Source organism: Escherichia sp. WS2035 (assembly GCF_046487065.1).
GTDB classification, from domain to species: domain Bacteria; phylum Pseudomonadota; class Gammaproteobacteria; order Enterobacterales; family Enterobacteriaceae; genus Escherichia; species Escherichia coli.
The window spans coordinates 57,672-98,634 of record NZ_JBJQKD010000019.1; the positions used below are offsets into that span (position 1 = coordinate 57,672).

The window sequence follows — 40,963 nt, forward strand, 5'->3', positions numbered from 1 at the left end:
ACAAAAAGAGACGACCTTGCAAGTTGCGACAATGAGTAACCCTATGATTCTGGCGGGTTTAAAAACCGGGGAAATCGATATCGGCATTGGTCGGATGTCAGATCCTGAACTGATGAACGGGCTTAATTACGAACTACTGTTTCTTGAATCGCTGAAGCTGGTTGTCCGCCCTAATCACCCGCTACTTCAGGAGAACGTAACGCTAAGCCGGGTGCTGGAATGGCCGGTCGTTGTATCACCAGAAGGCACTGCGCCACGCCAGCATTCAGATGCATTAGTGCAGAGCCAGGGATGTAAAATTCCTTCGGGTTGTATCGAAACGCTGTCTGCTTCGCTATCTCGTCAACTTACGGTTGAATACGATTACGTGTGGTTTGTCCCTTCTGGCGCTGTAAAAGACGACCTGCGTCATGCCACGCTGGTAGCCCTGCCTGTTCCGGGACATGGTGCAGGCGAACCGATTGGAATACTGACCCGCGTAGATGCGACGTTCTCTTCTGGTTGCCAGTTGATGATTAACGCTATTCGAAAATCAATGCCGTTCTGAAAGGTGAAGGGATCTGTCGATCCCTCCTTTAACATTTTCACACCGTAGCAAAACTAACTGGTTCACCCGCTCCTCGTGGTTCTGCCGACACAGAATGTTTGTTCAGACGGAATACGTCCACCGCCTCAGTTAGTCGTGCCGCCTGTTCTTCAAGGGACACCGCCGCCGTTGAGGCCTCTTCTACCAGAGAAGCATTCTGTTGCGTCACCTTATCCATTTCAGAAATCGCCTGGCTAACCTGCGTTATGCCTCGACTTTGTTCACCCGAGGCGGTGGCGATTTCCTGCATGATATGTGTGACACTCGCGACGGCATCAACAATAGTGCACATGGTTTTCCCTGCCGTTGCCACCTCATCCGATCCCAGGTCAATTAACCTGACTGATTCACTGATCAAGCCTTCAATCTCTTTCGCCGCCTGGGCGCTGCGGCTTGCGAGTGTCCGTACTTCGCTGGCGACAACGGCAAATCCACGGCCTTGCGAGAGTAACGAATGATTAAACTGGCTAAACCGAATGACGAAAAATTCTGGAAAGCAGCACGCGATTTCGTCAGGTGATTATTTTCGTCCCTAAGGAAACCACATAGGATGCTCACGGGTGCCTGAGACTTTCTGTTTTCAGGCTAACCTGGAATCAGAAAGACGAAGGCCCCGACCGATATTTCTATCAACCGAGGCCAACGAATGAACCTAGCAATTCAGATCTTAGCCTCTTACCCGCCATCCGGCAAGGAGAAAGGCTATGAAGCACAACCCTCTGGTGGTGTGTCTGCTCATTATCTGCATTACGATTCTGACATTCACACTCCTGACCCGACAAACGCTCTACGAACTGCGGTTCCGGGACGGTGATAAGGAGGTTGCTGCGCTCATGGCCTGCACGTCCAGGTAAGGGCAAGCGCGGGGGTTTTCCCCGCGCATCTGACTAGCGGATTCATTTTCTCATGGCCCCCCTTTTACACTTCAGTTAGTGCATGTTTTTTTCGATGCACTAATAGAACCATCATTACAGACAAATTTGCCGCCTGCCGTACAGTGTGAGATCCCCCCTTTCGAACCAGAACAGGGTTTGCGCCCGGCATCGGCATAAAAGGAAACAAGCGTTCCCATAACCAGGATAAGTGCCAGTTTTTTCATATAACCTCCATGATTTATCGAATCTTATGTTCGATTTGAACGTTATACGCTGGTTTATTTTGATACCGTTGATGAGATCAAAGATCGGGTGAATTGATTAAAGATAAGCCAGATGGACGTATAGACAAGGATTATGGTTTTATTTGTCATACAAATAAATATAATAGGCGCTTCCGATGTAGGCCCGTATTCTTCGCCTGTACCACGGGTCGGTTTTAGTACAGGCGTTTTCTTTAAATATCCTTCAGGAACGTTTACGTGGCATCATGCGTAGAAGTGTGTTGTCCTTCCAGAAATAGTGGTGTGCCAGTGCAGCCGCAGCGTGCAACCCGATGACAAAATATCCCAGATTCGCCAGCGTTTCATGCCACGACTTTAAGCTATCAACCCGCTCGAAATTGGCCTCTGAAGCGTAAGGCATCGTCAAACCAAACGCAAACCACGGGTTGCCCCGGTTATACATCATCACCAAACCAATCACCGGCAGCGCAATAAACAGGAGATAAATCACCAAATGGCCCAAATGCGCCAGTCCCGTCATCATCGGTTTTGGCTTAGGTATAATCGGCGGGGTTGGGTATTTCAGCCTTAACAAAAGACGAACCACCATCAGTACGAGAATTGAGATGCCACAGGAAACATGAATCATGTTGATGAGGGGCCGATCGCTACGTGGGAAGAAACCACGAAACTCCATTGCGCAATACGCTACGATAACCAGCAAAAAGACCAGCCAGTGAATGCTGATTTGTAACCTTGAGTATTTATTTCCCATAACATTTCCTGCTTTAACATAATTTGCCGTTAACATAACGGGCTTTTCTTAAAATTTCATTAAATATTGTTCACCCGTTTTCAGTACGTTACGTTTCACTGCAAGAATGTAGATTGCCCATCCCGCCATCCTGGTCTAAGCCTGGAAAGGATCAATTTTCATCCGAACGTTCCTGACAGGAGAAGACCATGAGTAAAGTTGGTATTAATGGTTTTGGTCGTATCGGTCGACTGGTGTTGCGTCGATTACTTGAAGTCAAAAGCAACATAGACGTTGTCGCTATTAATGATCTCACTTCCCCAAAAATTCTCGCCTACCTGCTGAAACATGATTCAAACTACGGACCGTTCCCCTGGAGCGTTGATTATACGGAAGATTCACTTATCGTTGATGGGAAAAGTATCGCGGTTTACGCCGAAAAAGAGGCTAAAAATATTCCGTGGAAAGCGAAAGGCGCAGAAATCATTGTCGAATGTACAGGCTTTTATACCTCCGCCGAGAAATCGCAGGCGCATCTTGATGCTGGCGCGAAGAAGGTGTTGATTTCCGCCCCTGCCGGTGAAATGAAAACCATCGTTTATAACGTCAATGACGACACTCTGGATGGCAACGACACCATTGTTTCCGTGGCGTCATGCACCACTAACTGCCTTGCGCCGATGGCCAAAGCCTTGCATGACAGTTTCGGGATAGAAGTCGGCACGATGACGACCATTCATGCCTATACCGGCACCCAGTCACTGGTGGATGGCCCGCGTGGTAAAGATTTACGTGCTTCACGCGCAGCGGCAGAAAATATCATTCCCCACACTACGGGGGCGGCAAAAGCCATTGGCCTGGTGATCCCGGAACTGAGCGGCAAACTGAAAGGTCATGCGCAACGCGTGCCGGTGAAAACAGGTTCGGTCACTGAACTGGTGTCGATTCTCGGAAAAAAAGTGACTGCCGAAGAGGTGAACAACGCGCTTAAAAAGGCGACAAACAATAACGAGTCATTTGGTTATACCGATGAAGAAATAGTCTCTTCCGATATCATTGGCAGCCATTTCGGTTCGGTGTTTGATGCCACGCAAACGGAAATTACCGCCGTGGGCGATTTACAACTGGTGAAAACGGTCGCCTGGTACGATAACGAATATGGCTTCGTCACGCAGCTTATTCGCACCCTCGAAAAATTCGCTAAACTCTGACGCGCACAGGCGGAGGAAAAAACCTCCGCCTCTTTCACTCACTACGACTGTAAATAAACCACCTGGGTCTGCAGATATTCATGCAAGCCATGTTTACCATCTGCGCCGCCAATACCGGATTTACGCCATCCAGCGTGGAAGCCTTGCATAGCTTCGAAGTTTTCACGGTTGATGTAAGTTTCACCAAACTTCAGCCCTTTAATGGCTTTCATCGCGACGTTCAGATTTTGGGTATAGATTGATGAGGTCAGGCCGTAATCACTGTCATTAGCCATTGAGATAGCCTCTTCCAGCGTGTCAAATGCGACCACCGGCAGAACCGGACCAAAGGTTTCCTCATGCATAATCGACATTTCCTGGCGAACATCCAGCAGCAATGTCGGCGGATAATAATATCCTTTCCCCTCTACCGCTTTGCCACCCAACGCCACTCTCGCCCCTTCTTCTACTGCGCGCGCCACTTTTTGCTCAACCCTTTCCAGCGCCGCGGCGTTAATCAACGGTCCCATCGCAATGTCGTTGCGTTCAGCAGGGTTACCAAATTGAACCGCCTGCATCGCTTCACCCAGCCGATTGACGAACTGATCATAAATGCTTTTCTGTACATAAACACGTTCTGCACAGTTACACACTTGCCCACTATTAATGACGCGTGAATCAACGATGGCTTTGACTGCCAGTTCAATATCGGCATCGTCCATTACGATAGCCGGTGCTTTACCCCCCAATTCCAGGCACACTTTGGTGATGTTTTTCGCCGCAGTCGCCATAATCTTTTCACCTGCAGAGACGCTGCCTGTCATACTGACCATTGCAACCTTTGGGTTACCCGCCAGTTCTTGCCCAACGTTTTCACCACGCCCGAGTACAAGGTTAAACACGCCGCGCGGAAGGCCTATTTCATCAACGATTTTGGCGAATGCAATCGCATTGTTTGGCGTAAATTCACTGGGTTTAATGACGATGGTATTACCGGTCAAAAGAGCGGGAGCCATTTTGCGGGCAATGAGGAAGAACGGAAAGTTCCACGGCAGAATGCCGGTAGTCACGCCAAGCGCACGTTTAAACAGAAGGATATTTTCTCCTGGACGATCGCTTTGAATAATCTCGCCCTCGTAACGCCGTGCCCACTCCGCCATATAATCGATATAGTCCGCAGTAAAAGCCACTTCGACTTCAGCCAACTGCTGGATCTTGCCCCCTTCTTCGACAATCAGCGCACTGATTTCACTGGCACGTTCCCGGATCCCGGCGGAGATTTTGCGCAACCAACTGGCGCGTTCAATAGCAGGCAACGCTTCCCATTCTGGTTGTGCACGTTCTGCTGCATCGATTGCCTTACGGGCATCCTCGGCCTGACCATCGGGAATGCGGGAAATGACAGCCTCTGTAGCAGGGTTAACCACATCAATCCATGCGTCTCCACGCCAGGTAACAAACTGTCCATCGATATACATAGGATGTTGAACGGGTACTGACATGGGCGACTCCTGTGATTTGCATGTTTGTTTTTGGTAAATTTATTGTTAATTAACATCAATCATCAGAGAGACGGCATCGTGAAAGGACAATTCTGTGAAGGGCTTCATAAAAACAAGTGTAAAAGGAATTAAAGGCAGAAATAAAAGGCAGAAATAAAAGTCAGAAATCATGCCCGTTTGCAAACAAGTGGTTCACAAACGGGCAATTTTTAACGTAACGAGCGACTTTCCATCGCCTCGATGAGCACCGCATCATGTTTCAGCGTTTGCCATGCCTGAATGACTTCTGCCGGAAAATCAACGTGAACGATAAAATCTCGCCCGCGGGGGCCGTAGCCATCGCTATCATCGCGTAAACGCGGCAGCTCGCCAGTGAGTAGCGATAGATAACGCTCAACCGGCCATAATCCTTGCAACGGATTAACAAAGATTACACTCTCTGCGTTATTTCCTAACTGAGGAACGAATCCGGGATAACTTAACCAGCGTGGTGCATCGGGATTATCCCCGGTTATACGGCGGAACGTCGCCATCGTGCGCCGCTGCATGGTGGGGTCCTGAACAACGATAGCCGTATGAACTCGTTCTACAGCCTGATTCAATAACGCGATGCTAAAGCGTGCGTTTTCACCGCAGTTTGTTGACTGGTCTTCAATCCAGATTTTTTCATGCGGAATATGCCAGAACTGATGAGCGATATCCGCCAGAATGGTAGCTTCTGCTCTGCCAGTGGTGCGGATAGTGTTGTAGTGCGGATGCTGTGCGATGGCGCTATACAAAAAAGTTGTCGAGTGACCGATACCACCACTAATCAGTAAAGGAATTTGCTGATCGCGGGCAATCTTACATGCCGCATCGATAGTCGGCATAACCGCATTGCCTGCAAGGATCACGCAATCGGCCTGATACGGCACCTCACCGGAGAAATCATCCTGCGCCAGCCACTGTCCGATAACATTTATGGCATCTATGGTTGCCGGCGAAAGCGTCGGAAACGGGGTAATATTCATGGTTCCTCCTTATCGTTCCCTTAAGAATACTGCGTGAGATAATAGTGAGAAGCGGAGCACTCTGAAAGGAGGAAGTCGTATTTCCTGAACTGCCACTCCGCAAGCCTGACATATCTTTTAAGGAAATGCTGTAGATAAACATTATTCATCTTGCAGCAGAGAATTGTATTTTTCTGAACTCCTGAATTTTTTCCCTTATCGTTTTTAGAATTAATAAAAAACCCGGCGCTAAATGCTTACCGGGTTTTAGATTTATCAGGCAAATAGCAGTGTTAACCGCTAATCTGCTCCATCGCCTGCAAAATACGCTTATCCGAAATCGGATAAGGCGTGCCAAGTTGTTGAGCGAAGTAACTAACGCGCAGCTCTTCTATCATCCAGCGGACCTCTTTCACGTCTTCATCCTCACGACGTGCAGGCGGTAGTTTGTTGATCCATTGCTGCCACGCCTGCTGGACGTTTTCGACTTTCAGCATCTGAGCACGGTCGCGATGTGGATCGACCGCCAGTTTTTCCAGTCGTTTTTCAATTGCCTGCAAATATCGCAGCGTGTCGCCCAGTCGTTTGAAGCCGTTACCAGTGACAAAACCGCGATACACCAGCCCGCCCATCTGCGCTTTAATGTCAGAAAGCCCCAGCGCCATGGTCATATCCACCCGCCCTTTCAGACGTTTGTTGATATTGAACACCGCAGTGAGGATTTGCTCGACCTGCTTCGCAATATCCACCACCGTGTCGTTCAGTTCAGCACGGACTTTTTCATGCAGCGCAGCAAAGCCTTCTTCCGTCCAGACCGGGCCACCATTGGCGTCGATCAGTTGATCCACACCGCAGGAGATACAGTCATCGATCAGCTCCAGCACTTTGCCATACGGGTTAAAGTACAGCCCCAGCTTGGCTTTGTTTGGCAGCTTTTCGTGCAAGTACTTGATCGGCGATGGAATATTTAGCAGCAGTAAACGGCGAAGACCGTTCCACATTGCCTGCTTCTGTTCCAGCGGGTTATCAAACAGTTTGATCGCTACGCTGTCACGCTCATCCACCAGCGCCGGCCAAGCCTTCACTTTGTAGTTGCCGCGCTTCTGCTCGTAGCTTTCCGGCAGTTGACCAAAACTCCAGATATGTAAACCGCTCTGCTCGATACCGTCATCCGCCACGGCAGACAGCGTTTCCTGCACTTTGCCTTTCAGGGCGTCTTTCAGATCCTGTAATGAGCGCCCTTCTTTTAGCTTCTTGTTTTTGTCATCCACCACGCGGAAGGTGATTTTCAGGTGATCGGGCACCTGATCCCAGTGCCAGTCTTCGCGGTCAACGGTGACGCCAGTCATCCGCCGAAGCTCTCGTTCAAGGCTGTCGAGCAACGGCAATTCCAGCGGTGTGACGCGGCCTAAAAACGCTTCGGCATAGTTTGGCGCAGGTACAAAATTACGGCGTACCGGCTTCGGCAACGATTTAATCAGGGCGATGATCAGCTCACGGCGCAGGCCGGGGATCTGCCACTCAAACCCGCTCTCCTCAACCTGGTTAAGCAGCGGCAGCGGAATATGTACGGTCACGCCGTCAGCATCTGCCCCCGGCTCAAACTGATAACTCAAACGCAGCTTGAGATTGCCCTGATGCCAGAAGTTCGGGTAATCCAGCTTGCTGATTTTTTCCGCCCCTTCTTTGATCAACATGCTCTTTTCAAAGTTGAGCAAATCAGGCGTTTCGCGGCTGACTTTTTTCCACCAACTGTCGAAATGGCGTGCAGAGATCACATCGTGACTGATGCGCTGGTCGTAGAACTCAAACAACGTTTCGTCATCCACCAGAATATCGCGGCGACGAGTTTTGTGTTCCAGCTCTTCTACTTCCGCCCGTAGTTTCAGGTTTTCGCGGAAGAATGCGTGACGCGTCTGCCAGTCACCTTCCACCAGCGCGTGGCGAATAAAGAGTTCACGACATAACGCCGGATCGATCTGGCTGTAGTTGACCTTGCGCGCGGCAACAATCGGCAAACCATAAACAGTGACTTTTTCCGTTGCCATCACCGCGCCCTGCGCCCGTTCCCAGTGCGGTTCGCTGTAGGTGCGTTTAATCAAATGCTGAGCAACTGGCTCCACCCATTCCGGGTCGATCCGCGCAGCAATGCGCCCCCACAGGCGGCTGGTTTCTACCAGTTCCGCCACCATTACCCATTTCGGCGGCTTTTTGAATAAACCAGAACCGGGGAAGATGGAGAAACGCGCGTTACGTGCGCCGGTATATTCTTGTTTATCGGCATCTTTCATGCCGATATGCGAAAGCAAACCGGTCAGCAACGCAATGTGAATTTCGCGATAATCCGCCGGTTCGCTGTTAACCGGAATGCCAAGTTCTTTCACCACCTGGCGCAACTGGGTGTAGATATCCTGCCATTCGCGCACGCGCAGATAGTTGAGATAATCGGTACGACACAGGCGACGGAAGGCGTTTGAAGAAAGCGCCTTTTGCTGCTCGCCAAGATAATTCCACAGATTCACAAATGCCAGGAAGTCAGACTCTTTGTCGTGGAAGCGACGATGTTTTTCGTCAGCTGCCTGCTGTTTATCCATCGGACGCTCGCGCGGATCCTGAATGGAGAGCGCGGACGTGATAATCATCGCCTCACGCACGCAGCCATGTTTTTGCGCTTCCAGCACCATACGCGCCAGACGTGGGTCGACAGGCAACTGCGAGAGCTGACGACCGAGCGGCGTCAGTTTATAAGCACTTTGCTGTTCATCAGTGGTGATCGCGCCCAGTTCTTCGAGCAGACGCACGCCATCCTGGATATTGCGTTTATCCGGTGCTTCGACAAACGGGAATGCGGCGATATCGCCCAAGCCCAGTGCGGTCATCTGCAAAATAACCGAGGCCAGGTTGGTACGCAGAATCTCCGGATCGGTAAACTCCGGGCGCGAAAGGAAATCGTCTTCGGAATAGAGACGAATACAGATCCCTTCGGACACACGACCACAGCGGCCTTTACGCTGATTAGCTGAAGCCTGCGAAATTGGCTCAATCGGCAAACGCTGCACTTTGGTGCGATAGCTGTAGCGGCTGATACGCGCTGTACCTGGGTCGATAACGTATTTAATACCCGGTACGGTCAGCGAGGTTTCCGCGACGTTGGTCGCCAGTACAATGCGTCGCCCGCTGTGCGACTGGAACACGCGGTTCTGTTCGCTGTTGGAAAGCCGTGCATAAAGCGGCAAGATTTCGGTATGGCGTAAGTTCAGCTTGTTCAGCGCATCGGCGGTATCGCGAATTTCTCGCTCGCCGCTCATAAAGATCAGAATGTCGCCAGGGCTTTCCTGGCTCAGTTCGTCTACGGCGTCAAAAATCGCCTGCAACTGATCGCGCTCGGTATCATCGGCTTCTTCAACAATCGGGCGATAGCGCACTTCCACCGGATAGGTCCGACCGGAGACTTCGATAATCGGCGCATTATTAAAGTGGCGCGAAAAGCGTTCCGGGTCGATAGTCGCGGAAGTGATAATGATTTTTAGGTCAGGACGCCGCGGCAGCAACTCTTTCAAATAGCCGAGCAGAAAATCGATATTCAGGCTGCGTTCGTGCGCTTCGTCAATAATGATGGTGTCGTACTGCATCAGCAGGCGGTCTTGCTGGATCTCCGCCAGCAGGATACCGTCGGTCATCAGCTTGACCATCGTGTTATCACTGACGTGATCGCTGAAACGCACTTTGTAACCGATGCAACCGCCCGGCTCCGTTTTTAGCTCTTCCGCAATACGGTTCGCCACCGTTCGCGCCGCCAGCCGACGCGGCTGGGTATGGCCGATCAGCCCTTTAATCCCGCGCCCCAGCTCCATACAGATTTTCGGTAGCTGAGTCGTTTTACCGGAACCCGTTTCCCCGGCGACGATCACCACCTGGTGGTCACGAATCGCTTCGAGAATGTCCTGCTTTTTCTGACTAACCGGCAAATTGTCCGGGTAAGTAATCTCCGGTCGTGCCGCTTCACGCAGCAGGACTTTCCCTGCCGCATGGTCAATCTCTTTCGCCATCTCCTGGAAAATGGCCTGTTGTGCATCAGGATTTTTAACCTTCTTCACACCGTGCAGACGGCGAGAAAAACGCAATCTGTCACGCAGCATCAACGAATCCAGCCGCTGCTGCAAGGCAGTAAAGGTCAATTTTTGTTGTTCTGTCATAACGTTAGTGGGCAGTAGGCTGCCTGATTAATTTTCTTTTAAATGATAGATATAGAGTACCACATCGCAGCTTTCTATGCGTTGTTCAATAAATTCGAACATAGGCTTCGATTTATTGCGCTATCTCTGTGGCAGGATTGTGAATAAAGTGTCAACAAGCAACGGGGCATTGCCCATTCAAATATCTATAAGGAAACACCATGAGCAAGGTATTAGTTCTTAAATCCAGCATCCTGGCAGGGTACTCTCAGTCTAATCAGTTGTCCGATTATTTTGTTGAACAATGGCGCGAAAAGCACTCCGCTGATGAAATCACCGTGCGTGACCTGGCTGCAAATCCGATTCCGGTCCTGGATGGTGAACTGGTTGGTGCACTGCGTCCGAGCGATGCGCCGCTGACTCCGCGTCAGCAGGAAGCTCTGGCGCTTTCCGATGAGCTGATTACCGAGCTGAAAGCCCACGACGTTATCGTTATTGCGGCACCGATGTATAACTTCAATATCTCGACCCAGTTGAAAAACTATTTTGACCTGGTTGCACGTGCAGGCGTTACTTTCCGCTATACCGAGAAGGGTCCGGAAGGCCTGGTCACCGGTAAAAAAGCCATCGTTATCACCAGCCGCGGTGGGATCCATAAAGATGGCCCAACGGATCTGGTAACGCCATATCTGTCCACATTCCTGGGCTTTATCGGCATTACCGATGTGAAATTTGTCTTCGCCGAAGGGATCGCGTACGGCCCGGAAATGGCAGCGAAAGCACAGTCTGACGCAAAAGCAGCCATCGACAGTATTGTTGCTGCATAAGATTTATGATGCCTCCCACGAAAGTGGGAGGTTTTTTATTTAACCCGCCTTTTGCGCAATACTGTCCAGCGTTGCCAGCACGTCATCCGTTAGCACTAATTCATCGGACGCCATATTCTCCCGCAGATGCCCCACCGAAGAGGTGCCAGGAATCAGCAAAATATTCGGTGAACGCTGTAACAGCCACGCCAGCGCCACCTGCATTGGTGTCGCATTAAGGCTTGTAGCAACATCGGAAAGCGTGGAGGATTGCAGCGGCGTAAAGCCCCCGAGCGGGAAGAACGGCACGTAGGCAATGCCATCACGAGCCAAAGCATCAATCATTGCGTCATCAGCACGGTGGGCAATGTTGTATTCGTTCTGCACGCAGACGATTTCGGCAATCTTTCGCGCCTCTGCAACCTGCGTCGGTGTGACGTTACTCAGGCCAAGATGTTTTACCAGACCTTGTTGTTGCATCTCCGCCAGCACTGTCAGGCTGGCCTCAATCGATCCTTCCGCTGGGCCATGACCATCCCCCATCATAACGCGCAGGTTAACCACATCCAGTACGTCCAGGCCGAGATTACGTAGATTATCGTGTACCGCTTTTTGCAGCTCTGCCGGAGAAAATGCGGGTAACCAGGATGCGTCCTCTCCACGCCGCGCACCAATTTTAGTGACAATTGTCAGGTCGTCAGAGTAAGGATAAAGCGCTTCGCGGATAATCTGATTGGTGACGTGCGGACCATAAAAGTCGCTGGTATCAATATGATTGACGCCCAATGCCAGCGCCTCGCGCAGCACGGTTATAGCGACGTGGCGATCTCTTGGGGGGCCAAAAACCCCAGGACCAGCCAGTTGCATCGCGCCATAACCAAGACGGTTAACGGATTTTGTACCGAGAGTAAATGTGTTGCTGCTCATCGCACCCTGCCCTGTAATAAAACGGATTAAGAAAAATCAGTATAGAAACGAAAAGAGATAAATAATGCGAGGGTGTAAACAAGATTGCGGGATGAGTTGTACTGTTGCCCTGAAAGACACGAAACCCCAGGCAGGTTAAGACACGTCAAGCACCGCATCCGGCAATAAAAAAACCGCAACCTGTATCAGCGTTGCGGTTTATGCATTACATGCTAAAAATTAGAACGTTTTCTTGAAGTTTAGCATCACACCTTTATCACTGATGCCGTCTTCTTTCCAGTGGAATGCATCTACCTGCAACGCACTTTCCTGGCTGCTGTATTTCACACCCATTGTCGCCAGGCTGTTGAAACCACCACCATTCTGACCATCATCAATGTTGAAACGCTGGCTTCCCGCGCCCGAAACGCTCGCAGTTCGCTGGCTTTTCACATAGCTCAGGTTCGGGCCGCCTTCCAGCGTGGCGTTCGCACTCCAGCCGTCCTTACCGGCATAGTCCAGTTTCAGCCCAACAATGCTGTCCACTGCCGTTTCGCTACCGCTGTTCATGCTCAGGTTAAAGTCACCCGCATTGCGTTCCTGATAGCCACCCTCCAGTGTGTGACGCAGTTTAACCCCGGCATATGGCGTGACGTTCAGCCCTTCACGCAGCTCAAAGGTTTTCGCCCCTTCACTACGGAACTCCAGGTACTGTTGTTTCACATTAGCATCGGCTGTTTTATTGATATCGCCGTACGCTACCGAGCGGCTGCTGTCGAGCTGGTGCACATCATAACGCAGGGCGTTATTCCAGTTCATACCGTTGTCAAAGGCCATCTGGTGTTTCAGACCGAAGAACTGGCTGTAACCGCCTGTCACTCCGTTATCGCCTGCGGTATCTGAACCATTACCCTCCAGACGCGCAATCCCGTATTCCAGACTCAGGTTCTGATGTTCAGTCAGCGTCAGAGATTTACGCAGCGCCATCATGTCGTACTGTGTGTCGTTACCCAGTTCAGCACGCGGGTCGCCTTTCGCTACCACGTTGAAGGCCAGACCGTTTGCGACTTCCGGTGCTGCATCGGACAACATGCTGAAGCGGTTACTTAACACTCGTGCTTCATTGAATACCGTTGTTGCCTGGCTGCCGCTGACCTGTTTCAGCGCACTGTTCAGTTCCGCCGTGGTGCCTACGTTCAGGCTGCTGTACAACTCGTTGTTGGTATAGCCCGCATCCAGTACCTGCGCGACGGTGTTAACAGATGAATCTGTTGCTACATCGGTGTAGGCATTTTTAGTCATCGTGACATCAACGTTGCCGCTGGCGTCAGTAGTGCCTTGCGCGTTCCATACCACAGAGGTCGATGTAATCGTCTCTGCGTCGGTCAGATTACTGCCCTGAACGACGTTGTCGAAGGTCACGGAGGTGGAGCTGGTTCCAGCCGTAAATCCGGTGTTAACAGAAACCCCTTTCAGGCTTGCATTGTTCACTTTCAGCTTGCCGGCACTGCCGTCAGAACTGGTTCCTACAACATAACCATTCAGTTTGTTCTGGCTTCCGTCACTGGACGGGGTGCTGGCCGCAACAGAAACCGACGAGCCAGGTACATCAGGCAAAGTGTAATCAGCATAATGCACTTCGCTATTGTTACCGTTATTGCCGTTCACACCTTCAATGTTAACGCTGTCACCTTGCTTGATTAGCCCGGAACCTGTCACTCCATCGGCAATAGTCACTGTGCCGTTGTTCACGAGGTGGCCTACGGAACCCAACATGCTAAATGCAAAGGAGTTGTTGGCGTAAATGTTGATGGCGCCATTGTTCTCAATGACCGCATCAGCTGTCGTGCCGCTGTCCAGTTGCATCCCGATCATGCCCGTGTCGGTCGTGCCCGACGTTCCGAGGTTGATCGTGCCGTTGTTAACCAGTCGTGCGTTTTTATCCCCTTCCATCGCAATAGCGTTATTACCGCTAATATTCATGGTGCCGTCATTCTGCGCAACGTAATTGCTGTGAATGAATTTCACTGCAACGCCGCTGTCTTTATCAAAATTGACGACCCCATTGCTCTGGTTCCAGAAGAAGGCATTGCTGCTCCCGGCATCACTGGCGCTTACGGCCAAAGATTTCGCCGTGACATCCGCAATACCGCCGTTAATAAAGCGCCCATTCCCACCCCAGAAATTTAGTACGCCGCTATGGGAAGAGTTGGATAGCAACATTTTCCCGGTATTGTAGAACGTACCTGACTGATTCAGATGAACAGCGTTTTTGCTATTATCCAGAATGAAGTCACCACTGTTTTTGAACACGGCATTATTATTAATTTCCAGCATGCTGGCATTACTACCACTACTCGTATCGCCAAGGGACCAGATCCCCATGTTATTAGCAATAGCGCTGTTGGCCAGTCCGGAGCCGTTCTTCACCGTCCCGCCCTGTTGGTTATTGAACGTTCCTCCTGTCTGAGTCATACGACTGTTAACCGACCCTGTGTTATTGAAAGTACCGGCGTTTTGCGTCACCTTCGCCACAGAGCCTTCGTTACTTAACGCACCGCCGTTGATAATTATTGCGTTATTAATCGTACCCGTTGATGTATTAACTAACTTACCGCTACTAATCGCAATATCAGCACCGGAAAGCGCACCACTGTTAACAACATTACCGTCTTTTTTGTCGCTAATCGTGGCTTTTTTGGTCAGACTTTGTGTTTCACTCTGTGCAGTGATGACATCGCCACCCGTGTATAATATCGAGGTATAGGAGTCAGTATCATTATAGTCATTGCCCGTCAGGCAATTAGTGTTAACACAAATGGTGCCATAGTTAAGAATGACACCGTTACCAGTGCTATAAAATGCCTGCCCATTGTCAGCATTAATATTGATAACACCGGTTTGATCGTTAATGGCGGTACCACTGTTATATGCAGCCATACCGATAAGCGAATTCACGCCCAGGCTACTATCGTAATTACCGTTTTTCTCCAGATTAATGGTGCCCTGGTTAATAACCGTATTACCAGCGCCGTAGGCGGCCATACCAATTCCGGCGTTATAAACGGTGATAACACCACTCTGTTGGTTGACTGCTGTGGCGTTCTTCCTCGGTCCACTGCCAGCATCTGTCCCAACGCCCATACCAACAGAATATCCTCTGGCGTCGTTACCAATGTTGTCACGCAAAGTTGTTGTATCGTTTACATCAACCCACAGTGCATCCAGTGTAATCTGCCCCGCGTTTTCTGCCGTACTTTCATCGATGGCCAACATACCGACATTGCCACGTCCGAACATCTCGATTTTGCCGCCGTTCTCATTAAGTACATAACCATGAGTTTTGGCGCTAAGGCCCGTCATACTGTTCGCTGCGTTATAAAAGACTAAATCATTAAAACCCAGTGACGCTCCAAGGTTGATTACGCTCTCTTGTTCCGCCACTTTCGTAGTGATAGTGCCTGTGTTCACGACACTGGCCCCTTTGGTGGCTAAATAGCCATACCCTCCGTTTGCAAACAGCCCATCGAGGTACTGAGAAAGCGTGAGATTGCCAGTGTTGCTTCCGAATGAATCCTCACCAGTAATAGCGGCAAAACCGATGCTTCGGAGATTAATATCACCGTTATTGACCAACTGAGAGCCAGACGATGCATCAATGAGGTGATCGGCTGACATAGCATAACGCTCGTAAGTATCAACCTGCATGTTGATCGTGGCATCCGCACCGACGTCCAGCATGGCACCATTCCGCAAATCAATGATTTGTGTATTGCCGAGCAGCACATCACCGCTAATAGTGGAATCCCCGTTCAGATGAACGGACGATTTTCCATCAACACTGACAAGAGGTACCTTTCCACTGCCTTTCCGCTCGGATGCAATAGTGGAACCGTCAGTTAGCTTGTTCGCCTCACCAACCAGTTGAATACCGCCATTCAGACGGAAAGTATTACCATCACCTGCAATGCTGAGTCCGGTGATATTCTCCTGGCTGCCATCAAATATAATGGCGCCAGCAGAACCGCGTGTAGTAAGTTCACTGTCAGCAACAACCGTTAACTTACCGTCCAGAGTGACATTGTTATCACTACCGTTGACATTAATCCCCACAGACGGGTCGTAGAAATAATCTGCCGCGTTATCAGCCGTTTGATCTTTATCTACCAGAACATTACCGGTGATATTAATAGTGTTGGCATCGCCGGATACATTCACGCCTGTCGCCTTCTGACCGGTGACGTTCAGATCTTTTGCCGCCAGCGTGACGCTGTTGTTATTACCGTTTAGATCCATCCCGGTAGAGAAGTCGCCCACCTGCATACTGCCTGCCAGCGAAATATTCCCTTCATTAGTGGTAATGTCAAAACCTGTCGCGTTATTGCTGACGTTAACATCACCCGTGTTGGATACGGTTGCTTTTTCACCGTTGATGAGTACGCCAATTGAGCCCTCATCGGAAACCGAAATATCTCCTTCATTGTTTAGCGCGGCGCTGTCGCCAGCGATCTCCACGCCATAGGCACCACCCGTCACAATCAGACCACCATCCAGATTTACAGTGCCGTTATTGCCCGTAATTTCTGTTCCGGTGGAGTTTTTGCCGTCTACCGTGGTGTTGCCAGTATTGTTGACCTGAGCATCGTTGCCGTTAACCTGCGTGCCCGTACCGCCGTTAGTAATGGTGCTGTCTCCGTCATTGCTGACGGTCACTGCATTACCATCAACCTGAATACCGACAGAGTCCGTATCCGCTACAGTGATCGCTCCTGTCGTGTTTGCAATGGCGCCGTCTCCAGTGATATCAATCCCGTGAGCACCGCCGCTGACATCCAGCGTGCCGTCCTGATTCACCACCGCGTTGTTACCCGCGATTTCCGTGCCGGTGGCGTCTTTGCCATCAACAGTGGTGTTACCGTTATTATTCACGGTGGCTTCATCGCCGTTAATTTGCGTGCCGGTGCCGCCGTTGCTGATAGCATTGTCGCCATCGTTGTTGACGATGGCTTTATCACCGTCGATCTGGATACCGATGGAATCCGGATCGGTAACCGTCATACCGCCTTTGTTATCCACTTTGGCGCTGTCGCCGGTGATATCAATACCGTGACCGCCGCCGCTGACATCCAGCGTGCCGTCCTGATTCACCACCGCATTGTTGCCCGCGATTTCGGTACCGGTGGAATCTTTGCCGTCGACAATGGTTTTGCCGCTGTTGTTCGCGGTCGCGTCGTCACCGTTGATTTGTGTGCCGGTACCGCCGTTGCTGATGGCGTTGTCGCCGTCGTTGTTGACGATGGCTTTATCACCGTCGATCAGAATACCGATGGAATCCGGATCGGTAACCGTCATACCGCCCTTGTTGTCCACCGTGGCGCTGTCGCCGGTGATATCAATACCGTGACCGCCGCCGCTGACGTCCAGCGTACCGTCCTGATTCACCACCGCGTTGTTACCCGCGATTTCCGTGCCGGTCGAGCCCTGACCATCAACGGTGGTTTTACCGTTATTGTTTACGGTGGCTTCATCACCGTTAACCTGCGTGCCGGTGCCGCCGTTACTGATGGCGTTGTCACCGTCGTTGTTGACGATGGCTTTGTCGCCGTCGATCAGAATACCGATGGAATCCGGATCGGTAACCGTCATACCGCCCTTGTTGTCCACCGTGGCGCTGTCGCCGGTGATATCAATACCGTGACCGCCGCCGCTGACGTCCAGCGTACCGTCCTGATTCACTACAGCGTTATTACCCGCGATTTCCGTGCCGGTGGAATCTTTGCCGTCGACAATGGTTTTGCCGTTGTTGTTCGCGGTCGCATCGTCACCGTTAATTTGTGTGCCGGTGCCGCCGTTGCTGATGGCGTTGTCGCCGTCATTGTTGACGATGGCTTTATCACCGTCGATCAGAATACCGATGGAATCCGGATCGGTAACCGTCATACCGCCCTTGTTGTCCACCGTGGCGCTGTCGCCGGTGATATCAATCCCGTGACCGCCGCCGCTGACGTCCAGCGTGCCGTCCTGATTCACTACAGCGTTATTACCCGCGATTTCCGTGCCGGTCGAGCCCTGACCATCAACGGTGGTTTTACCGTTATTGTTCACGGTGGCTTCATCACCGTTAACCTGCGTGCCGGTGCCGCCGTTGCTGATGGCGTTATCGCCGTCATTGTTGACGATGGCTTTGTCGCCGTCGATCAGAATACCGATGGAATCCGGATCGGTAACCGTCATACCGCCCTTGTTGTCCACCGTGGCGCTGTCGCCGGTGATATCAATACCGTGACCGCCGCCGCTGACATCCAGCGTACCGTCCTGATTCACCACCACGTTGTTACCCGCGATTTCGGTACCTGTAGAGCCCTGACCATCAACGGTGGTGTTACCGTTATTGTTTACAGTGGCTTCATCGCCATTAATCTGCGTGCCGGTGCCGCCGTTGCTGATGGCATTGTCGCCGTCGTTGTTGACGATGGCTTTGTCGCCGTCGATCAGAATACCAATGGAATCCGGATCGGTAACCGTCATACCGCCCTTGTTGTCCACCGTGGCGCTGTCGCCGGTGATATCAATACCGTGACCGCCGCCGCTGACATCCAGTGTACCGTCCTGATTCACCACCGCGTTGTTACCCGCGATTTCGGTACCTGTAGAGCCCTGACCATCAACGGTGGTGTTGCCGTTGTTGTTTACAGTGGCTTCATCGCCATTAACCTGCGTGCCGGTGCCGCCGTTGCTGATGGCGTTGTCGCCGTCATTGTTGACGATGGCTTTATCACCGTCGATCAGAATACCGATGGAATCCGGATCGGTAACCGTCATACCGCCCTTGTTGTCCACCGTGGCGCTGTCGCCGGTGATATCAATCCCGTGACCGCCGCCGCTGACATCCAGCGTGCCGTCCTGATTCACTACAGCGTTATTACCTGCGATTTCGGTACCTGTAGAGCCCTGACCATCAACGGTGGTGTTACCGTTATTGTTCACGGTGGCTTCATCACCGTTAATCTGCGTGCCGGTGCCGCCGTTACTGATGGCATTGTCGCCGTCGTTGTTGACGATGGCTTTGTCGCCGTCGATCAGAATACCGATGGAATCCGGATCGGTAACCGTCATACCGCCTTTGTTATCCACTTTGGCGCTGTCGCCGGTGATATCAATACCGTGACCGCCGCCGCTGACGTCCAGTGTACCGTCCTGATTCACCACCGCGTTATTACCTGCGATTTCGGTACCTGTAGAGCCCTGACCATCAACGGTGGTGTTACCGTTATTGTTCACGGTGGCTTCATCACCGTTAACCTGTGTGCCGGTGCCGCCGTTGCTGATGGCGTTGTCGCCGTCATTGTTGACGATGGCTTTATCACCGTCGATCAGAATACCGATGGAATCCGGATCGGTAACCGTCATACCGCCCTTGTTGTCCACCGTGGCGCTGTCGCCGGTGATATCAATCCCGTGACCGCCGCCGCTGACATCCAGTATACCGTCCTGAATAACTTTCCCGTTATTACCGGCGATCTCCGTGCCAGTGGAATCTTTACCATCAACGATGGTTTTGCCATTGTTGTTTACTGTGGCATTATCACCCGTAATAACAAGCTCACCGTTATGATTATATTGCCACTTCGTTGCGCCATCTGCGCTCACCCCGTCAAGGGCAACCGTGTTATTCGCTTCATCAATTTGCCAAATATTAATAGTTGCCTTACGGCCATTGCTATCTTGTAGAGAAATAGTCCCGTCAGCATTCTCGGTATAAGTAAAAACTGAATCGCGAATAGTTAACGTTTTTGCTGTTTTATCGAGGATAACGTCATTATTAAACGAAATTGGTTTGGGAGGCGTCGGGGTATCATCCGAACCGTCGTCTGGTATTATCTCATCTCCGCCAGGAGTTGGGGGAACTGGAGTGTCGTCTGAATTATCATCAGGTGGAGTTGGTGGAAGTGGAGAATTATTGCGATGATGATGATCATCATCGTCGTTTAGTTCCACTATGGCTAAGGCTGTGATTAACGCAGTAGCAGCACCTGTGGCAAGCCATGGCATCAGGTTCTGTTCGACTACAGGGGAGCATTCAGAGGGTAAGCGTTTAAGCTCTTCTGGACTGAGTTTTCCAGGGTCTGCCGGACAAGTCACATTGGTATTTTTCTTTTCACCTGTGGTGGTTTCTATCTCTGTGATATCTGCCGCCCAGCCCTGACCACTCAGAGCCAATGCAATACAGGCTGACAATAGAGTTTTCCTTTGCATAATAAATCCTTCTGGCGAATATAAAGAAGGTCGGATGCCTTAACCCAACCAATTAATCAATCAATTAAAACATAGAGGACATTCAATATTGCCAGTAGATTGGCACCTAATCAAACATATTCTCTGACAATCTGTAATTATAATTTGAGTGAATGAATACACCTGCATAATATACAACTTGCGTATATTATATGAATTATAGATTTAAATGGCATCAGATAAGCATTCATTTGATAAAAAACGGTACAAATCAATACTCAAATAAATAAATCAGAGCAGAAGCATAATTCTGCTTTATAATTAAAGGGAAAAATAATTATATAACTGTTACTGTTTCGGTCGCAGATTCTCATCAAACACCAGGCGTTTCCTGCCAGGTTCAACTTCCCGCAATGGCTCGACTTGATGCAACGTCTGCTTACAACGAGTCACCAGCACCTGATGCCCTGCTTTCTCAATGCCAGCTCCTGCTCGCTGAGTTCACGAATCGCTTTCGCCGGGCTGCTGACAATCAAGTAATTAGTCGGCATTTCTGCTTTGGCTTTCACAAATGCGGAAACACCAACAATACTGTTCTCACCAATCACCACACCGTCCATCACTACCGCGTTAATTCCCACTAATGTATGGCGGTGGTTAATGCAGCCGTGAAGAATAGTCGGAGATACAGGTATGTCAGTACGTAGTTTGTACCGAATGTTTGCCGATAAAGGTTTGGTGGTCGCGCAATATATTCGTAACCGTCGTCTCGATTTTTGTGCAGATGCGATTCGCCATGCCGCAGATGATGAAAAACTGGCAGGCATTGGCTTTCATTGGGGATTTTCCGACCAGAGTCATTTTTCAACGGTATTTAAACAACGCTTTGGGATGACGCCAGGCGAGAATCGGCGTAAATTCCGCTAACTAATTCGCGTTGCATGTACAGCAACGCGAATTAGTTAAAACAGATATTTGACTATGCATTTTTCAGGGCGAAAGGCAATTTGACAGGCGTTTTTGAATAATCATCTTGTTTCCGGAAAATAGATTAATCGCCTTCTCCTGTAGCGTTATCCCGATATTGCGGCTTTACTATTAAAATTTTCGCACCCATTTACCGTTTATCCCTTGTACATATTCCCCGGGTTTGGCCCGTTCTACGAGCTTTTGCCCGGCGAGTTTCGCGATATCATCTACCGACACATTATTTTGCTTTGCCAGTTGTTGATAGCTCGCTTTACGTTCGGCATTAATGTCGGTTACTAATTTCTCAGTTTCAGCATCTGTTTTCAGCGCAACCAGATAACCATAAAATGTTTCGCCTACCCGCCCCTGAGTTCTGGCTTCATCCAGAGTCAATGCCATTACATTGCTGCTTACCAAGCCAACAAGAAATGCACAAAGAAGTAATGTTCTTTTCATCATCACCTCAAAAAAGATCGCTACGGGTCTCAAGCAGCTCTTCGACATCTTTGTCTGCCTTGATGATGATCTCATGCTCAATTTTAACGTTCATATTGATAGTGATCGGTTCCTTAGGTGCAGCGACTTCAATACGAGGCGTACAGCCAACCAGCATAAAAGATGACGTCAACGCAGCCAGTAAAATTTTCATTGTTTATCCTCACACTCTTTTCCTTGCGGACAGTCATTTCCCGGCAGACGCGCGTTCTGCTCCAGCCATGCCTGGAGATTATCGCCAAAGCGTAAACTGCGCCACAGCGTAAAAATATTCTCTTCATGATGGTAATTAAGATTTACCGTACCGCTTTTACCATCAACGCGACTGGTACCTGTAATATTGGCCTGCATGGTTAATAAACCGAGATTATCTAAATTAATTTTTGTCGATGAACGGCTAATTTCCATATAGCGCAACCAGTTAATTGCTGAACCCGCGGTCATATTGTCTTTCACCACCGCATCTGCGGTGTCTTTATCCAGCCGCAAGGTCATTGGTCCGCTATTTGCCAGCCAGCCGTCTTTCACTATCCATTTTTCATTGTTTAACCATAACGGCAGTGCACCACTAAATGCCCCGGACATGGCGAATTGTTTCGGATTAACGGCGCTAACCAGTTCGCTGGATGAGAGATTATTCAGTCGCAACAGTGCCGGGTCATGTTGCGGCATACGTAATTGTTTCATCAGCACGTTACCGCCTAACACATCGACACTAACATCAGTCAACAGCAATGGTTCTTCTTCAGTCCACGGATAACGCCCTTGCAAATCAGCCGTAATATTTTTCGCTGTCACCAGATTAATCACTTCGGCAATTCGCAACGTAACGGGGCCGCGAGTCCCCAGATGCCAGGCTCCATCGGCAAAACGGAAAGGCAGGACAAAATCGACACCGTTAACCTGATTATCTGGCATCCAGGCACTACCGCCTTTCAATACGCCGTGCCCCCCCGCGCGGAATCCTTGTTCGGGCGCTGCTGAAAATGCGACCTGAGCATACAGTTCACCATCGCGTAAGTTCATCTTCCAGTCGGGTGGCGCCAACGGCTGGAATACAGTCAGTGATTGTTTAGGCCACCAGGCGTTACCGCGCAGACGAATACCGTCCCAGCGACCATTTACCCGAACCGGGCCAATCTCACCAGCATGTAAATCGCCTTTAAAGAGGAAATACGTCGGATCGCGCCCATCGACACTAAATTTTAAGGTTGATGGCGGTAACACACTGCCGCCAGTGAACAGCGTTTGCCCGGCGTCCAGTGACAGAGCGCCGCTGAAGGAGGGATGCTGTGCGTCACGTCCCCAGACGACGGGCTTGTCGAGAATTAATCGCGGCTTTTCTACCGTCATCGTACCGTATTGTAACTGGTCGAAACCGGTGGAGAGATCGGTCAGCGTAATCGTGCTGTCATGCCACTCACCTTTTCCTGCGACATCCCAGGTGGCATTCATCGGTGTAAAACTCCCTTTTCCCCAGTAGCGCCACTGCCAGCGGCCAGCGTCAGGGAGAAAATCATTCGCCAGCCCATCCATATGCAGCACGAAATCGCCCAGTTCATTTTCATGCGCCTGCAAAATGGCCTGCAAACGTCCGTCAACACCACGTTGGGTGACTTTTACACCCGCTAAAGGCCAGCGGATTTCATCGATGTCCAGCGAATCAATGACTCTTCCCTTTGAACGAAGTAACGCGCCAGGCTCAAAGGTCAGCGTTGGGTCAGACAGACTTCCACTTAGCTGCGCAGGTAAACGGGCATATAAAATGAGGTCCGCCTGTTTCGCTTCACCGGTCAGCTGCAGAGGCAGCTGGCTGTTATCCATGCTTAATTTTCCTGGGCCAAAATTTAACACCGCGTTGCCTTTACCCGCTTGCCCCTGGGTCAGCACACTCAGTCGCCCGCTGACCAGAGCGTTCTCGAGCCCTGCCTGCCAGTTGTCGACTTTGACACCCAGTCGGCCACTCAAAGGAAAACCTGCATACGGCCAGCTCCAGCGACCATCGCTTACGGTCAATTGTTGACGAGTAATTTGCCACGGCAAATCGAGCAACGGATCGCCGTTATCCCGTGCCAGCACAATCAATTGCCCGCTATTTTCCTGCCAGTCCAGCTCGGCATCCACCAGTGAAGGCTCCTGCGGTAAGTTTAACGTCGCAGTAGCATGACCACTTACAGGAAGTCCATCCGGCACGAGCGGCATAGTAAATTCCCCCACCAGTTTTACCGGCGGCTGATTTTCAAACGCGACGACATCCAGTTCGCTGACTGTAAGTTGTTGCCCTTTAAGCTGGCCTTGAAATTTAACTTTTTCGCCCTGATAACGCAGTTGCTGGATATCGGAGGTTAATGCGAGAGAGAGTTTTCCCTGCCATTCCTGCCAGGGAGAAAAAATCAGTTTATCGATATTGATCCAGGTGTTAGGCAACATGGCCTGCCACTGCGCGAGGGTTTTGGGAGCGGCTGGCGATTGCTCCGTCTGCGGCAATTTCGCCAGACAAGCAGAATCAAGTTCTACCGTGCCGACGTTCAATAACCAGCGGCTGGGATGTGAAAGGCTGGCGTTGGTGATATGCGCAAGCTGACAATCTCCCACCAGATAACGGAGATCGGGGATGATTAAACCTTTACGCGTAATGCGTGGGCTTTCATCTAATGCAATACGTGTCCCGAGCGGTAGCCAGATGCCCGCCAGCGTGGGAACCCACAGCCCGAGCGTCATCAGCAGCGTCAACGGCACAAGAATAATCAGTAATAACAGCGCGAGAACGGCTTTATATTTACCCAGCATGGGTAGTTAATATCCTGATTTAGCGAAAAATTAAGCATTCAATACGGGTATTGTGGCATGTTTAACCGTTCAGTTGAAGGTTGCACCTACACTAAGCATAGTTGTTGATGAATTTTTCAATATCGCCATAACTTTCAATTATATTTGAAATTTTGTAAAATATTTTTAGTAGCTTAAATGTGATTCAACATCACTGGAGAAAGTCTTATGAAACTCGCCGTTTATAGCACAAAACAGTACGACAAGAAGTACCTGCAACAGGTGAACGAGTCCTTTGGCTTTGAGCTGGAATTTTTTGACTTTCTGCTGACGGAAAAAACCGCTAAAACTGCCAATGGCTGCGAAGCGGTATGTATTTTCGTAAACGATGACGGCAGCCGCCCGGTGCTGGAAGAGCTGAAAAAGCACGGCGTTAAATATATCGCCCTGCGCTGTGCCGGTTTCAATAACGTCGACCTTGACGCGGCAAAAGAACTGGGGCTCAAAGTAGTCCGTGTTCCAGCCTATGATCCAGAGGCCGTAGCTGAACACGCCATCGGTATGATGATGACGCTGAACCGCCGTATTCACCGCGCGTATCAGCGTACCCGTGACGCTAACTTCTCTCTGGAAGGTCTGACCGGCTTTACTATGTATGGCAAAACGGCAGGCGTGATCGGTACCGGTAAAATCGGTGTGGCGATGCTGCGCATTCTGAAAGGTTTTGGTATGCGTCTGCTGGCGTTCGATCCGTATCCAAGTGCGGCGGCGCTGGAACTCGGTGTGGAGTATGTCGATCTGCCAACCCTGTTCTCTGAATCAGACGTTATCTCTCTGCACTGCCCGCTGACACCGGAAAACTACCATCTGTTGAACGAAGCCGCCTTCGATCAGATGAAAAATGGCGTGATGATCGTCAATACCAGTCGCGGTGCATTGATTGATTCTCAGGCGGCAATTGAAGCGCTGAAAAATCAGAAAATTGGTTCGTTGGGTATGGACGTGTATGAGAACGAACGCGATCTGTTCTTTGAAGATAAATCCAACGACGTGATCCAGGATGACGTATTCCGTCGCTTGTCTGCCTGCCACAACGTGCTGTTTACCGGGCACCAGGCATTCCTGACAGCAGAAGCTCTGACCAGTATTTCTCAGACTACGCTGCAAAACTTAAGCAATCTGGAAAAAGGCGAAACCTGCCCGAACGAACTGGTTTAATCTTGCCGCTCCCCTGCATTCCAGGGGAGCTTATTCAGATAATCCCCAAAGACCTTTCATCCTCTATTCTTAAAATAGTCCTGAATCAGAAACAGTAATTGAGAACCACAATGAAGAAAGTAGCCGCGCTTGTTGCGCTAAGCCTGCTGATGGCGGGATGTGTAAGTAGTGACAAAATTGCTGTAACGCCAGAACAGCTACAGCATCATCGCTTTGTGCTGGAAAGCGTAAACGGTAAGCCCGTGACCAGCGATAAAAATCCGCCAGAAATCAGCTTTGGTGAAAAGATGATGATTTCCGGCAGCATGTGTAACCGCTTTAGCGGTGAAGGCAAACTGTCTAATGGTGAACTGACCGCCAAAGGGCTGGCAATGACCCGTATGATGTGCGCTAACCCGCAGCTTAATGAACTCGATAACACCATTAGCGAAATGCTGAAAGAAGGTGCACAAGTGGATCTGACCGCGAACCAGTTAACGCTGGCGACCGCGAAACAGACATTAACTTATAAGCTGGCGGATTTAATGAATTAATAGCTGCCACAGCTCCCGGCGGCAAGTGACTGTTCGCTACAGCGTTTGCCGTTGGGTAATGCACACATCCCAATCGCCGTACCATCCAGTTGACGGGCAACAGAAAGCGAACCGCCGATCATTGCACAATTTGCTTCTCCACTACTGGACATCGACGCTTTTAAACCTGGCGCTACGTGCGCCGCAGTCGCCTGCTGAACAGGTTCACGACTACACGCCGACAACAATAAAGCGGCACACCCTACCCAAAACGCTGCTCGCATCTTTTCTTCCTCTGATCTTCAAGCCAAACGACACCGCCATAAATAATAGGCAGCACAGAGGGCGGCGTCGAGAGCTGTCCTGCGCGTTGCCCCGCATTTTTACTTTTTTATGGCTATTTTTTTGCCCTCTGTTTGATCAAAACATTCATTACGCTGATGTGGGGGACACAAAAGCGAAAATGCAGAAGAAAGCCATTTGCTAAAATTGAACGATTACTACTGGGCGCGCAGCAATTTCGTGCGCCCCTCATTTGCGCAATGTAAGGGTGTCATATGATTACTATTGACGGTAATGGCGCGGTTGCTTCGGTGGCGTTTCGCACCAGTGAAGTTATCGCCATCTACCCTATTACCCCCAGTTCCACGATGGCAGAACAGGCTGATGCATGGGCCGGAAACGGCTTGAAAAACGTTTGGGGAGACACACCACGCGTGGTTGAAATGCAGTCGGAAGCGGGTGCTATCGCTACCGTGCATGGTGCTTTGCAAACTGGTGCCCTCTCAACATCGTTTACGTCATCGCAGGGTTTGCTGCTGATGATCCCAACGCTGTACAAACTGGCAGGCGAACTCACACCGTTTGTCCTGCATGTTGCGGCACGTACCGTTGCCACACATGCACTCTCTATTTTTGGCGATCATTCCGACGTTATGGCAGTGCGCCAAACGGGTTGCGCGATGTTGTGTGCAGCAAACGTCCAGGAAGCGCAAGACTTTGCTCTCATTTCGCACATTGCGACGCTGAAAAGTCGCGTGCCATTTATTCATTTCTTTGATGGTTTCCGCACATCTCACGAAATCAATAAAATTGTCCCGCTGGCCGATGACACGATTCTTGAACTGATGCCGCAGGCAGAAATTGATGCTCATCGCGCCCGGGCACTCAACCCGGAACATCCGGTGATCCGCGGTACGTCCGCCAATCCTGACACTTATTTCCAGTCTCGCGAAGCCACCAACCCATGGTACAACGCGGTCTATGACCATGTTGAACAGGCGATGAATGATTTCGCTGCCGCGACAGGTCGTCAGTATCAGCCGTTTGAGTATTACGGGCATCCGCAAGCGGAACGGGTGATTATCCTGATGGGCTCTGCCATTGGCACCAGTGAAGAAGTGGTTGATGAATTGCTGACCCGTGGCGAAAAAGTCGGCGTGCTGAAAGTTCGCCTGTACCGCCCCTTCTCCGCCAAACACTTGCTGCAAGCTCTGCCGGGATCCGTGCGCAACGTGGCGGTACTGGACAGAACCAAAGAACCCGGTGCCCAGGCAGAACCGCTCTATCTGGATGTGATGACTGCACTGGCAGAAGCCTTTAATAATGGCGAGCGCGAAACCCTGCCCCGTGTCATTGGTGGGCGCTATGGTCTTTCATCCAAAGAATTTGGCCCGGACTGTGTACTGGCGGTATTTGCCGAGCTCAACGCGGCTAAACCGAAAGCGCGCTTTACGGTTGGTATTTACGATGATGTAACCAATCTGTCACTGCCGTTGCCGGAAAACACCCTACCAAACTCGGCGAAACTGGAAGCCTTGTTTTATGGCCTTGGTAGTGATGGCAGCGTTTCCGCGACCAAAAACAATATCAAGATTATCGGAAATTCCACGCCGTGGTACGCACAGGGCTATTTTGTTTACGACTCCAAAAAGGCGGGCGGCCTGACGGTTTCTCACCTTCGCGTGAGCGAACAGCCGATTCGTTCCGCTTATCTCATTTCCCAGGCTGATTTTGTTGGCTGCCACCAGTTGCAGTTTATCGATAAATATCAGATGGCTGAGCGTTTAAAACCTGGCGGCATTTTCCTGCTCAACACGCCGTACAGCGCAGCTGAAGTGTGGTCGCGCTTGCCGCAGGAAGTTCAGGCCGTGCTAAACCAGAAAAAAGCGCGCTTCTATGTGATTAACGCGGCGAAAATCGCCCGCGAATGTGGCCTGGCGGCCCGTATTAATACCGTCATGCAGATGGCTTTTTTCCATCTGACGCAGATTCTGCCTGGCGATAGTGCCCTCGCAGAATTGCAGGGTGCGATTGCCAAAAGTTACAGTAGCAAAGGCCAGGATCTGGTGGAACGCAACTGGCAGGCTCTGGCGCTGGCACGTGAATCCGTAGAAGAAGTTCCACTGCAGCCAGTTAATCCGCATAGCGCCAATCGACCGCCGGTGGTTTCCGATGCCGCTCCTGATTTCGTGAAAACCGTAACCGCTGCGATGCTCGCCGGGCTTGGCGACGCCCTCCCCGTTTCGGCGCTGCCGCCAGACGGCACCTGGCCGATGGGCACCACGCGCTGGGAAAAACGCAATATCGCCGAAGAGATCCCCATCTGGAAAGAGGAACTCTGTACCCAATGTAACCACTGTGTCGCCGCTTGCCCACACTCAGCTATTCGCGCAAAAGTGGTACCGCCTGAAGCGATGGAAAACGCCCCTGCCAGCCTGCATTCGCTGGATGTGAAATCGCGTGATATGCGCGGGCAGAAATATGTCTTGCAGGTGGCTCCGGAAGATTGCACCGGTTGTAACCTGTGCGTCGAAGTTTGCCCGGCGAAAGACCGTCAGAATCCAGAGATTAAAGCCATCAATATGATGTCGCGCCTGGAACATGTCGAAGAAGAGAAAATCAATTACGATTTCTTCCTCAACCTGCCAGAAATCGATCGTAGCAAACTGGAACGTATTGATATTCGTACATCGCAGCTAATCACGCCGCTGTTTGAATATTCCGGTGCTTGCTCCGGTTGTGGCGAGACGCCGTATATTAAATTGCTGACTCAGCTCTATGGCGACCGGATGTTGATCGCTAATGCCACTGGCTGTTCTTCAATATACGGCGGTAACCTGCCTTCAACACCATATACCACCGATGCCAACGGTCGTGGACCGGCATGGGCGAACTCGCTGTTTGAAGATAACGCCGAATTTGGCCTTGGTTTCCGCCTGACGGTCGATCAACACCGTGTCCGCGTGCTGCGTCTGCTCGATCAATTTGCCGATAAAATCCCGACGGAATTACTGACTGCGTTGAAATCAGACGCCACGCCAGAGGTTCGTCGTGAACAGGTAGCAGCTTTACGCCAGCAACTCAACGATGTTGCCGAAGCACATGAACTGCTGCGTGACGCAGATGCACTGGTGGAAAAATCAATCTGGCTGATTGGTGGCGATGGCTGGGCTTACGATATCGGCTTTGGCGGTCTGGATCATGTATTGAGTTTGACGGAAAACGTCAACATTCTGGTGCTGGATACGCAATGCTATTCCAACACCGGAGGTCAGGCATCGAAAGCGACACCGCTGGGTGCAGTAACTAAGTTTGGCGAGCATGGCAAACGTAAAGCGCGTAAAGATCTTGGCGTCAGTATGATGATGTACGGTCATGTTTATGTGGCGCAGATTTCTCTCGGCGCGCAGCTGAACCAGACGGTGAAAGCGATTCAGGAAGCGGAAGCGTATCCGGGGCCATCGCTGATCATCGCTTATAGCCCGTGTGAAGAGCATGGTTACGATCTGGCACTCAGCCACGATCAGATGCGCCAACTCACTGCTACCGGCTTCTGGCCGTTATATCGCTTCGATCCTCGTCGTGCCGATGAAGGCAAACTGCCGCTGGCGCTGGATTCACGCCCGCCGTCAGAAGCACTTGAAGAAACGTTACTTCACGAGCAGCGTTTCCGTCGTCTGAATTCGCAGCAGCCAGAAGTGGCAGAACAGTTATGGAAAGATGCTGCAGCTGATTTGCAAAAACGCTATGACTTCCTGGCACAAATGGCCGGAAAAGCGGAAAAAAGCAACACCGATTAAATGCTCTGGATAAGGATTATCCAATTCAAAAAAAAAGCCCGGACGACTGTTCGGGCTTGTCTTCTTATGTGTTGGAAAATCAGTAGCAATGCAATGGCCCAACAGAAAATAAAATCTGTGACAATAAAGGCATATAACCCGCGCAGAATAACGTATAGAAAATTAAAAGTATAATTTTTATTTTGTATGTGTTATCTCCAATACATTCACCAGACTTATTATCATTTCAGAAGAATTATTTAATTAAGGTTTTACTTAAGGCGTAACAAATGATATTTATCGGCTAACTGAACTTCTCCTTTAGGATGTTTTCACTCCCCGAAATGGGGATGAAAGGCAAATAAAATAACTAAAGGATTTATTCAATGAAAAGCAAAGTACTGGCACTCTTAATTCCTGCCCTGCTCGCTGCAGGTGCTGCACATGCAGCCGAAGTTTATAATAAAGACGGCAACAAATTGGATCTGTATGGCAAAGTTGATGGCCTGCATTATTTTTCTGATAATTCAGCGAAAGATGGCGACCAGAGCTATGCTCGTCTGGGTTTTAAAGGCGAAACCCAAATTAACGATCAACTCACTGGCTACGGTCAATGGGAATACAATATTCAGGCAAACAACACCGAATCTTCAACAAACCAGTCATGGACCCGTCTGGCATTTGCCGGACTGAAATTTGCAGATTACGGTTCTTTCGATTACGGACGTAATTATGGCGTAATGTACGACATCGAAGGCTGGACTGATATGCTACCTGAATTTGGCGGTGACTCTTATACCAATGCAGACAACTTTATGACTGGTCGTGCCAATGGCGTCGCGACTTATCGTAATACTGATTTCTTCGGTCTGGTAAATGGTCTGAACTTCGCGGTGCAGTATCAAGGTAACAACGAAGGTGCCAGTAATGGTCAGGAAGGCACCAACAACGGACGTGATGTTCGCCATGAAAACGGTGACGGCTGGGGTCTTTCCACAACATATGATTTAGGCATGGGCTTTAGCGCTGGTGCGGCATACACCTCTTCTGACCGCACCAATGACCAGGTTAACCATACTGCGGCGGGTGGTGATAAAGCAGACGCGTGGACTGCTGGGCTAAAATACGATGCTAACAATATTTACCTGGCAACCATGTATTCAGAAACGCGTAATATGACCCCGTTTGGCGACAGCGATTATGCTGTTGCAAACAAAACCCAGAACTTTGAAGTCACTGCACAGTACCAGTTTGATTTTGGTCTGCGTCCGGCAGTCTCTTTCCTGATGTCTAAAGGCCGTGACCTGCACGCTGCCGGTGGTGCAGACAATCCGGCAGGTGTTGATGATAAAGATCTGGTTAAATACGCCGATGTTGGCGCGACTTACTATTTCAATAAAAACATGTCCACCTATGTTGACTATAAAATCAACCTGTTGGATGAAGATGACAGTTTCTACGCTGCCAACGGCATCTCTACCGATGATATTGTCGCTTTAGGTCTGGTTTATCAGTTCTAAATCCCCCTGCCCGCTGTTTTGGCGGGCTTTTTCTGCTTATTCTTCCTCCTTTGATCTAAATTAAAAATGTGAACTCCGTCATTACACAAAAAGTGTCATCTGGCGTTACACTTTATGCGGATACTAAAACAGGAGGTTTTATGAACAGAACGATTCTTGTCCCTATCGATATTTCCGATTCAGAATTAACTCAACGCGTGATTAGCCACGTTGAGGCAGAGGCAAAGATTGATGATGCAGAGGTTCATTTCCTGACGGTAATACCTTCGCTGCCCTACTATGCCTCTCTGGGTTTAGCGTATTCCGCAGAATTACCGGCAATGGATGACCTGAAAGCGGAAGCCAAATCGCAACTGGAAGAGATCATTAAAAAATTTAAACTGCCAACCGACAGAGTGCATGTCCATGTTGAGGAAGGCTCGCCCAAAGACCGCATTCTGGAATTGGCGAAGAAGATCCCCGCTCATATGATCATCATTGCTTCCCATCGACCGGATATCACCACTTATCTGCTCGGTTCTAACGCCGCAGCTGTAGTGCGTCACGCAGAGTGCTCCGTGCTGGTTGTGCGCTGACACTAACGCCCGCACATTGCTGCGGGCTTTTTGATTCATTTCGCAAATGTGCTGATATTTTCCCCTCTAATCATTACAATTTAAATTTATGAATTATGCATTGATAATCGCTATTATAATATCGTTCCCCTGTGCATTATTATCAGTTTTTCTGGTATTAAAAGGCTGGGCGCTAATAGGAGATGCAATGAGCCACGCAATGTTTCCTGGCATAGTTCTAGTCTGGATTATAGGTATGCCGCTGGGAATTGGTGCATTTATTGTAGGACTGTCTTGTGCAATTGCAACTGGCTATCTGAAAGATAATAGCATTATAAAGAAAGATACCATTATAGGTATCGTTTTTTCAGGAATTTTTGTCTTGACTATCAACAGGCACAAGTCAGCGGATTACAGATATCATTATTACATTACGGTTTACTCTGCATGGTATCGCCTACCATTTTTGCCACATTAAAAGCAGTCGGAATTATTCTGTCTATATACTATTAATAGCTCCAGGGTCTATTGCTGTCCTCATCATGCATCGCTTTCATAAGGCATTACTTATCGCCGTAACGATATCAATAACAATATCAAGCGTATGGTTATTATATTTTCTCAACAGAGCCCCAGCGCCGACAATCGTCCTCTTATTTGCTGTAGCATTTCTTTTCGCGCTGATAATAATCAATTTTCGGAAACAATAATCTCAACAGTAGAATAAAGAGGCAAATCAATCATTACATATATAAGATGGTGCTAATATTGTACCGCCTTTAAATTGAACTTTATCCTTTCACCCTTACACAATTTAAGGAATGCAGATGACTATTTTATCAGCCCCCAGCCTTTTTCCTGGTAATCGAAAACTTGAAAATCATTAACTCTAAGAAGTTCTGCCAAATCGTTGAAATTACTTTAAATTAGACTCGAACAAATCAATCCCTGATGGGGCTTTTACTTATCCATTTAATCGGGTAGATATCGACCTCCATCTGCCCGCCTCAGATTCGTACCTGGTGGAGGTCTTTTTTCGTTACCTCTTTCCCCCTTTAGTTCAGTATAAAATCATCAAACTAATGCTGTTCACACTATTTACCTCCAGCATTCTATATAAATAATAGAAATAAAAACCCCAATACATAGTGCATTGGCATGACCAAACATCAATGCCATTATACTCGCCTCTGTTAAATACTCGCTAGTTAATATGATAGGCACGCATGATATAACAATCCATATGCTAATACATAAATACATCAGTATTTTTCTCATAGTCAGTCCCTGTGATTAACAATCAAGGCATAGTTAAGCATATTTCACATTCAAACGTAAACATTATTAATAACATTATATCAATCGAACTGACATCACGATTCAAGCCCTCTTCAAACTGAAGGTTAGAGCAGCGTAGAACATTTCAAAACAATACACTAAAAAAATACCTGAACAAAAAACTTAATTCTTTTTTATTGTGAACTTTAGTGATTTTGTCATGCAACTCTTTATTACATTTAGGCCTGTATTATTTCATGGCAACGCAGATACAGGACCATTTCTTGTGCTATGGATAAGTAATAAGCTAGTTACATCTTATTAAGAGAACCATTTTCACATATCAAGATATCATCACCACCCACAATGAATTAAGTATTTTTCTTATTCTTTAGATTAGATACGTAATGAATCCCTAACTCCATTCGGGTGTCATGGCTCTTTCATTTGAAATATATTCATATCCAATGTAATATTTCCATGCGCAAATATAATCACCAACCATACCCATCATTTATTACAGAGAATTATTTTATTCACCGAAAGGTTTCACAAAATATCCCCTGATAGAAAACTAAAAAACACTGTATAATATCGCTATTCTGGCACTTGCGAAAAATTATATTCTGCACCTGTTGTAGCGTTCTATTTCTCTGCCTGGCAACGAATGCACAATGTCCGCCACAGTTTCTGTTCTAATTTCTTCCTGTGTTACCGCATCCTGTACGGGTAGCGCAACACCAGCATGCTAAGCAAGGCTTTCCCATCAGATTTCACTACGACTATTTGGGAGCGAGATGGAATGCAGCAGTAAAACGTGCTGGTATTCGCCGCCGTAATCCGTACCATACGCGACATACTTTTGCCTGCTGGCTGTTGACGGCAGGAGCGAACCCGGCATTTATAGCCAGCCAGATGGGGCATGAAACTGCGCAGATGGTGTATGAAATTTACGGTATGTGGATTGATGACATGAACGACGAACAGGTAGCCATGTTGAATGCGCGGTTATCGTAGTTGCAAAGTTTGCCCTCAATATGCCCCATTTAGTACCAGAGAACTGAAATAATGCAAGAAAATCAACAAATTACAAAGAAAGAACAATACAACCTGAACAAGTAAGGGCAAAAATCACAACTATCTGACCCATAAGTATTTTATTTATTTTTCAATATGTTAAACATTATCGGCAACTACAATAAGCCACGATAACCCACTCTTTTTTTGCCCCATTTTTGCCCCTTTTGCAGTGTTTTGCCCCATTTTTGCCACCGAAAATGCGAGAATATCTCAATCTGTAGCCTGCAAATTGCGCCCATGAGTTCTTTCCAAGAGAATCTGTTTCGGCTGGAAATCATTCAATACTCACGCTATCGAAAGTTATCCAGCCTGTTGTGGAACGTCCTTGCATGTGACGTATCGCGGGTCTCTTTACGATTTTTATCTGTATTGGTGAATTATAAGCAATCTGAATCTATGCATGACGTGTGGTGCCTGTTTTGCTTTTTTCCATCTATTTTTGCTGGGTCGAAGCCCATATCTGTGAGTCTGGCGATACGCCCCCGCCAGACTCACCGCCCCTTTTCACCGATACATGAGGGGCCACAACCAGAAAAAACTGAACAAGAGTGCTGTAGCAATACCTACAACAATGATATTTTTGTTAATATGCGTCTAAATGAATAACAATATATAGATAAAAATACCAGTGAGAAGAAAAACCCCAAAACTTTAAACCGCAAAACAAAACCTTATCAGGTAATTTAACCACAGGGTATTAATGCAACAAAATAATAATTCAAACCTAAACAAACAATAAACAGTTAAACAATATACAATTGACTCATCAAGTTAGATATAAAAAATACATACTCAATCATTAAAACGATTGAATGGAGACCTTTTATGCGGGCGAAACTTCTGGGAATAGTCCTGACAACCCCTATTGCGATCAGCTCTTTTGCTTCTACTGAGACTTTATCGTTTACTCCTGACAACATAAATGCGGACATTAGTCTTGGAACTCTGAGCGGAAAAACAAAAGAGCGTGTTTATCTGGCCGAAGAAGGAGGCCGAAAAGTCAGTCAACTCGACTGGAAATTCAATAACGCTGCAATTATTAAAGGTGCAATTAATTGGGATTTGATGCCCCAGATATCTATCGGGGCTGCTGGCTGGACAACTCTCGGTAGCCGAGGTGGCAATATGGTCGATCAGGACTGGATGGATTCCAGTAACCCCGGAACCTGGACGGATGAAAGTAGACACCCTGATACACAACTCAATTATGCCAACGAATTTGATCTGAATATCAAAGGCTGGCTCCTCAACGAACCCAATTACCGCCTGGGACTCATGGCCGGATATCAGGAAAGCCGTTATAGCTTTACAGCCAGAGGTGGTTCCTATATCTACAGTTCTGAGGAGGGATTCAGAGATGATATCGGCTCCTTCCCGAATGGAGAAAGAGCAATCGGCTACAAACAACGTTTTAAAATGCCCTACATTGGCTTGACTGGAAGTTATCGTTATGAAGATTTTGAACTAGGTGGCACATTTAAATACAGCGGCTGGGTGGAAGCATCTGATAACGATGAACACTATGACCCAGGAAAAAGAATCACTTATCGCAGTAAAGTCAAAGACCAAAATTACTATTCTGTTGCAGTCAATGCAGGTTATTACGTAACGCCTAACGCAAAAGTTTATGTTGAAGGCGCATGGAATCGGGTTACGAATAAGAAAGGTGATACTTCACTTTATGACCATAATGATAATACTTCTGAATACAGCAAAAATGGTGCAGGCATAGAAAACTATAATTTCATCACTACTGCTGGTCTTAAGTACACCTTTTAACACCGTTAACTAAAATCTCCCCGGTGGTAATGCATAGCCCCGGGGAGTTTATCTGCTATTCAAAGTAAACAACATTCTCTAATTTTGTACTCATTTGACCAATATCCGTAACGTGTAGCCCCCTACCGCAACACAGGGGGCAATATATTCAAATTTTATATTTATACTGATATTCAGAGGCACAATGCGAAAGATAATTGCTCATTTCAAGATTGTTTTAACCTTACTTCTACCCGTAACCGTATCTGCCCAGCAGATCGAGTGGCAATCCTGTATGACCAGTCAATTCAACCACTGGTTTGGTGAGGAAAAACCGTCTCCTGACTTACTATGTGGTTATTTGTCTGTTCCATTAAAATATACAGACACAGGCGGAGATGCTTCTTATGAAAAAAAATCACAAGTCAAACTAGCGTTGACAAAATTGCCGGCAAAAAGCAAGCATAAAGGAAGCATCCTGATAATAAGTGGTGGGCCCGGGTTACCAGGCATAAATCCTTATATTAACTTTGACTGGCCAGTCACAAATCTGCGTGAGTCATGGGATATTATTGGATTTGATCCTCGAGGCGTCGGACAGTCCACTCCGACAATAAACTGCCAGCAATCAGATACAGAGATTCAGGAAAACATAACCGAAAAGCAACGAGTATTAAATAAAATTAATGCATGTATCCATAATACCGGAGCCGAAGTCATTCGCCATATAGGCTCTAACGAGGCTGTATATGATATTGATCGTATTAGGCAAGCCTTGGGTGATAAACAACTGACAGCCGTGGCGTATTCGTATGGAACACAAATTGCAGCCTTATATGCAGAACGTTTTCCTTACAACGTCAGATCTATCGTTCTGGATGGAGTCGTCGATATTGATGACCCGGAGGACAACTTCACATGGCAACTCAAACAGGCACAAAGTTATCAGGAAACGTTTGATCGCTTTGCATCCTGGTGTGCGCGTACAAAAAGTTGCCCGCTTTCTTCAGACAGAGATAAGGCAATAACTCAGTTCCACGACCTGTTATTAAAATTGCATCACAGACCTTTAATCGACAGCAAGGGAGAAAATATATCTTCAGATGAACTCATATCATTAACAACAGACCTTCTATTATGGCGTTCATCATGGCCAACCCTTGCAACTGCCATACGCCAGTTCTCACAGGGGATTGTCAGTAATGAAATTGAAACTGCGCTCAGTGCTCCAATAGCCTCAGAAGAGTCAAGCGATGCTTTGGGGGTAATCCTTTGTGTTGATCAGGGAGATGATAAATTAACACCAGAAGAGAGAAAATACCGAAAAGACGCTCTTGAGAATGCCTTCCCAGCTATTAACTTTGACAATGGACGCTCTGATTCACCTGATTTTTGTGAATTGTGGCCAATACATAGCGACCTGAACAAAACTCGTCTGAAAAATACAGTTCTGCCCTCGGGTTTACTGTTTGTAGCACACAAATACGACCCAACAACGCCCTGGATTAATGCTCGCAAGATGGCAGATAAATTTTCCAGCCCGTTACTGACAATAAATGGTGATGGGCATACATTAGCTCTTACCGGAGTCAATTTATGTGTGGATAAAGCAGTTGTACATCACCTGCTCACTCCACAGAAAACAGAAAATATATCCTGCCCAGGAAATGCTGAAGTAGATATACAATAATAAAAAATAGCATCCAACCACAGCACGCTCTTGCTTACGACGTGCTGCGGTTTTATTGATAATTCCGGATTAGATCGTCAATGGAGACATTATTGCCGGAGATAATGGTGGATTCAGCATCCAAAGTAATCCCGGCGACACCGTATCAAAAGGACGGCTCAGATCATTAACACATTTTGTTAACCTGAAATCTGTAACACTTTCTCCATTCCCCAAACATTGACCATTTCCAATCGACTTGATTTGCACAGCTCCAGTTTCACTGGTTATAAATGTAAATAATGCATTGCGATTGCTTTCAGTGCATTGTTTAGCCACTGCTAATTGCCCATTTAGAATTGCAAGGCATTCATTACCATCAGGGTTTTTTATCTGAACATGCCCCCCCGGTGCCGATATCAAATCCAAATCATTAGTCTTTACTTCTGATATAACCCAATTATTTACATTGAAGTCACGACCTACAGGGTTTCTGAGTATCCCACCAGTAAGAACGTTTCTAATATTAACCAACACAGGTCTGGGTTCAGGATCTCCAGAAGCATTGTTGCCAGCAAACTGAGTGAGAAGCCCTCGTTGATTTACCGCATCAGAAGTACATCCCGTCAGCAATAAAACCAAAATCGTAATAATTATTCTCATCTTCTAGCTCCTCTTCCGGGAATGAAGCCAACCGGAAAGTGATCAGAGGCAATTTGCCCTCTTAACAACCCAAATAACAGCGAAGCCCTCAACAGGGGAAGCACAAAACTCACTGAGTTTCCAACTACAGCATAATCAAGCACTCCACCACTGGCCTGCGTTGGATCTGGTGGTGCAATAATATTCACGTGATTACGGATTCCCGGCTCAAGTGTTGAAAATAACATAGCAGGTGAACGGTTGAAATCTCCTGCAATCATCCAGTTAGCGGCCTGTCTTATAGGATCTGTTTGTCTGTTGAAAAACTCAAAAACACTGTTAACAATTGCTCCAGAATCTATACCTCGGTTTGCCAATGCATGAGTTGAGAAGAAAACATCATTACCTATTCTTATTCCAATGATCGGACGCGATGCCACTGTTGGAGGTGATAATACAATCACCTCATCAGCTCTTCTGTTAGATACTATCGCTAAATTTACTCTATTAGAAAGAGCATCAGTTCGCGAAAAATAAATAAAAAGCTGCTGTGGACGGCTATTCGTTCCAGTATTCCAGATATACTCATTCATTGGGATACCTGGTGTACGAAATTCACGTTCCGTTAGTGTAGCTGAAGATGGTATTGAACCAGCCTCCTGAACCATCAGGATATCAACAGCACCACTTCCCGTGACAAGTTGTCGAACATGTGTGTTCCATTTATTTTCTGTCGGTGCATTTGAGCCCTGCAAATTCCAGGTTGCAACTTTAAAGTCGCTTAAATCTGCAAAAGAAATACCCGGCAAAATCATTAACAGGAATAATAATTTTTTCATACTCCCTCCATTCCATCAGGTTTGTCATGAGGTGGAATTGGCAATGGTCTGAATGGTCTTAATTCTGGTTTAATCAGATTTGGTTTTGCCGCTCTGACAGGTGGACTTATTGCCCATAGCATTTCTTGCGTTTCTTCTTTTGCACCAGGACACTTCTCAAGAGTGATTGTAAAAGCAAACGGTGACAGTATAGTTCTGCTTAAATAGTCTGCTCTTATACACGTCTGCAAGGCGCTACTTCTTATAAGCACATTACCATTAGTAGAAGGCAGTAACTGAAACTCCTGAGATAACGAATTATCATCACAGGTATTATGTATCACCCCGTTTTTAAAGGCCTCCATACAAGTCCCTTGGGCAACATTAACAAATTTCACTGTACCGGCATCTTTGCCATCCACAACCTTCCAGTTCCGATTCTCTCCAAAACTTACTGAATCAAACGGAGTATATCCCCAAAGCCAGTTACGGACAGGTCTGGCCCAAACAGTAAGCAGTGCCCCACCAGTGCTCATTATTGAAACTTCAGGAAAATCAGTGTTGTTGGCCCCAAGTGTTGGAGTTGCACCGTTTGAAGTCACTGCAATACCTTGTCCAGGGATTCCAACCAATTCTACATTTTTTCCCGGAGGGGAAGGTGAATCACCGATCCCATTCGAGCAACCAGTAATTATAAGTGTGCACAAAAATGTAATTAGTTTTTTATCCACTGTATTCCCTCCTCTACACCACCTCTTTTTTATAAAAAAATAGAAACAACAAAGCAACAAAAATATTACTGGTAAGATTAATGAGAAAATGTGAAAGCAGCACAACAAACAAGTTTATTATAACATTCGTTATTGTTTTTCAGGTTACAAACAGCAAACTCATATATAATTCTTTATATTCCCAAACACTATGCAACATGACCATAACGTCTGCGGTTCGGTGGAGTTTGCTCAAACATATTCGCCAGTCTGTTTCATTACGTAATACACCTGTTTAGATGTATGCATAAGACCAGCTAGGTATAAATGACTATATTGTTTTGCATAAGGGATTGGTTATATAATCACCAATTAATATAAGTTCCATTATTTCTCCACATTTTTATGTTAGAAGTTGCAAAGAGAAACATGATGTTTCTCTTTGAGATAATTAATCATTCCTGTTGCCCACTTCACTGGTGGGCTTTTTTATGTAAAACCAGCTCCTGCTGTGTTCCCCTGACATGATGACGTTAGCGATTAACCAACAGCCAGATCAGCAGACACGCCACCACCGGCACAGCAAAATCCATCAGGCTTGCCACATCCCAAGCTCGCGGATCAAAACCGCCCCACCACGGCATATTCATTCGCTTGCCATGCCCGAA

At 48.2% G+C, this 40,963-nt stretch carries 26 protein-coding genes and 6 pseudogenes (1 of these 32 running past the window's edge); 14 read left to right on the plus strand and 18 right to left on the minus strand.

Translation table 11 applies throughout. The features are described 5' to 3' along the window. Nucleotides 1-547: the 3' portion of a LysR substrate-binding domain-containing protein gene (locus ACJHX4_RS23345; protein ID WP_000414563.1), read on the plus strand. It extends 377 nt beyond the left edge of the window; 547 of the gene's 924 nt are visible here — the last part of the coding sequence; its start codon lies beyond the left edge, outside the window; its stop codon occupies nt 545-547. 37 nt (nt 548-584) lie between these two features. Here ACJHX4_RS23345 and trg read toward each other — a convergent pair. Beyond that, a pseudogene (gene trg, locus ACJHX4_RS23350) lies at nt 585-1,028 on the minus strand (methyl-accepting chemotaxis protein Trg); the annotation flags it as partial. A gap of 262 nt (nt 1,029-1,290) precedes the next feature. Between trg and hokB the strand changes: the two are divergent. Beyond that, on the plus strand, nt 1,291-1,440 hold the full coding sequence (hokB, locus tag ACJHX4_RS23355) for a type I toxin-antitoxin system toxin HokB (protein ID WP_001320773.1): 150 nt from the start codon (nt 1,291-1,293) through the stop codon (nt 1,438-1,440). On the opposite strand, the gene ACJHX4_RS23360 is transcribed toward hokB, so the two are convergent. From ACJHX4_RS23360 to cybB, 3 genes are all read right to left on the minus strand, one after another. Beyond that, nucleotides 1,418-1,486: a hypothetical protein gene (locus ACJHX4_RS23360; protein ID WP_212734105.1), complete on the minus strand. Its 69-nt coding sequence runs from the start codon at nt 1,484-1,486 to the stop codon at nt 1,418-1,420. The genes hokB and ACJHX4_RS23360 overlap by 23 nt on opposite strands. 25 nt (nt 1,487-1,511) lie before the next feature. Next, the gene (locus ACJHX4_RS23365; protein ID WP_000731859.1) at nt 1,512-1,685 is read right to left on the minus strand and encodes a hypothetical protein; all 174 of its coding nucleotides are present in this window, start codon (nt 1,683-1,685) and stop codon (nt 1,512-1,514) included. A 244-nt stretch (nt 1,686-1,929) separates the two neighbouring features. Further along, complete coding sequence (gene cybB / locus ACJHX4_RS23370) at nt 1,930-2,460, minus strand: cytochrome b561 (protein WP_001531678.1); 531 nt, start codon at nt 2,458-2,460, stop codon at nt 1,930-1,932. 188 nt (nt 2,461-2,648) lie between these two features. On the opposite strand from cybB, the gene gap reads away from it, so the two are divergent. Next, on the plus strand, nt 2,649-3,650 hold the full coding sequence (gene gap / locus ACJHX4_RS23375) for a type I glyceraldehyde-3-phosphate dehydrogenase (RefSeq protein WP_000048688.1): 1,002 nt from the start codon (nt 2,649-2,651) through the stop codon (nt 3,648-3,650). Nucleotides 3,651-3,691: 41 nt separating this feature from the next. Here the strand turns inward: gap and aldA are convergent, their stop codons facing one another. The 3 genes from aldA to hrpA form a co-directional block, all read right to left on the minus strand. Further along, the gene (aldA, locus tag ACJHX4_RS23380) at nt 3,692-5,131 is read right to left on the minus strand and encodes an aldehyde dehydrogenase (RefSeq protein ID WP_000115931.1); all 1,440 of its coding nucleotides are present in this window, start codon (nt 5,129-5,131) and stop codon (nt 3,692-3,694) included. A gap of 209 nt (nt 5,132-5,340) precedes the next feature. After that, nucleotides 5,341-6,141: a DUF218 domain-containing protein YdcF gene (ydcF, locus tag ACJHX4_RS23385; RefSeq protein WP_001027935.1), complete on the minus strand. Its 801-nt coding sequence runs from the start codon at nt 6,139-6,141 to the stop codon at nt 5,341-5,343. Nucleotides 6,142-6,413: 272 nt separating this feature from the next. Then, a complete protein-coding gene (hrpA, locus tag ACJHX4_RS23390; protein ID WP_000139528.1) occupies nt 6,414-10,316 on the minus strand; it encodes an ATP-dependent RNA helicase HrpA in 3,903 nt (1,300 codons plus the stop codon). A 200-nt stretch (nt 10,317-10,516) separates the two neighbouring features. On the opposite strand from hrpA, the gene azoR reads away from it, so the two are divergent. Further along, a complete protein-coding gene (gene azoR / locus ACJHX4_RS23395) occupies nt 10,517-11,122 on the plus strand; it encodes an FMN-dependent NADH-azoreductase (protein WP_000048964.1) in 606 nt (201 codons plus the stop codon). A 39-nt stretch (nt 11,123-11,161) separates the two neighbouring features. Here the strand turns inward: azoR and pdxI are convergent, their stop codons facing one another. From pdxI to ACJHX4_RS23410, 3 genes and pseudogenes are all read right to left on the minus strand, one after another. Next, nucleotides 11,162-12,028, minus strand: a complete 867-nt coding sequence (gene pdxI, locus ACJHX4_RS23400) for a pyridoxine 4-dehydrogenase (protein WP_000097823.1) — start codon at nt 12,026-12,028, stop codon at nt 11,162-11,164. 219 nt (nt 12,029-12,247) lie between these two features. Then, nucleotides 12,248-20,263, minus strand: a complete 8,016-nt coding sequence (locus tag ACJHX4_RS23405) for an EntS/YbdA MFS transporter (RefSeq protein WP_410239919.1) — start codon at nt 20,261-20,263, stop codon at nt 12,248-12,250. A 327-nt stretch (nt 20,264-20,590) separates the two neighbouring features. Then, nucleotides 20,591-20,919 (minus strand): annotated as a pseudogene (locus ACJHX4_RS23410) (phenylacetic acid degradation protein PaaY); the annotation flags it as partial. On the opposite strand from ACJHX4_RS23410, the pseudogene ACJHX4_RS23415 reads away from it, so the two are divergent. Next, nucleotides 20,918-21,169: pseudogene (locus ACJHX4_RS23415) on the plus strand (helix-turn-helix domain-containing protein); the annotation flags it as partial. The pseudogenes ACJHX4_RS23410 and ACJHX4_RS23415 sit on opposite strands and share 2 nt — an antisense overlap. Nucleotides 21,170-21,340: 171 nt before the next feature. Here the strand turns inward: ACJHX4_RS23415 and ACJHX4_RS23420 are convergent. The 3 genes from ACJHX4_RS23420 to ACJHX4_RS23430 are packed head-to-tail and all read right to left on the minus strand — an operon-like array spanning nt 21,341 to nt 24,496. Continuing rightward, nucleotides 21,341-21,667: a YdbL family protein gene (locus ACJHX4_RS23420; protein WP_001296049.1), complete on the minus strand. Its 327-nt coding sequence runs from the start codon at nt 21,665-21,667 to the stop codon at nt 21,341-21,343. A 7-nt stretch (nt 21,668-21,674) separates the two neighbouring features. Continuing rightward, nucleotides 21,675-21,860, minus strand: coding sequence for a YnbE family lipoprotein (locus ACJHX4_RS23425; protein WP_000698145.1), 186 nt, complete (start codon nt 21,858-21,860; stop codon nt 21,675-21,677). After that, entirely contained in the window at nt 21,857-24,496 is a 2,640-nt protein-coding gene (locus tag ACJHX4_RS23430) for a YdbH family protein (RefSeq protein ID WP_000900946.1), read from the minus strand. Before ACJHX4_RS23430 ends, ACJHX4_RS23425 begins: the two co-directional genes overlap by 4 nt. A 207-nt stretch (nt 24,497-24,703) precedes the next feature. Between ACJHX4_RS23430 and ldhA the strand changes: the two genes are divergently transcribed. Next, nucleotides 24,704-25,693 (plus strand): D-lactate dehydrogenase, encoded by a 990-nt coding sequence (gene ldhA, locus ACJHX4_RS23435; RefSeq protein WP_000762229.1) that lies wholly within the window; start codon nt 24,704-24,706, stop codon nt 25,691-25,693. Nucleotides 25,694-25,803: 110 nt separating this feature from the next. Continuing rightward, nucleotides 25,804-26,226 carry a heat shock protein HslJ gene (hslJ, locus tag ACJHX4_RS23440; protein WP_001296048.1) on the plus strand — a complete coding sequence of 141 codons (423 nt, stop codon included), beginning with the start codon at nt 25,804-25,806 and terminating at the stop codon, nt 26,224-26,226. Here hslJ and ACJHX4_RS23445 read toward each other — a convergent pair. Further along, a complete protein-coding gene (locus ACJHX4_RS23445) occupies nt 26,223-26,489 on the minus strand; it encodes a DUF333 domain-containing protein (protein WP_001200675.1) in 267 nt (88 codons plus the stop codon). The genes hslJ and ACJHX4_RS23445 overlap by 4 nt on opposite strands. A 273-nt stretch (nt 26,490-26,762) precedes the next feature. Between ACJHX4_RS23445 and nifJ the strand changes: the two genes are divergently transcribed. The 4 genes and pseudogenes from nifJ (at nt 26,763) to ACJHX4_RS23465 (ending at nt 33,050) form a co-directional block, all read left to right on the plus strand. Beyond that, the gene (nifJ, locus tag ACJHX4_RS23450; RefSeq protein ID WP_000628229.1) at nt 26,763-30,287 is read left to right on the plus strand and encodes a pyruvate:ferredoxin (flavodoxin) oxidoreductase; all 3,525 of its coding nucleotides are present in this window, start codon (nt 26,763-26,765) and stop codon (nt 30,285-30,287) included. Between the two features lie 365 nt (nt 30,288-30,652). Continuing rightward, nucleotides 30,653-31,786 carry a porin OmpN gene (ompN, locus tag ACJHX4_RS23455; RefSeq protein ID WP_000837933.1) on the plus strand — a complete coding sequence of 378 codons (1,134 nt, stop codon included), beginning with the start codon at nt 30,653-30,655 and terminating at the stop codon, nt 31,784-31,786. Nucleotides 31,787-31,926: 140 nt separating this feature from the next. Then, the gene (gene uspF, locus ACJHX4_RS23460) at nt 31,927-32,361 is read left to right on the plus strand and encodes a universal stress protein UspF (protein ID WP_001295593.1); all 435 of its coding nucleotides are present in this window, start codon (nt 31,927-31,929) and stop codon (nt 32,359-32,361) included. Nucleotides 32,362-32,449: 88 nt separating this feature from the next. Further along, nucleotides 32,450-33,050 (plus strand): annotated as a pseudogene (locus ACJHX4_RS23465) (metal ABC transporter permease). Nucleotides 33,051-34,276: 1,226 nt separating this feature from the next. Here the strand turns inward: ACJHX4_RS23465 and ACJHX4_RS23470 are convergent. Then, nucleotides 34,277-34,392 (minus strand): annotated as a pseudogene (locus ACJHX4_RS23470) (DUF1627 domain-containing protein); the annotation flags it as partial. 12 nt (nt 34,393-34,404) lie between these two features. Here ACJHX4_RS23470 and ACJHX4_RS23475 point away from each other — a divergent pair. The 3 genes and pseudogenes from ACJHX4_RS23475 to ACJHX4_RS23485 all read left to right on the plus strand — a co-directional run. Beyond that, nucleotides 34,405-34,635: pseudogene (locus ACJHX4_RS23475) on the plus strand (tyrosine-type recombinase/integrase); the annotation flags it as partial. An 888-nt stretch (nt 34,636-35,523) separates the two neighbouring features. Continuing rightward, a complete protein-coding gene (ompT, locus tag ACJHX4_RS23480) occupies nt 35,524-36,477 on the plus strand; it encodes an omptin family outer membrane protease OmpT (protein ID WP_001516440.1) in 954 nt (317 codons plus the stop codon). A gap of 184 nt (nt 36,478-36,661) precedes the next feature. Next, the gene (locus ACJHX4_RS23485) at nt 36,662-38,146 is read left to right on the plus strand and encodes an alpha/beta hydrolase (protein WP_001531673.1); all 1,485 of its coding nucleotides are present in this window, start codon (nt 36,662-36,664) and stop codon (nt 38,144-38,146) included. Between the two features lie 69 nt (nt 38,147-38,215). Here the strand turns inward: ACJHX4_RS23485 and cdtC are convergent, their stop codons facing one another. Genes cdtC through cdtA form a run of 3 tightly spaced genes read right to left on the minus strand, consistent with a single transcriptional unit; the run spans nt 38,216 to nt 40,316 of the window. Then, nucleotides 38,216-38,788 (minus strand): cytolethal distending toxin type IV subunit CdtC, encoded by a 573-nt coding sequence (cdtC, locus tag ACJHX4_RS23490; RefSeq protein WP_001516442.1) that lies wholly within the window; start codon nt 38,786-38,788, stop codon nt 38,216-38,218. Continuing rightward, complete coding sequence (gene cdtB, locus ACJHX4_RS23495; protein ID WP_000734594.1) at nt 38,785-39,606, minus strand: cytolethal distending toxin type IV nuclease subunit CdtB; 822 nt, start codon at nt 39,604-39,606, stop codon at nt 38,785-38,787. The genes cdtC and cdtB overlap by 4 nt, the downstream gene beginning before the upstream one ends. Further along, on the minus strand, nt 39,603-40,316 hold the full coding sequence (cdtA, locus tag ACJHX4_RS23500) for a cytolethal distending toxin type I subunit CdtA (protein ID WP_001531672.1): 714 nt from the start codon (nt 40,314-40,316) through the stop codon (nt 39,603-39,605). Before cdtA ends, cdtB begins: the two co-directional genes overlap by 4 nt. Between the last annotated feature and the right edge of the window lie 647 nt (nt 40,317-40,963).

Excerpts from the sequence above, each read along its gene's own strand:
- cdtC (WP_001516442.1), bottom strand. The coding sequence starts at position 38,788 with ATGAGAATAATTATTACGATTTTGGTTTTATTGCTGACGGGATGTACT.
- ompT (WP_001516440.1), top strand. The coding sequence starts at position 35,524 with ATGCGGGCGAAACTTCTGGGAATAGTCCTGACAACCCCTATTGCGATC.
- gap (WP_000048688.1), top strand. The coding sequence starts at position 2,649 with ATGAGTAAAGTTGGTATTAATGGTTTTGGTCGTATCGGTCGACTGGTG.
- ACJHX4_RS23445 (WP_001200675.1), bottom strand. The coding sequence starts at position 26,489 with ATGCGAGCAGCGTTTTGGGTAGGGTGTGCCGCTTTATTGTTGTCGGCG.
- ACJHX4_RS23365 (WP_000731859.1), bottom strand. The coding sequence starts at position 1,685 with ATGAAAAAACTGGCACTTATCCTGGTTATGGGAACGCTTGTTTCCTTT.
- ACJHX4_RS23430 (WP_000900946.1), bottom strand. The coding sequence starts at position 24,496 with ATGCTGGGTAAATATAAAGCCGTTCTCGCGCTGTTATTACTGATTATT.
- ACJHX4_RS23425 (WP_000698145.1), bottom strand. The coding sequence starts at position 21,860 with ATGAAAATTTTACTGGCTGCGTTGACGTCATCTTTTATGCTGGTTGGC.
- ompN (WP_000837933.1), top strand. The coding sequence starts at position 30,653 with ATGAAAAGCAAAGTACTGGCACTCTTAATTCCTGCCCTGCTCGCTGCA.
- pdxI (WP_000097823.1), bottom strand. The coding sequence starts at position 12,028 with ATGAGCAGCAACACATTTACTCTCGGTACAAAATCCGTTAACCGTCTT.
- ACJHX4_RS23485 (WP_001531673.1), top strand. The coding sequence starts at position 36,662 with ATGCGAAAGATAATTGCTCATTTCAAGATTGTTTTAACCTTACTTCTA.
- azoR (WP_000048964.1), top strand. The coding sequence starts at position 10,517 with ATGAGCAAGGTATTAGTTCTTAAATCCAGCATCCTGGCAGGGTACTCT.
- ACJHX4_RS23405 (WP_410239919.1), bottom strand. The coding sequence starts at position 20,263 with ATGCAAAGGAAAACTCTATTGTCAGCCTGTATTGCATTGGCTCTGAGT.
- hokB (WP_001320773.1), top strand. The coding sequence starts at position 1,291 with ATGAAGCACAACCCTCTGGTGGTGTGTCTGCTCATTATCTGCATTACG.
- hslJ (WP_001296048.1), top strand. The coding sequence starts at position 25,804 with ATGAAGAAAGTAGCCGCGCTTGTTGCGCTAAGCCTGCTGATGGCGGGA.
- ydcF (WP_001027935.1), bottom strand. The coding sequence starts at position 6,141 with ATGAATATTACCCCGTTTCCGACGCTTTCGCCGGCAACCATAGATGCC.
- cybB (WP_001531678.1), bottom strand. The coding sequence starts at position 2,460 with ATGGGAAATAAATACTCAAGGTTACAAATCAGCATTCACTGGCTGGTC.
- ACJHX4_RS23420 (WP_001296049.1), bottom strand. The coding sequence starts at position 21,667 with ATGAAAAGAACATTACTTCTTTGTGCATTTCTTGTTGGCTTGGTAAGC.
- uspF (WP_001295593.1), top strand. The coding sequence starts at position 31,927 with ATGAACAGAACGATTCTTGTCCCTATCGATATTTCCGATTCAGAATTA.
- ldhA (WP_000762229.1), top strand. The coding sequence starts at position 24,704 with ATGAAACTCGCCGTTTATAGCACAAAACAGTACGACAAGAAGTACCTG.
- nifJ (WP_000628229.1), top strand. The coding sequence starts at position 26,763 with ATGATTACTATTGACGGTAATGGCGCGGTTGCTTCGGTGGCGTTTCGC.
- hrpA (WP_000139528.1), bottom strand. The coding sequence starts at position 10,316 with ATGACAGAACAACAAAAATTGACCTTTACTGCCTTGCAGCAGCGGCTG.
- cdtB (WP_000734594.1), bottom strand. The coding sequence starts at position 39,606 with ATGAAAAAATTATTATTCCTGTTAATGATTTTGCCGGGTATTTCTTTT.
- aldA (WP_000115931.1), bottom strand. The coding sequence starts at position 5,131 with ATGTCAGTACCCGTTCAACATCCTATGTATATCGATGGACAGTTTGTT.